At 69.7% G+C, this 57,671-nt stretch carries 36 protein-coding genes and 2 riboswitches (2 of these 38 cut by a window edge); of the genes, 25 read left to right on the top strand and 11 right to left on the bottom strand.

Features of this window, described 5'->3' with window-relative positions; translation table 11 throughout:
* The 8 genes in view from ACFTWF_RS06840 to ACFTWF_RS06875 are tightly spaced (at most 21 nt apart) and all read left to right on the top strand, a layout consistent with a single transcriptional unit that may run on beyond the window.
* On the top strand, positions 1 to 288 hold the 3' end of the coding sequence (locus ACFTWF_RS06840) for an acyl-CoA dehydrogenase family protein (RefSeq protein WP_378460496.1). Its footprint begins 810 nt before the window's first position; only the last 288 of its 1,098 coding nucleotides appear in the window; the start codon falls outside the window, past its left edge; it ends in the stop codon at positions 286 to 288.
* Positions 285 to 1,295 (top strand): 3-oxoacyl-ACP synthase, encoded by a 1,011-nt coding sequence (locus ACFTWF_RS06845; protein WP_378460497.1) that lies wholly within the window; start codon positions 285 to 287, stop codon positions 1,293 to 1,295. Before ACFTWF_RS06840 ends, ACFTWF_RS06845 begins: the two co-directional genes overlap by 4 nt.
* Positions 1,292 to 2,341, top strand: coding sequence for an HAD-IIIC family phosphatase (locus tag ACFTWF_RS06850; protein WP_378460498.1), 1,050 nt, complete (start codon positions 1,292 to 1,294; stop codon positions 2,339 to 2,341). Before ACFTWF_RS06845 ends, ACFTWF_RS06850 begins: the two co-directional genes overlap by 4 nt.
* The gene (locus ACFTWF_RS06855; RefSeq protein ID WP_378460499.1) at positions 2,338 to 3,984 is read left to right on the top strand and encodes an amino acid adenylation domain-containing protein; all 1,647 of its coding nucleotides are present in this window, start codon (positions 2,338 to 2,340) and stop codon (positions 3,982 to 3,984) included. Before ACFTWF_RS06850 ends, ACFTWF_RS06855 begins: the two co-directional genes overlap by 4 nt.
* On the top strand, positions 3,977 to 13,114 hold the full coding sequence (locus ACFTWF_RS06860) for an amino acid adenylation domain-containing protein (RefSeq protein WP_378460500.1): 9,138 nt from the start codon (positions 3,977 to 3,979) through the stop codon (positions 13,112 to 13,114). The genes ACFTWF_RS06855 and ACFTWF_RS06860 overlap by 8 nt, the downstream gene beginning before the upstream one ends.
* Positions 13,115 to 13,135: 21 nt before the next feature.
* Positions 13,136 to 17,554, top strand: coding sequence for a condensation domain-containing protein (locus tag ACFTWF_RS06865; protein ID WP_378460501.1), 4,419 nt, complete (start codon positions 13,136 to 13,138; stop codon positions 17,552 to 17,554).
* A complete protein-coding gene (locus ACFTWF_RS06870; protein WP_378460502.1) occupies positions 17,551 to 18,411 on the top strand; it encodes a 3-hydroxyacyl-CoA dehydrogenase family protein in 861 nt (286 codons plus the stop codon). Before ACFTWF_RS06865 ends, ACFTWF_RS06870 begins: the two co-directional genes overlap by 4 nt.
* Positions 18,398 to 29,896, top strand: coding sequence for an amino acid adenylation domain-containing protein (locus ACFTWF_RS06875; RefSeq protein ID WP_378460503.1), 11,499 nt, complete (start codon positions 18,398 to 18,400; stop codon positions 29,894 to 29,896). Before ACFTWF_RS06870 ends, ACFTWF_RS06875 begins: the two co-directional genes overlap by 14 nt.
* Here the strand turns inward: ACFTWF_RS06875 and ACFTWF_RS06880 are convergent.
* On the bottom strand, positions 29,852 to 30,811 hold the full coding sequence (locus ACFTWF_RS06880) for an alpha/beta hydrolase (protein ID WP_378460504.1): 960 nt from the start codon (positions 30,809 to 30,811) through the stop codon (positions 29,852 to 29,854). The two genes, ACFTWF_RS06875 and ACFTWF_RS06880, sit on opposite strands and share 45 nt — an antisense overlap.
* Positions 30,812 to 30,903: 92 nt before the next feature.
* Here ACFTWF_RS06880 and ACFTWF_RS06885 point away from each other — a divergent pair, with 92 nt between their 5' ends.
* The 3 genes from ACFTWF_RS06885 (at position 30,904) to ACFTWF_RS06895 (ending at position 32,786) form a co-directional block, all read left to right on the top strand.
* Positions 30,904 to 31,245: a YidH family protein gene (locus tag ACFTWF_RS06885; RefSeq protein ID WP_073370691.1), complete on the top strand. Its 342-nt coding sequence runs from the start codon at positions 30,904 to 30,906 to the stop codon at positions 31,243 to 31,245.
* Positions 31,246 to 31,300: 55 nt separating this feature from the next.
* Complete coding sequence (gene fgd, locus ACFTWF_RS06890; RefSeq protein ID WP_378460505.1) at positions 31,301 to 32,308, top strand: glucose-6-phosphate dehydrogenase (coenzyme-F420); 1,008 nt, start codon at positions 31,301 to 31,303, stop codon at positions 32,306 to 32,308.
* Positions 32,309 to 32,519: 211 nt separating this feature from the next.
* Positions 32,520 to 32,786, top strand: coding sequence for a hypothetical protein (locus ACFTWF_RS06895; protein ID WP_378460506.1), 267 nt, complete (start codon positions 32,520 to 32,522; stop codon positions 32,784 to 32,786).
* A gap of 1 nt (position 32,787) precedes the next feature.
* Here ACFTWF_RS06895 and ACFTWF_RS06900 read toward each other — a convergent pair whose 3' ends face one another.
* Positions 32,788 to 33,450: a CatB-related O-acetyltransferase gene (locus tag ACFTWF_RS06900; RefSeq protein WP_378460507.1), complete on the bottom strand. Its 663-nt coding sequence runs from the start codon at positions 33,448 to 33,450 to the stop codon at positions 32,788 to 32,790.
* A gap of 575 nt (positions 33,451 to 34,025) precedes the next feature.
* On the opposite strand from ACFTWF_RS06900, the gene ACFTWF_RS06905 reads away from it, so the two are divergent.
* On the top strand, positions 34,026 to 35,345 hold the full coding sequence (locus ACFTWF_RS06905) for an HNH endonuclease (RefSeq protein ID WP_378460508.1): 1,320 nt from the start codon (positions 34,026 to 34,028) through the stop codon (positions 35,343 to 35,345).
* A 32-nt stretch (positions 35,346 to 35,377) separates the two neighbouring features.
* Here the strand turns inward: ACFTWF_RS06905 and ACFTWF_RS06910 are convergent, their stop codons facing one another.
* The gene (locus tag ACFTWF_RS06910) at positions 35,378 to 35,887 is read right to left on the bottom strand and encodes a nitroreductase/quinone reductase family protein (RefSeq protein ID WP_378460509.1); all 510 of its coding nucleotides are present in this window, start codon (positions 35,885 to 35,887) and stop codon (positions 35,378 to 35,380) included.
* 62 nt (positions 35,888 to 35,949) lie between these two features.
* On the opposite strand from ACFTWF_RS06910, the gene pta reads away from it, so the two are divergent.
* Complete coding sequence (pta, locus tag ACFTWF_RS06915) at positions 35,950 to 38,058, top strand: phosphate acetyltransferase (RefSeq protein WP_378460510.1); 2,109 nt, start codon at positions 35,950 to 35,952, stop codon at positions 38,056 to 38,058.
* Positions 38,055 to 39,257 (top strand): acetate kinase, encoded by a 1,203-nt coding sequence (locus ACFTWF_RS06920; protein ID WP_378460511.1) that lies wholly within the window; start codon positions 38,055 to 38,057, stop codon positions 39,255 to 39,257. The genes pta and ACFTWF_RS06920 overlap by 4 nt, the downstream gene beginning before the upstream one ends.
* Positions 39,258 to 39,260: 3 nt before the next feature.
* On the opposite strand, the gene ACFTWF_RS06925 is transcribed toward ACFTWF_RS06920, so the two are convergent.
* The 3 genes from ACFTWF_RS06925 to ACFTWF_RS06935 are packed head-to-tail and all read right to left on the bottom strand — an operon-like array spanning position 39,261 to position 43,980.
* Entirely contained in the window at positions 39,261 to 41,618 is a 2,358-nt protein-coding gene (locus ACFTWF_RS06925; RefSeq protein ID WP_378460512.1) for a tetratricopeptide repeat protein, read from the bottom strand.
* Between the two features lie 8 nt (positions 41,619 to 41,626).
* The gene (locus tag ACFTWF_RS06930) at positions 41,627 to 42,604 is read right to left on the bottom strand and encodes a glutamate ABC transporter substrate-binding protein (protein ID WP_378460513.1); all 978 of its coding nucleotides are present in this window, start codon (positions 42,602 to 42,604) and stop codon (positions 41,627 to 41,629) included.
* The gene (locus tag ACFTWF_RS06935) at positions 42,601 to 43,980 is read right to left on the bottom strand and encodes a hypothetical protein (protein ID WP_378460514.1); all 1,380 of its coding nucleotides are present in this window, start codon (positions 43,978 to 43,980) and stop codon (positions 42,601 to 42,603) included. The genes ACFTWF_RS06930 and ACFTWF_RS06935 overlap by 4 nt, the downstream gene beginning before the upstream one ends.
* A 125-nt stretch (positions 43,981 to 44,105) precedes the next feature.
* Here ACFTWF_RS06935 and ACFTWF_RS06940 point away from each other — a divergent pair, with 125 nt between their 5' ends.
* Positions 44,106 to 44,864, top strand: coding sequence for an NUDIX domain-containing protein (locus tag ACFTWF_RS06940; RefSeq protein ID WP_378460515.1), 759 nt, complete (start codon positions 44,106 to 44,108; stop codon positions 44,862 to 44,864).
* Here ACFTWF_RS06940 and thiE read toward each other — a convergent pair whose 3' ends face one another.
* Positions 44,865 to 45,563, bottom strand: coding sequence for a thiamine phosphate synthase (gene thiE, locus ACFTWF_RS06945; protein WP_185725367.1), 699 nt, complete (start codon positions 45,561 to 45,563; stop codon positions 44,865 to 44,867).
* Positions 45,564 to 45,587: 24 nt separating this feature from the next.
* Positions 45,588 to 45,700: riboswitch (TPP riboswitch) on the top strand.
* On the opposite strand from thiE, the gene thiO reads away from it, so the two are divergent.
* The 7 genes from thiO (at position 45,698) to ACFTWF_RS06980 (ending at position 52,109) form a co-directional block, all read left to right on the top strand.
* A complete protein-coding gene (gene thiO, locus ACFTWF_RS06950) occupies positions 45,698 to 46,765 on the top strand; it encodes a glycine oxidase ThiO (RefSeq protein WP_378460516.1) in 1,068 nt (355 codons plus the stop codon). Its footprint overlaps the riboswitch before it by 3 nt.
* Before the next feature lie 3 nt (positions 46,766 to 46,768).
* Positions 46,769 to 46,993: a sulfur carrier protein ThiS gene (gene thiS, locus ACFTWF_RS06955; protein ID WP_378460517.1), complete on the top strand. Its 225-nt coding sequence runs from the start codon at positions 46,769 to 46,771 to the stop codon at positions 46,991 to 46,993.
* A complete protein-coding gene (locus ACFTWF_RS06960; protein ID WP_378460518.1) occupies positions 46,986 to 47,753 on the top strand; it encodes a thiazole synthase in 768 nt (255 codons plus the stop codon). Before thiS ends, ACFTWF_RS06960 begins: the two co-directional genes overlap by 8 nt.
* A 113-nt stretch (positions 47,754 to 47,866) precedes the next feature.
* Positions 47,867 to 48,808 carry an ABC transporter ATP-binding protein gene (locus tag ACFTWF_RS06965; protein ID WP_185725363.1) on the top strand — a complete coding sequence of 314 codons (942 nt, stop codon included), beginning with the start codon at positions 47,867 to 47,869 and terminating at the stop codon, positions 48,806 to 48,808.
* The gene (locus ACFTWF_RS06970) at positions 48,808 to 49,602 is read left to right on the top strand and encodes an ABC transporter permease (protein WP_378460519.1); all 795 of its coding nucleotides are present in this window, start codon (positions 48,808 to 48,810) and stop codon (positions 49,600 to 49,602) included. The genes ACFTWF_RS06965 and ACFTWF_RS06970 overlap by 1 nt, the downstream gene beginning before the upstream one ends.
* Before the next feature lie 145 nt (positions 49,603 to 49,747).
* Positions 49,748 to 51,202: a M20/M25/M40 family metallo-hydrolase gene (locus tag ACFTWF_RS06975; protein ID WP_378460520.1), complete on the top strand. Its 1,455-nt coding sequence runs from the start codon at positions 49,748 to 49,750 to the stop codon at positions 51,200 to 51,202.
* A 52-nt stretch (positions 51,203 to 51,254) separates the two neighbouring features.
* On the top strand, positions 51,255 to 52,109 hold the full coding sequence (locus ACFTWF_RS06980) for an adenylate/guanylate cyclase domain-containing protein (protein WP_378460521.1): 855 nt from the start codon (positions 51,255 to 51,257) through the stop codon (positions 52,107 to 52,109).
* A 32-nt stretch (positions 52,110 to 52,141) separates the two neighbouring features.
* On the opposite strand, the gene thiD is transcribed toward ACFTWF_RS06980, so the two are convergent.
* Positions 52,142 to 52,987, bottom strand: coding sequence for a bifunctional hydroxymethylpyrimidine kinase/phosphomethylpyrimidine kinase (gene thiD / locus ACFTWF_RS06985; protein ID WP_378460522.1), 846 nt, complete (start codon positions 52,985 to 52,987; stop codon positions 52,142 to 52,144).
* Between the two features lie 10 nt (positions 52,988 to 52,997).
* Positions 52,998 to 54,644: a phosphomethylpyrimidine synthase ThiC gene (gene thiC, locus ACFTWF_RS06990; RefSeq protein ID WP_378460523.1), complete on the bottom strand. Its 1,647-nt coding sequence runs from the start codon at positions 54,642 to 54,644 to the stop codon at positions 52,998 to 53,000.
* Positions 54,637 to 54,745, bottom strand: a riboswitch (TPP riboswitch). Its footprint overlaps the gene before it by 8 nt.
* Positions 54,746 to 54,878: 133 nt before the next feature.
* Here thiC and ACFTWF_RS06995 point away from each other — a divergent pair.
* The 3 genes from ACFTWF_RS06995 to ACFTWF_RS07005 all read left to right on the top strand — a co-directional run bounded on the left by ACFTWF_RS06995 (position 54,879) and on the right by ACFTWF_RS07005 (position 56,467).
* Positions 54,879 to 55,253 carry a GNAT family N-acetyltransferase gene (locus ACFTWF_RS06995; RefSeq protein WP_378460524.1) on the top strand — a complete coding sequence of 125 codons (375 nt, stop codon included), beginning with the start codon at positions 54,879 to 54,881 and terminating at the stop codon, positions 55,251 to 55,253.
* Between the two features lie 99 nt (positions 55,254 to 55,352).
* Positions 55,353 to 55,715 carry a GNAT family N-acetyltransferase gene (locus ACFTWF_RS07000; RefSeq protein ID WP_378460525.1) on the top strand — a complete coding sequence of 121 codons (363 nt, stop codon included), beginning with the start codon at positions 55,353 to 55,355 and terminating at the stop codon, positions 55,713 to 55,715.
* Positions 55,716 to 55,807: 92 nt separating this feature from the next.
* Positions 55,808 to 56,467 carry a hypothetical protein gene (locus ACFTWF_RS07005; RefSeq protein WP_378460526.1) on the top strand — a complete coding sequence of 220 codons (660 nt, stop codon included), beginning with the start codon at positions 55,808 to 55,810 and terminating at the stop codon, positions 56,465 to 56,467.
* On the opposite strand, the gene ACFTWF_RS07010 is transcribed toward ACFTWF_RS07005, so the two are convergent.
* Both ACFTWF_RS07010 and ACFTWF_RS07015 read right to left on the bottom strand, forming a co-directional pair.
* Positions 56,434 to 57,237, bottom strand: a complete 804-nt coding sequence (locus ACFTWF_RS07010; protein WP_378460527.1) for an exodeoxyribonuclease III — start codon at positions 57,235 to 57,237, stop codon at positions 56,434 to 56,436. The genes ACFTWF_RS07005 and ACFTWF_RS07010 overlap by 34 nt on opposite strands.
* Positions 57,238 to 57,271: 34 nt before the next feature.
* Positions 57,272 to 57,671: the final stretch of a GNAT family N-acetyltransferase gene (locus ACFTWF_RS07015; RefSeq protein WP_378460528.1), read on the bottom strand. The gene runs 566 nt beyond the window's last position; 400 of the gene's 966 nt are visible here — the last part of the coding sequence; the start codon falls outside the window, past its right edge; it ends in the stop codon at positions 57,272 to 57,274.

A 57,671-nucleotide genomic window follows, 5' to 3' on the forward strand; every position in this document is an offset into this window, starting at 1 on the left:
GTGGATGCGGCGGGTGCCCGCGCACTGTGCGAACGCGCCGCCGAACAACGCGACGCGCACGAGCCGAGCGCACTGTTCGCCACGATCGCCGCCAAGTACGCCGCGTCCCGCGTCGCCGCGTCAGCCAGCAGTCACGCCGTACAGGTGCTCGGCGCCGCCGGGTGCGCTCCCGGCAGCCGGGTGGGGCGCTTCTTCCGCGACGCCAAGGTCATGGAGATCATCGAGGGCGCGACGGAAGTCGCGGAACTCCAGATCGGCGACTACGTGCTCGGGGGAGGTGCGCGATGACCGCCGACCGGCCGATCACGATCGACACGGTCGCGCTCTGGTTCCCGGACGACGAGGTGACCGTGGCGGGTCTTCCCGAACTCGACGAACTGCCCATCGCGCAGCGCGAACACGCACTGTCGCTGGGAATCGACACGGTGCGCATCGGGATCGGTCTCTGCGAGACGGATCTGGCCCAGGCGGCGGCGGAGGAGGCGCTCGGGCAGTCCGGCCTCGACGCGTCGCAACTCGACGCGCTGCTCCTCGTCCAGGGCCGGGTTCCGCAGTATCTGCTCGCGTCGGAGTCCACCCGGCTGCAACACCGGCTCGGTGCGAGCCAGGCGTTCACCACCGGGGTGGGGGACCTGGGGTGCGTGTCCGTCTCGGCCGCGTTCACGCTGGCAACGGCGCTGCTCCGCGGCGACCCCCGATGCCGGAACGTCCTCGTCGTGGCGGCGGCGAAGACGCCCACCCGGTCGCGGTACCGGTCACCGATGACGCTGCTGGGCGACGGCGCCGCGGCGGTGCTGCTCACGACGTCCGGGACCGGCCGGTACGAACTCGTCGACCAGATGATCCGCAGCGACGGAAAGTACGCCGACCTCTTCCGCATCGACTACCGCGACGTGCGCGAGGCCGACTGGGTCGAGACCTGCGCCGACGAGCCCACGTATTCGTTTCGCCTCGCGGTCGAGAGCCGCAAGCGGTTCACCGAGATCAACGGCGAACTGCTGGCCCGGAACGGACTGCAGCAGGACGCGATCGGCGTCTTCCTCATGCAGAACCTGTCGGTCGGTGCGTTCGCGTTCTGGCAGGAGGCGCTCGACATCACGATCGATCCGGTGTGCGGCGAGAACCTCGCGCGGTTCGGCCACCTCGGATCGGTGGACGTGGCGGCGAACCTGGAGCGGGTGGCACCGTCCCAGAGGCCCGGCGACTACTGCGTGATCATGAACAGCAGCCCGGTCGCGGCGTGGAGCAGCGCGTTGCTCCGGCGCCTGCCGGACCCGCCGCGGGACGGGGTGTGACCGTGGTGGAACAGACGGTCAAGTGCATGGTGTGGGATCTGGACGACACCCTCTGGGACGGCGTCGTCCTCGAACAAGATGCTCCCGTCCCGAGGGCGGACGCCCTGCGGGCCCTGGACGTCCTCGACCGCCGGGGGATCTTGCACGCCGTCGCGAGCCGCGGCGAATTCGAGCCTGCCGCCGCGCATCTCCGCCTCCACGGACTCGAGGACCTGTTCTGCGCGATCGACGTCGGCTGGGGCCCGAAATCGGAGGCGGTGCGCCGCATCGCGGAGACGCTGAACGTCGGTCTCGACACCATCGCCTTCGTCGACAACGATCCCGTCGAGCGCGCCGAGGTGTCCGAGGCGCTGCCGAGGGTGCGGTGTTACCCGGCCGAGCAGATCGCGTCGTTCCCCGACCTTCCCGAGCTGACCCCGCCCGCCGTCACGGAGGAGGCCCGGCAGCGCAGGGCGCTGTACCGGGCCGAGCGGACCCGTCAGGCGAGTGAGCAGGAGTTCCCGGGTTCGAACTCCGAGTTCCTCGCCTCCCTCGATCTGGTGATGACGGTCCGCAGCGCCACCGAGGACGACCTCGACCGAGCCCACGAACTGACCGTGCGTTCTCATCAACTCAACACGACGGGAAGAACTTTCGGCATCGGCCAACTGCGCGCACTGTGTGCGTCGGACGACCACGAGGTGCTCGTCGCGTCCCTCGCCGACCGATTCGGCGGGTACGGCACGATCGGGCTCGCGGTCTCGGAGATACGCGGCGGAGACTCCGTTCTGCAATTGCTGCTGATGTCGTGCCGGGTGATGTCCCGCGGTGTCGGGACGGCGCTGATCCGGCATGTCGTCGACCGGGCGCGTCGCCACGGCAGACGCGCCCTCGCCGAGTTCGTGCCCACCGACGTCAACCGGGTCATGCTGGTGACCCTGCGCTTCGCCGGCTTCGAGGTGCTCGACTCGGACGCCGGCCGGACACTGCTCGTGTTCGACGACGCGCGGGGCCGGTCCGCCGGCACCGGTCATGTCCGGGTCCTCACGGGGGGTGCGCTGCCATGACGGACGTGGTCGCGGGCGGTGGGGTGACGGCCGTCATCCTGCGCCAGTGCGCCCGGGTTCCCGACCGGATCGCGGTCGTCGTGGGCGATCGGTCACTGACGTACCGCGAACTCGATTCGGCGAGTGCGGCACTGGCGCGGCAACTCCGCGCCGAGGGGGTGCGGCCGGGTCGCGTGGTACTGATCCATCAGCGGCAGAGCGCCGACACGGTGGTGGCGATGATCGCGGCGCTGCGGTCCGGCGCGGCGTGGTGTGTGATCGAGCCCGGACATCCGGCGGCTCAGCTGCGCGCTCTCCTCGGTGACATCGACTGCGGCGCCATCGTCTTCGGATCCGCGGACCCGAAGACGTCCACCGAATCCGTCCGGGCGCTGGCCCGCGACGCGGCCGGAGGTGTTCCGGCGCTGCACGACCGGGACGCCGCCCGCCCGGACGCCGCCGCCCGCCCGGACGCCGCTGCCCGTCCGGACGCCGCTGCCCGTCCAGACGACGCTGCCCGTCCAGACGACGCTGCACCCGCGGCCGAACTTCCCGGCGACGTTCCCGCCGCCACGCCCGCGTACGTGATCACCACGTCCGGGTCGACCGGCATCCCGAAGGCCGTCGTCGCGAGCCGCGCCAACCTCGCGAGCATGGTCGACGGCCGTGACTACGACTACGACGAGGACGACCTCGTCACGTTCTCCGCGTTCCGGCTCACGTGGGACGGATCGCTGCTGAAAACCCTCTGGGCGTTGTGCTCCGGTGGCACCAGCGTGCTCCCGGACGCGCACGAACTGAGGGACGCCGACGCCGTGGCGGCACTCGCGCAGAAGTGGCGGGCCACCCACCTGGTCGCGACGCCCTCCTTCTACCGGCTGCTGCTGCCGCACCTGGCGCCGCTTCGTGAGCGCCTGCGGCTGGTGACCCTTGCGGGCGAGGCGCTTCCGGGCACGCTGGTCGAACAGCACCGCGCCGTCCTGCCCGGGGTACCTCTGCGCAACGAGTACGGTCCGACCGAGACCACCGTCAGCTGCCTGGCTCACCCGGTGCGCGACGTGCCCGCCTCGATCGCGCCGATCGGCAGACCGCTCGGATCGAGCACCGCCTACGTCCTCGACGCGAAACTGGGGGTCGTGCCCGACGGAACGGTCGGGGACCTGTACATCGGGGGACCCCAGATCTCCGAGGGCTACGCGTCCCGGCCGGCCGCCACCGCGGCCCGCTTCGTCGCCGACCCGTTCGCGGCGAAAACGGGTGCCCGGATGTACCACACGGGTGACCTGGCCCGCGTGGACCGCCGCGGCGACATCGAATTCTGCGGACGCGTCGACGGACAGGTGAAGGTGCGCGGCGCGCGGGTGGAGCGGCACGCGGTGGAGGCCGCCCTGGAGAGCCACCCCGCCGTGCACCAGGCGGTGGTCCTCGCGACCGCGAACGACTACGGGGAGGCGGAGCTGACCGCGTTCTGGGTTCCCGCGGCCACGGCGACGCTGCTGCCCACACCGCGTGAGCTGATCGCTCATTGCGCGCAGCGCCTCGTCGCGCAGGCGGTGCCCGACCGCTTCGTCGCGCTGGGCGCGCTGCCCCTCGCGCCGAGCAGCAAGGTCGACGAGGCGGCGTTGCGCCGGATGCTGCCGGGCGGAGGTGGTGACGGTGAGTGACCGGCGCCCCGCCGCCGACGGCCACGAGGATCCGCCGTTCCCGCTGTCGCCGGCGCAGTACGAGGCGTGGCTGGCCCAGCAGCTGGCCCCGGACGTGCCGTTGTGCATCGCCCAGTACGTCGAGGTGCACGGCGACCTGGACGTCGACCTCCTGCGCGAGGCCACCGTCACCACCGCGGACGAATTCGGTTCACCCTTCCTGCGGCTGATCGACCGGGACGGTCAGCCGTTCCAGGTGGTCGACTCCGCCGACCGGTCCATCGGCTCGGTGGACTTCCGCGGGGACGCCGACCCCGTGGACGCGGCCCGGCGGTGGATGCACGCCGACTGCGAGGCCCCGCTGGATCTCACTCGCGACCGCCTCGTCGAATCCTCGATTCTCCGCGTCGGCGACGAACACTATCTGTGGTACAGCAAGATTCACCATGTCGCACTGGACGGCTACGGCGCGATGACGATGCTCAATCGCATCGCGGCCCGGTACTCCGCGGCGGTCCTCGGCCGGGACCTGCCGGAGAACGAGGCCGCCGCCCCCCGGCATCTGTACGACATCGAACAGCAGTACCGGTCGTCGAGCCGATTCACCGCGGACCGGCGGTACTGGGCCGACCGGATCGACGGTCTCGGACCGGGATCGAGCCTCGCGCGCAGGTCCGGTCCCGCGGTCGCCACGAGCACCGACGCGACCGCGCCGCTGCCGGACGCGGCGGAGCGAGCGCTCGGCGACGCCGGCACGCGCGGGACCGCGAAGATCATCGCCGGATTCGCCTGCTACCTGTCCAGGATGACCGGGCGCCGGGACGTGCTGGTGACGATCCCGGTGTCGGCGCGCACCACCGCGACCCTGCGACGGTCCGGCGGCATGGTGGCGGGCGTCGTGCCGCTGCCCGTGCAGATCCGTCCCGAGGACACGGTCGGCGAACTGGTCGAGCGGGTACACCTCGACCTGATGGGCGCGCTGCGGCACCAGCGGTTCGGGATCGGCGACATCCGGCGCGACGCGGGAGCCGGTGCGGCGGAATCACTGTCGGGACCGATGGTCAACGTGATGCTCTTCCGTCAGGAACTCGCTCTCGGACCGCTCGTCGGCGAGTACCACATCGTCACGTCCGGGCCGGTCGACGACCTGCTGATCAACGTGTACCGGAGCGGAACGCCGGTGCGGACGTTCGTGCACTTCCTCGCGAACCCCAACCGGTACGACGCCGACGAGGTCGGTGCGCATCACCGGCGGTTCACGGCGCTGCTCGACGACTTCCTCGCGGCCGACGCGGACACCGCGATCGGGACTGTTCACGAGGAGACGGCCCGGCTCGACTTCTGGACGCGCGCACTCGCGGACGCGCCCCCGGTGCTGGACCTGCCCACCGATCGTCCGCGGCCGGCCCGGCCGTCGCACGACAGCGCCGCCGTCGGCCTCAGCCTGGGCCCGGATCTGCGGCGCAGGCTCGCAGCGTTCGCGGCCTCCCACCGCACCGACGCCGCCACCGTGACGCATGCGGTGCTCGCGCTGGTGCTGTCTCGATCCGCCCGGACCGACGACGTCGTGCTCGGCAGGCGGACGGACACCGAACCGGTGGTGTTGCGGACCCGCGTGCGCGGCGCCGACCGATTCACCGACTTCGTCGACGCGGTGCGCGACACGGATGCGGAGGCGTTCGCCCACCGCGGGGTGCCCGTCCCGCGGATCGTGGAGGCTCTCGGCCTGCCGCACTCGGTGTCCCACGCGCCGCTGTACCAGGTGCTGCTCGAATTCTCGGAACGACCGCACGAACTGGGTGATCTCGACCTGCAGGTGACGGTGTCGGAGGAGTCGGTCCGATTCACCTACGCGACAGACTTGTTCGACGCGGCCACCGCCGAGGCGATTGCCGGCCGCTTCGCGCACGCGATGGATACCGCCGTCGCGGATCCGGCCGTCGTGATCGGGGACATCGACCTGACCTCGCCGGCCGACCACGCGCTGCTGCGGGAGTGGTCGGCGCGGCCGGCGGATGCGGCCCCGGAGGCGACGCTCGGCGCGCTGTTCGCGGCCCGCGCCGCGCGCAGCCCGGACGCCGACGCCGTCGTGTCGGGTGACGAGCGCCTGAGCTACGGGGAACTCGATTCCCGGTCGAACAGCCTTGCCCGGCGGCTTCTCTCGACGGGTGCCGGTCCGGAGACGACGGTCGCGGTCGCGCTGCCGCGTTCGGCGATGCTGGTCGTCGCGCTCGTCGCCGTCGTCAAGACCGGGGCGGCGTACCTCCCGATCGACGCCGACCACCCCGGTGAGCGCTCCGCCCTCGTGCTCGACGACGCCCGCCCGGTGTGCGTCCTGGCCACCGCGGACACCGCGACGACGCTGCCGACATCGGATGCGCCTGTCCTGCTGCTCGATTCGGCCGGTGTGGAACCCGATGGTGCATCCGCCGGTCCGCTGACGGACGAGGAGCGGGCACCGGTCGATCCGGACCTCCTCGCGTACGTCGTGTACACGTCCGGCTCGACCGGGCGTCCGAAGGGCGTCGCGGTGTCGCACCGCAACGTGGTCGCACTCTTCACGAGCACCCGGGACCTGTTCGGGTTCAACGACACCGACGTATGGACGATGTTCCACTCCCCGGCGTTCGACTTCTCGGTGTGGGAGGTGTGGGGCGCACTGCTGCACGGCGGGACCCTCGTCGTGGTCGACTTCGACACCACCCGCTCGCCCGTCTCGTTCCTCGACCTGCTTCGGCGCGAACGGGTGACGGTGCTGAGCCAGACCCCGAGCGCGTTCGCCCAGCTGATCGAGGCAGACGCCGCGGACGGCGTGGCCGCGACCCTGCCGCTGCGCTACGTCGTACTCGGCGGCGAGGCGCTGGATCTGGGACAGCTCGAACGGTGGTACTCGCGGCACGGCGAGGACGCGCCCGTGCTCGTGAACATGTACGGCATCACCGAGACGACGGTGCACGTGAGTCACCTGCGCCTCGGCCGCGAGCTGGCGGCCGCCGCGTGGACGAGCGTCATCGGGCGTGCGATCCCCGGGTTGCGGGTGTCCGTGCGGGATTCGCGCCTGCATCCGGTGCCGGTCGGTGTGGCGGGCGAACTGTACGTCGCCGGACCACAAGTGGCACGCGGCTATCTCGGGCGTGCCGGTCTCACGGCAGCACGCTTCGTCGCCGGCGAGTCCGGGGACAGGATGTACCGGACCGGGGACATCGTGCGGTGGCGGCGAGACGGACGCCTCGACTACCTCGGGCGCGAAGACCTCCAGGTCGAGATCCGCGGATTCCGGGTGGAACTCGGTGAGGTGGAGTGGGCGCTGGGCCGGTGCGACGGAGTCGCGCAGGTGGTCGTGACGATGCGCGACGACCCCGTGACCGGCCCGGCACTGGCCGCGTACATCGTTCCCGATGCGGGTGCGACCTGCGAGCCCGGCAGCATTCTGGAGTACGCGCGCACCGCGCTGCCGTCGTACATGGTCCCGAACTCGATCACCGTCCTCGACCGGTTGCCGCTCACCGTCAACGGGAAACTGGACAGCGCGGCACTCCCGGTGCCGCCGACCGACTCCCGCGCCGCGTTCGCCGCGCCGGGCAACGCCGCCGAGGAGGCGCTCACGGTCATCTTCGCCGCGCTGCTCGGCGTGCCCACCGTCGGCGTCGACGACGACTTCTTCGCGCTCGGTGGCAACTCGTTGATCGCGGCGAAGATCGTGGCACGGATCCACCACGCGCTCGGCGCGGCTGTCGGCGTGCGGGACGTCTTCGAGGCGAGAACGGTGCGGTCGCTGGCGACCCGGGTGGGCCGCGCGGACGAGACCGGGCGGCCGCCGCTGGTGGCGACGGACCGGTCCGCACCTGCGCCGGTGTCGCTGGCACAGACGCGGATGTGGTTCCTCGACCAGTTCGACACGACGTCACCCGCCTACAACATCGCGGCGGCGTTCCGGCTGCACGGACCCCTCGACGTCGCGGCGCTGCACGCCGCCCTGACGGATGTGGTGGAGCGGCACGAGGCATTGCGGACGGTCTTCCCGATGCGGGAGGACATTCCCGTGCAGTCGGTGCTCCCGGCGGCGGACGCGGTGCCCACCCTCCGCGCGGTGACGGTCGCGGGGGAGCGCGACCTGCGTGACCGGCTCGCCGGGGCGTTGTCGGCCGGTTTCCAGGTGACCACCGAGGTTCCGTTGCGGGCGCACCTGTTCGAGGCAGGCCCGCGTGAGCACGTCCTGGCCCTGGTTGTCCACCACATCGCGGCGGACGCGCTGTCGCTGGCCCCGCTCGCCCGGGACGTGACGGCCGCGTACACCGCCCGGGTGCGGGGGCACGCGCCCGACTGGGTACCGCTGCCGGTGCAGTACGCCGACTACAGCAACTGGCAGCGGGCGCTGCTCGGATCGGAGGACGATCCCGGCTCGCTGATGGCTCGTCAGCTCGGATTCTGGCGTTCCGCGCTCGCCGACGCACCGGTCGTGACGGACCTGCCGATGGACCGGGCCCGCCCGGAGCACCGCTCGCTCGCAGGCGCGCGGGAATCCTTCGAGATCGGCGACCGTCTGCACCGGGCCGTCGTCGCCCTGGCGCGCGAGCACGACGCGACGGTGTTCATGGTCGCGCACGCGGCGCTCGCCGTCCTGGTGTCGCGACTGGGGAGCACGAACGACGTGGTGATCGGATCGGCGGTGGCCGGGCGCGGGGAGGCCGCGCTCGACGACGTCGTCGGCATGTTCGTCAACACCCTCGCCCTGCGCACACCGGTCCACGGCGCCGACTCCTTCGCCGCGGTCCTCGCCGCCGTGCGGGACCGCGATCTGGAGGCGTTCGCGCACGCGGAGGTGCCGTTCGAGCGGGTGGTGGAGGCCCTGGACCTCCCACGCACCACGGCACACGCGCCGCTGTTCCAGGTGCTGTTCGAATTCCAGGACGTGACGAGGCCGACCCCGAGCCTCCCGGACGTGGACGTGCAGGAGATCGACCTCGGGGTGTCCGTCTCCACCTTCGACCTGCAGCTGACCTTGGCCGAACGGTTCGCGGCGGACGGCGCGCCCGCCGGGATCGGAGCCGGATTCACCTATGCCACCGACATCTTCGACTCCGCCACCGTCCGGGGCTTCGCCGACCGATTCCTGCGGCTCCTCGAGACGGTGGTCGCCGACCCGCAGGTGCCACTGGCCCGGATCGAACTCCTCGATGCCGGCGAGCGTGCGGCACTCGTCCCGGTGAGCGGCAGGCCCGGCGGCACGACCCGGCTGCTACCGGAGATCCTGTCCGCCGCGGCCGCCCGCGACCCGCACGCCATCGCGCTGTCGTACGGCAACGCGGTGATGTCGTATCGCGAACTCGACGACTGGTCGAACCGCCTGGCATGGGTACTCATCCGCCGCGGAATCGGACCGGAGGACCACGTGGCGATCGGGCTCGTCCGATCCGTGGAACTGGTGGTGTCGGTGTGGGCGGTCGCGAAGTCGGGTGCGTCGTTCGTGCCCGTCGATCCGAGCCTGCCCCCCGGGAGGATCACCGACATCCTCGCCGACTGCGGTGCGGTGGCGGGACTCACCGTCGCCGAGCAGCGCGACCGCATGCCGGACGGTGTGGAGTGGCTGCTCCTCGACTATCCGGGTCCGACGCGGAAATGGGAGTCCCGTCCGATCACCGACGACGACCGGGTCGCGCCGCTGCGACCGGAGCATCCGGCGTATCTGATGTACACGTCCGGGTCGACGGGCACGCCGAAGGGCGTGGTGATCCCCCATTCCGGTTTGCAGAATTTCACCCTCGACCAGCGCGCCCGGTACGGCACGACCAATGCCTCGCGGGTCCTGAACCTCGCGTCTCCCGGGTTCGACGCGACGATGCTCGAATATCTCATGGCCTTCGGGGCCGGTGCGCGCCTGGTGATCGCGGCGCCACACGTGTACGGCGGCGCCGCGCTGACGGAACTGCTGGCGGCGGAGCGGATCACGCACGCGTTCGTCACCCCGGCCGTGCTGGCCACGATCGACCCGCGCGGTCTGCGCCTGCTCCGTGCCCTCGTCGTCGGCGGCGAACGCTGCCCGCCGGAGTTGCTCGCCCGCTGGGCGTCCGGGCGGACCCTGCTCGTCGGGTACGGGCCGACGGAAACGACGGTGATGTCGAACATCGGCGACCCGATGACACCCGGCGACTCGGTGCGCATCGGCCACCCGATGCGAGGTGTCCGCGAACTCGTCCTCGACGAGTGGCTGCGCCCGGTCCCGGTGGGTGTGGTGGGCGAACTGTACGTGCTCGGGGAGGGTCTGGCTCGCGGCTACCACCGGAGGGCCGGGGCCACCGCGGGCGCGTTCGTCGCGAATCCGTTCGACCGGGCCGGTTCGCGCATGTACCGCACCGGCGATCTCATGCGATGGACCCGCGACGGGCGGCTGGAATATCTGGGCCGCAACGATTTCCAGGTGAAGCTGCGCGGTCAGAGAGTCGAGCCGGGGGAGGTCGAAGCGGCGCTCACCGGCTGCCCCGGGGTGGCGCAGGCGGTGGTCGTGGTCCGCCGCACGCCTGCCGCCGAGGCGGTCCTCGCCGGATACGTCACGGCGGAGGACGGCGCGCACCTCGACACCGCCGAGGTGCTGGGGTTCGCCGCGTCGGTGCTCGCCCCGTTCATGGTGCCCGCCTCGGTGACCGTCCTCGACCACCTGCCGCTCGGCGCCAACGGCAAGGTCGACCGGCATGCGCTGCCGGAACCGGAGTTCGCGCCCCGCGTCTTCCGTCCACCGGAGACACCGTTCGAATCGGCTGTGGCGGAGGTGTTCGCCGACGTCCTCGGAATCGGCGCGGTGGGTGCCGACGACGACTTCTTCGCGTCCGGCGGCAATTCCCTGACCGCGACGCAGGTGGTCGCGCGGTTGGGCGCCGCCCTCGGTGCGCACATCGGTGTCCGGGAGGTATTCGAGTCCCCGACCGTGCGGGCCCTGGCGTCGGTGGTCGCGCGGGAGGCGGCGGGTGGCGAGGCCCGGCCCGCGGCGGTGGCGTCGCGGCGTCCCGACCCGGTTCCCCTCTCGTGGGCGCAGCGCCGGATGTGGCTTCTCAACCAGCTCGACCCGTCCTCGCCCGCCTACAACGTGGCGATGATCGTCCGGCTGTCGGGTGAACTCGACGTCGACGCGCTGACCGCCGCAGTCGCCGACGTGGTGGACCGGCACGAATCGCTCCGCACCCGATACCAGTACGGCGACACGGAACCCACCCAGGTGATCGCCGGGGCGGGCCACGTCGCGCAACTCACCGTGTCGACGGACGACGCACCGGTGCGCGACCAGATCTCGGACCTCGTGACGGCGGGATTCGACGTCGCCGCCGAGGTTCCGATGCGGGCCCGGCTGTTCGCGCTCGGCGAGCAGGAGCACGTTCTCGTCGTCGTGGTGCACCACATCGCCGCCGACGGGTTCTCGATGGTTCCACTCGCACGAGACGTGATGACGGCCTACCCGGCGCGATCCGAGGGTCGCGCGCCCGGCTGGGATCCGCTGCCGGTGCAGTACGCCGACTACACGCTGTGGCAGCGGGAGCTGCTCGGTGCGGAGGACGACCCCGAGTCGCTGCTGTCGCGGCAACTCGACTACTGGCGCACCACCCTCGCCGGTGCGCCGGCCGTGACCGAGCTGCCCGCGGACCGGAACCGGCCGCCGCGGCGGACCCCGTCCGGCGACCGGGTGGCGTTCGAGATCGGCGCCGACCTGCACCGGGACGTGGTCGCGCTGGCGAGGACCCGGCGGTGCACCGTGTTCATGGTCGTGCACACGGCGCTCGCCGTACTGCTGTCGCGGGTGGGGAGCACGAACGACGTGGTGATCGGGTCGCCGGTGGCGGGCCGCGGCGACGCCGTCCTCGACGACGTGGTGGGGATGTTCGTCAACACCCTCGTGCTGCGCACCCGGGTGACCGGGACCGCAGGCGAACTCCTCGAGCAGGTCCGCGAGACCGACCTCGCGGCCTACGCACACGCCGACGTGCCGTTCGAGCGGGTGGTGGAGGCGCTGAACCCGCCACGCTCCCAGTCGCATTCACCACTGTTCCAGGTTCTGCTCGAATTCCGGAACACCGAGCATCCCGATCTCGCCCTGCCACACCTGCATGCCGAGATCCTCGAACCGAACGTCGAGGTGTCCCTGTTCGACCTGCAGTTGACGGTGCGCGAGCGGTACGACGAGACCGGGACGCCGGAGGGAATGACGGCCGGATTCACCTACTCCACCGACCTGTTCGATCCGGAGACGGTGGAGACGCTGGCCGCGCGGTTCACCAGGATCCTCGCCGCGGTCGTCGCGGATCCGCACGGTTCCGTCGGCGACGTCGACGTGCTCGCCGCGGACGAGCGGGCCCGGCTCCGGAAGTGGAGCGAGGCGGCGGACACCCTCGTCCTCGACCCGCGTCTGCATTCGGCACCCGAGGGCGTGACCGGTGTGGTCTACACGACCGACACGCGTGAGCACCACACCTCGGCGCGGGTGGCGGCCACCACGTTCGTCGCGAATCCGTTCGGTGCCCCCGGCTCGCGCATGGTCCGGACCGGTGCGCTCGCCCGGTGGAACCGTTCCGGCCAGGTGATCACCGTCGGCGCCGCCGGTTCGTCGACGCGATCGGTGACGGAGGTCGTGGCGAGCCACCCCGCGGTCCGGGAAGCCGTCGTCCTCACGACCTCGGCGGGTGTCACCGCCTTCTGGGTCCCGGCGGCCGCGGCGGCCGTGCTTCCGATGGCGGAGGACCTGCGGAACTTCAGCGCCGAGCGGCTCGACGCCCCGCTGGTGCCCGCGCGGTTCGTCGCCCTCGGCGCCGTTCCGCGGTCGGCCGACGGCACGGTGGACGAAAGCGCCCTGCGCGCACTGGTCGCCGAGACCGAGCCCGTGGGCGCAGCCGCACGGCACCGGTGGACCGCGCTGGAGCGGACGGTCGCCGAGGACTGGGCCGCGGTCCTCGGGCACGACGACTTCGGCCCGGACGACGGATTCTTCGACGTCGGCGGAAACTCGCACCGCGTCGTGGAACTGCAGCGCCGCTTCGAGGAGCGGTGGCCCGGGACGCTGCGGGTCGGCCAGCTGTTCGACCTCGTCACCGTGGCAGCTCAGGCCGAGGCGATCTCGAATCCCACCCCGGCGGGCGACGCGTCCGCGCCCGCCACGTACGAGTTCTGACCCAGCAGGGAGGAGGCAACGGTGACGGTGCGACACCCCACACCGGGCGACGACGACATCGCCGTGGTCGGCATCGCCGCGCGCTACCCCGAGGCCGCGAACCTCGCGGAATTCCGCGCCAACCTCGCCGCCGGACGCGACTCGGTGCGCCCCCTGTCGCGCTCACGGGCGAAGACGACCGGGCTGGGCCCCCCGTCGCATTACCACGCGATGGGATTCGTCGAGGACATCGCCACGTTCGACTACTCGTTCTTCACCCTGTCGAAACGGGAAGCGTCGCTGATCGACCCGCAGCAACGACTCGCGCTCGTCCTCGCGCATCAGGCGGTCGAGGACGCCGGCTACTCGGTGGCAGATTTCCGGGACAGCGCGACCGCGGTGGTGTTCAGCGCGGCCACGTCGACGTATCCGGCGATGTGGGCGGAGCCGGGTGTGCTCAGCACGCTCGGCAACGTGCCGTTCGCCGTCCCGGCGCGGATCGCGTACCACCTCGGGCTCACCGGGCCCTGCTACGCCGTCGATTCGGGATGCAACGGGTCGCTGATCGCGGTGCACCACGCCTGCCGGGAACTGCGGTCCGGTGACGCCGACTTCGCGCTTGCCGGCGGTGTCAGTCTGCGGGTGAACGGCATTCGCGCCGACATGGCGGAGGGATCCGCCGAACTGATGTCACCGGGCGGACGCTGCCGGGCGTTCGACGCGAGTGCGGACGGCACGGCGGTCGGCGAGGGCGGCGCGGTGCTACTCCTCACGACGATGGCCCGTGCGCGTGCCGACCGCGTCCCCGTCCATGCCGTGATCCGCGGCACCGCAACGGTGTCGAGCGGCCACTCGTCCGCAACCATCAGCTCCCCGAGCGCCCGCGCACAGGTGGCCGTCATCTCCCGGGCGTGGCGGAACGCCGGCCTCGACCCGAGCGACGCCGGATACCTCGAGGCCCACGGATCCGGAACCCCGTTGGGCGACGCCGTCGAACTCGAAGGCATCGCGGCGGCGTTCGACGGCCGGCCGGGGGCCCTGCCCATCGGCTCGGTGAAGACGAACATCGGTCACCTCGACCATGCCGCCGGAGTGTCCGGCCTCGTGAAGGCGATCCTCGGCGTCGAGCACGGCGAACTGTATCCGTCCTTGCACTTCGAACGGCCCACCGGCGGAGTCGACCTCGGCCGCAGTGGAATCGAGGTGCTCACCCGGGCCCGGCCGTGGAGCGGCGACAGCGGTCCCCGGCGGGCGGGGGTGAGTTCGTTCAGCCTCGGCGGCATCAACGCGCACTGCGTGGTGGAACAGCCGCCGGAGCGCGCCGCCGGCAGCCGCGCCGACGACACGACCCGACTGATCGGGGTCTCGGCGAAGAGCGCGGGCGCCCTCGCCGCACTGTGCGCCGAATTGGCGACGGCGGTGCGCGGTCACGACCTCGACGATGTCGTCTTCACCCTCAACCGCGGCCGCCCGCATCACGAATATCGGGTGGCGGTGCACGCACGCAGCACCGCCGAACTCTCGCGCTCGCTCGGCGCGCTCGCCGCCGAACTCGACTTGCGCCAAGGGGAATTCGCCCCCGTGCCGCGGCGCGCACCGGCCGTGGCGCTCCTGCTGTCGCCCGACCGGATGCCGGCCGGACTGCGCGACCCCGTCCTGCCGCCGGAACTCCCCGCCACCGGCGCCGCGGCGGACCTCCTCGCCGGTCAGATCGCCGTCCACCGGGAACTGCGGGCGGCGGGCGTCACCGTCGACGCCGTCCTCAGCGGCGGAGTGTCCCGCTACGCGGCCCGGTATCTGCGCGACACCTCGTCGGCGGTGGACGCCGCAGACATCGCCGGCGCGGCCGCGGACCCCACGATCGACACGGACCGGCTCGTCGCCGTCGCGAAGGGGATGGTCGCGGACGGACCCGTCGTCTTCGTGGAGCCGAGCCCGGAGGGACGGCTCGGGGCGCTGCTCGCCGACGCGCTCGGCGGTAGGCCGGACGCCGACGTACTCCGCGCGCCGGACAGTTCCGAGGCCGTCACCCACCTGCTCGCCGGGCTGTACGAGCGCGGAATCGACCTCGACTGGGCGGCCGTCGACCACGCCGACGGCACCGCCTGGCGGGTGCGGCTACCCGGCCACCCGATGCGCGGATCGCGGTGCTGGTTCGACCTCCCGGGCCGACCCGACTGGACGGACGCGCCGGAGGATCCGGCGACGGAACCGAACGCCCCCGCGGCCGCGGCCGCTCCGGAAGACAGCCTCGACTGGTTGCAGACGACGCTGCGCGAATTGCTCCACAGCGAAAGGGACGTCGACGCCGAGGACGACTACTTCGACCTCGGGGGAAACTCGCTCATCGGCATGCAACTCGTCGACCGGGTGTCGGACCGGTACGGGGTCCGGCCCAAACTCATCGACCTCTACGAACGGCCGAAGGTTGCCGACTTCGCCGCCCTCCTCGCGGAGGGCACTTCCGCGTCCGGTGGGCTGCCGCCGATCGTGCCGCGGGGGCGGCACGTGATGTCGTTCGGTCAGGTACGCATGTGGTTCCATCACCAACTCGACGCCGCGACCACCATCTACAACCTGCCGATGGTCAGCGAATTGCACGGTCCGATCGACGAATCCGCCGTGCGGGGGATGTGGGACGACCTCGCGGCACGGCACCGGGTGCTGCTGTCCAACTACGTCGAGGTGGACGGGGAGCCGCAACTGCGGATCCGGGAATCCCTCGGCGACTTCTTCCGCACCGCCGACGTGTCGGGTGAACCGGACCCGGTGACCGCGGCGCGGGCCCTCGTGCACGAGGCGGCCGTCGCACCATTCGATCTGGCCACCGACCCGCTGGTGCGGGCACTGCTCATCAGGATCGGCCCCGACGAGCACGTCCTGCAGGTCACCACCCACCACTCCGTCAACGACGGGGGGTCGCCGAGGATCTTCGAGCAGGAACTGCCCGCCCTGTACGCGGCACGCCGGACCGGTCGCCGCGCCGACCTCGCCCCGCTCCCCGTCGAATACTGGGACTACGCCGTGTGGCAGCGGGAGTTGATCGCGAGTGCCGCGCTCGACTCCGAGTTGGAGTACTGGCGAACCGTCCTCGCGGATGTTCCGCTGCTCCGGCTGCCCACCGACTTCCCGCGCCCGGAACGGAAGAACTTCACCGGCGCGTTCCACACGTTCACCGTGTCCGAGGACCTGACACGGAGCCTGCGAGCCGTGGCGCGGAGAGAATCCGTGTCGCTGTTCGTGGTGCTGCTCTCCGCGTTCTACCTCCTCATGGCGAGCCGCAGCCACCAACGCGACCTCGTGGTCGGAACGCCGACGACCGGACGCAACCGGCCGGAACTGTCCGGCATGATCGGATACTTCAACAGCACGGTGGCACTGCGCGCCGACCTGTCCGGCGACCCGACCGTCACCGAACTGTGCGCCCGCGTGCGCGACGTCGTGCTCGGCGCCCTCGAACACCAGGAGATCCCGTTCGACCGGGTCGTCACCGCACTCACCGGCGACCGGGACCTGAGCCGGACACCCCTGTTCGACGTCTGCCACGTCCACCAGGAACTGCCTGCGCTGCAGACGCAGCAAGGACTCACCGAGACGCTGTTCGACCAGGAGGACCCGGCGTCCATCGCGTTCGGCGGGGTGCCCTCCGGCACGGCCAAATTCGACCTCACCCTCGTCACCACGGAGCGGGGCGGCGAGGACGACATGGCGGCCGGACTCGAGTTCAGCACGGAACTGTTCACCGAGCAGACGGCCGTCGCACTGTGCGCCGAGTACGTCCGCATCCTCGAAGGCGTCGCGGAGTCTCCGCGAACACAGCCCATCTCCGTGTTCCTGACCGACACGTCCCCGGCGCCGGTGGCGCGGGTGGTGGCACCGCCCCTGGTCCCGGCCGACCGGCCCCGGCAGCCCTCGAACGACACGGTATCGCCGAGTTATGCGACCGCCCGGGTGACGGCGCCGCTCGACGGCCAGCCGGGCCACCCGGAACTGCTCGCCGCCTGGCTCACGCTCCTCGCCTGGTACACGGCGCAGGACGAGGTGGCGGTGGGCACGGTCCCGGCGCCGGGGGAGGCGCCGCGGCTCGTGGCCGTCGATCTGTCCGCGGACCCCACCTTCCCGGATCTCGTGACGGTCGTCCGCGGGGAGTTGTCCACGGAGACAGCCGCACCCGACGCGTTCCCGGTGCGCTGTGACGGGGAGCGCGACGCCGATTCCGAACCGCCCGGCCCCTCGCCCGTCGAACTGGCGCTGTCGTGGACCCGCGGTTCCACCGGACTCACCCTCACGCTCGATTACGCCACGGACCTCTTCGACCGGAGCACGGCTGCCGCGATGCTCACCGACCTCCGCCGGCTGCTGGCCGGACTCGTCGCCCATCCCGACCTGCCCACCCAGGAGGCGGCGATGGAGTACGTGCACCAGGACGACACCGGCTTCGACCAGGAGGCAGTGCGATGAACGGTGGCAGTGTGATGAAAGTGGGCGTGGTGGGGGCCGGGACGATGGGCGCCGGGGTGGCCGAGTGTCTCGCGCAGGCCGGTCACGGCGTGATCGTCGTCGATCCGGACCCGCAGGCCGTCGACGGGGCCCGGTCCCGGATGCGCGACTCGCTGCGCCTGGCGATTCTGCTCGGCCGCACCGGAGGTCCGAAACCCGCCGAGATTGCCGCGCGGGTGCGGTGGACGGACTCGCCGACCGAACTCCGCGACGCCGCATTCGTCATCGAGTGCGTCCCCGAACGTATCGATCTCAAGGAGAAGGTCTTCGCCGAACTGGACCGCGTCTGCGGACCCGAGACGATTCTCGCGACCTGCACGTCGGGCATTCCCGTGGACCGGCTCGCGGCAAGCGTCACCCACCCGGAACAGGTTGTCGGACTGCACTTCATGAACCCGGCGCCGCTCAAGGACACGGTCGAGGTGGTGCGGGGGCCGCGGACGTCGGCGCAGACGCTGGATCGTGCGCTGACATTGCTCGCGTCGCTGGACAAGACCGGGATCGTCGTCGGCGACGGACCCGGCTTCCTGCTGAATCGGGTGCTCATGCTGTGCATCGCCGAGGCGGCCGCCGCACTCGGCGACGGTATCGCCGACGCGGCGACCACCGATGCACTGTTCGAGGGCTGCCTCGGTCATCCGATGGGACCACTGCGGACCGCAGACCTGATCGGTCTGGACAACGTCCACGACACGATGACCGCGCTGCGCGAGTTGACCGGCGACGACCACTACCGCCCGCCCGAGTCGCTCGAGGCCCTGATCGACGCCGGTCACCTGGGGCGCAAGACCGGGCGGGGATTCCATGACTACCGGTGAGGTGCTGCCCCTCACCTTCGACCAACTCGGGGTGCTCCGCGCCGGCGGCGACGCGTCGTTCGCCCAGTACCTCGAACTCGACGGACCGCTCGACGAGGGCCGACTCTCCGCGGCGTTGCGACAGACGCTGTCCGAATGTGGTTGTTTGCATGCCGCTTTCGTGCTCGACGGCCCGGAACCCGGGCAGGTTGCCGGCGCCGCGGTGGTCGGCACCGAGATCGTCGACGCCACGGAGGCGCACGATCCCGGCCACCTCGTGGCTGCGTGGATCGAGCGCGAGCTGGGCAGGCCGATGGACGTCGCCACCGGCGCGCTGTACGTGCACGTCCTGTTCCGGCTGCCGCACGGCCGATACGGCTGGTTCCAGCGCTACCACCGGCTGGTGAACGACGAGGCGGGAATGACGGCGATCGTCCGCCGCACCGCCGAGGTCTACGCGTCGGGGGACGCCACTCCGCCCCCGCCGCCGGAGTCCTGGCCGTTCGTGCCGCCCGCGGTTCCCCTGACCTCCGATGCGCGGTACCGCGAGAGCGACGCGTGGGCCGACGACCGCCGCTACTGGGAGCAACTGCTCGCCGGCGCGACGCGGCCCGGGACCGGCCCGGTTCCGGCAGAGGACGGCCCCACCCGGTTCACCCATCGCTCCGACACGTCGCTCGTGCGGCTCGCACGGCGTAGCGGTGGTGGCCCCGCGGCCGTCCTGCTCGCCGCGCTGGCGGTATATGCGCACAGCCGCACCGCCGTCGACGACGTGGTGGTCGGGCACCGGTCGGACGGGACCGTCACGCCCGTGAGGCTCTCCCTCGCACCGGATCTCACGTTCGAGGCGCTGACGCGGCAGGTGGGCCTGCAACTCCGGAGATCCCGGAGGCACCGGTACCTCGCCGCCGCGGACGGCGCAGCCGACTCGTGGGCGGTGACAGGCGGAATGCGCGAACCCCTGGGCGTCGAGCACCTCGGCGCGGGCGGCGTCGCCGTCGCGGAGCGGTGGGGCTCTGCCGGCGACGGAATGTCCGTGGAAGTGGATGACCGAGAAGGTTTCTGGACGGTCGACGTGCACGGCCCCGGCGACGCACAGCGCTTCGCCCACATTCTCGACGCCCTTGTCGGCGCACCGGGCACGGTGTTGGCGGGGGTGGGTGTGTTGGGGGTGGTGGAGCGGGGGTTGTTGGTGCCGGTGCGGGGTGTGTCGGGTGTGGGGGTGCGGTTGTTGCCGGAGATTTTGGCGGGGGGTGTGGCGGTGAATCGGGGTGGGGTGGCGGTGTCGTGTGGGGGTGTGGAGTTGTCGTATGGGGAGTTGGATGAGTGGTCGAATCGGTGGGCGCGGGTGTTGGTGGGGTGGGGTGTGGGTCCGGAGGTGGTGGTGGGGGTGGCGGTGCCGCGGTCGGTGGAGTTGGTGGTGGCGGTGTGGGCGGTGGTGAAGTCGGGGGGTGTGTTCGTTCCGGTGGATGTGGGGTTGCCGGGTGCGCGGGTGGGGGAGTTGTTGGTGGATTCTGGTGCGGTGGTGGGGTTGTCGGTGTCGGGGGTGGTGTTGCCGTCGGTGGTGGAGTGGTTGCGGGTTGATGATGGGTCGGTGGTGGAGGGGGTGTCGGGGGCGGCGGTGGGGGAGGGGGAGCGGTCGGGGCGGTGGGGGGTGGGCAATGCGGTGTATGTGATGTATACGTCGGGGTCGTCGGGGCGTCCGAAGGGGGTGGTGGTGACGCATGGGGGGTTGGCGAATTTGGTGGAGGAGGTGCGGGTTCGGTGGGGGTGGGGGGGGGGGTGTCGGGTGTCGCATGTGGCGTCGGTGAGTTTTGATGCGTCGGTGTACGAGTGGTTGATGGCGTTTTCGGTGGGGGCGTGTTTGGTGGTGGCGCCGCCGGGGGTGGTGGGGGGTGGTGTGTTGGGGGAGTGGTTGGACGCGGAGGGGGTGACGCATTGTTTTGTGACGCCGTCGGTGTTGGCGTCGGTGGAGTCGGGTGGGTTGGGGTCGGTGCGGGTGTTGGTGGTGGCGGGGGAGGTGTGTGGGCCGGAGTTGGTGGCGCGGTGGGGGTCGGGTCGGGAGTTGTTCGATGCGTACGGTCCGACGGAGGTGACGGTGCAGGCGACGGTGAGTGGTGCGTTGGTGCCGGGTGGGGCGGTGACGGTGGGGGGTCCGGCGGTGGGTGTGGAGGTGGTGGTGCTGGATGGGTGGTTGCGTCCGGTGCCGGTGGGTGTGGTGGGGGAGTTGTATGTGGGGGGTGTGGGGTTGGCGCGGGGGTATGTGGGGTGTGCGGGGTTGACGGCGGGGTCGTTTGTGGCGAATCCGTTTGGGGTGGTGGGGTCGCGGTTGTATCGGACGGGGGATTTGGTGCGGTGGGATGGGTTGGGGTCGTTGGTGTTTGTGGGGCGTGCTGATTTTCAGGTGAAGGTGCGGGGGCAGCGGGTGGAGTTGGGGGAGGTGGAGTCGGTGTTGGTGTCGTGTCCGGGGGTGGCGCGGGCGGTGGTGGTGGTGGGTGAGGGTGGTCGGTTGGTGGGGTATGTGGTGGGGGATGTGGGGGTGGTGGTGGATCCGGGTGTGGTGGTGGAGTTTGCGGGGTCGGTGTTGCCGGGGTTCATGGTGCCGTCGGTGGTGGTGGTGTTGGGGGAGTTGCCGGTGACGGTGGCGGGGAAGGTGGATCGGGCGGCGCTTCCCGCACCCCAGGCGTCGCGCGGGCCGCACCGCGCGCCGCGGACGGCGGCGGAAGAGACGCTGGCGTCGGTGTTCGCCGAGGTGCTCGGCGTCGACCGGGTCGGATTCGACGAGTCGTTCTTCGCGCTGGGCGGCGACAGCATCCTGTCGATCCGGCTCGTATCCCGTGCCAAGGCACAGGGATTGGTGTTCACGCCGCAGCAGGTGTTCGAGCACCGGACGGTGGCCGCGCTCGCGGCGGAATCGGAGATCGCGGACGCGGAGACCACCACTCCCCTCGCCGAACTCGCCGGCGGCGGAATCGGCACGTTCCCACCCACACCGGTGGTCCGGTACCTGATCGAGCGCGGCGGGCACTTCGAGCGGTTCAGCCAGAGTGTGCTGCTCCGACTTCCGGCCGACATCGATTCGGATCGGCTCCTCGCGACCGTCACCGCCGTCGTCGCTCGTCACGACATGCTGCGGTCGCGGCTGTATCAGGGCTCGAACGGGCAGTGGCAGATGGCGACGCGTGCCGCGAGCGAGATCGACACCGGCACGCTGGTCCGGCGCGTCGCCTACGACCCGGAGTCCGATCCCGGGACGCGAGCAGACCTGATCGCCGCCGAGCACCAGGCGGCCGTGCAGAGACTGCGCCCAGTCGACGGAGTGGTCGCCCAATTCGTGTGGCTCGATCCGGGTCTGCTGATCGTGGTGGCACACCACCTCGCGGTGGACGGCGTGTCGTGGCGGATTCTGCTGCCCGACTTCGCCGCTGCCTGGCATCAGGTCGGCTCGGGAGCCGTACCGGTCCTGCCGGAACCGGCGACGTCGATGCGCCGCTGGGCGCACGCGCTGGCGGATGAAGCAGTCCGGCGCGAGAGAGCCGCCGAACTGGCGTGGTGGCAGAACGTCGTCGAAGGACCCGATCCGCTGATCACCGACCGTCCGCTCGATCCGGGTGTGGACCTCGCGACCGCGCTGCAGGACGTCGGTGTCGAGATGTCCTCCGAGGACACTGCGGTCCTGCTGACCGGCCTACCGGGGCTGTATCACGGGGGTGTTCTCGACGTCCTGCTGACGGCGCTGGTGGTGGCGTCGTCGAGATGGCGCGCCGAGCGGGGGATCCCAGGGACGTCGATGGTGCTCCGACTGGAAGGGCACGGCCGCGAGCAGCAGGTGGTGCCGGGTGCCGACCTGTCCCGCACCGTCGGCTGGTTCACGACGGTCTTCCCCGTCCGGATCGACCTGCGCGGCATCGACCTCGACGACGCGCTCGCCGGCGGTCGCAACATGGGCAGCGCCGTGAAGCGCGTGAAGGAACACCTGCGGGCAGTGCCCGACATGGGCATCGGCTACGGACTGCTGCGGTACCTGAACCCGGAGACCGCAGGCAGCCTGCCGCGAACGGAACCGGGGCAGATCAGTTTCAACTACCTCGGCCAGGTGCCCGATTCGGTGGACGACGGCAACGCGGCCGGCTGGACCCCCGCCGACGGGTTCGGCGACCTGCGGTACGTCCCGGACCCGGACATGCCGGCGTCCGCGGCGATCGAGATCAACGCGATCGTGATCGGTGGGCGGCTCCGGGTCGGATTCGGGTTCCCGGACACGCTGCTCGGGCGTGCCGAGGTGGAGCGGCTCGCGGCCCGGTGGCGGGAAGCAGTGTCCGCACTGGTGTCCCACGCCCGGAGCGGGGACGCCGGCGGGCTCACGCCGTCGGACGTTCCGCTCGTCGACGTGACGCAGAGCGACCTCGACACGTGGGCGGAGCGGTTCGGCGCGCTCACCGACGTGTGGCCACCCGCCCCGCTGCAGGCCGGGTTGCTGTTCCACGCGCTGCTCGCGAAACCGTCGATCGACGCCTACACGGTGCAGGTCGCACTACACCTGACGGGTGCGGTCGATCGGGCCCGGATGCGCCGCGCCGCAGAGGCCTTGCTCGATCGGCACGCGAATCTGCGGGTGGCGTTCGTGCCCGCCCGAGACGGAACCTTCGTCCAGGTGGTGCCCGCCGCGGTCGATCTGTCGTTCCGCGACCTCGACCTCTCGGATCTGCCCGAGGCCGCACGCACCGCCGAACTCGACCGCGTCCTCGCCGCCGACCGGGCCATGCCGTTCGACACGTCCCGGGCGCCGCTGGTGCGGTTCCTGCTGGTGTCCACCGGAAGCCGTGAATTCCGGCTCGTGTGGACCAACCATCACACCCTCCTCGACGGGTGGTCCATGCCGCTGGCGATCCGCGAGCTGCTCGCGCTCTACGTGGCCGGTGACGACATGTCGTTGCCATTGCCCATGCCCCGGCCCTACCGGGACTTCCTGTCGTGGCTGGATCGCCGAGACCCGGAGGAGTCACGACTGGCCTGGGCGGCCGCGCTCGCCGGGGTCGACGGTCCGACGCTGCTCCTGCCCGACGCGCGGGACCGGCCTCTGTCGGTTCCGCCGGAGAGCGCCCGGTTCGCCGTGTCCGAGCAACTGACCGACGACCTCACGACCCTCGCCCGCCGCCGCGACACGACACTGAACACGGTGACGCAGGTGGCGTGGGCCATCGTGCTGGGCGCGGCGACGTCCCGCGACGACGTGACGTTCGGCAGCACCGTGTCCGGGCGGTCGCCGCACCTGCCCGGAGTCGAATCGATGATCGGACTGTTCGTCAACACCGTGCCCACTCGGATCACGCTCGACCCCCGGGAAACGCTGGGCGAGTTGCTCGACCGGACTCAGGCGGAACAGGCAGCGCTCCTCGACCACCATCACCTCGGCCTCTCCGACATTCAGCGAGCAGCAGGCTCCGACATCGGGTTCGACACGGCAACCGTGTTCGAGTCGTACCCGATCGACCGGGGCGGACTCACCACCGACACCGAGCTGGCCGGGATGCGGGTGGTCGACGTGACGGGAGTCGACGCCACCCACTACCCGCTGAGTGTCGCCTTCTCGGTGGACACGCAGTTGCACATGACGTTTCACTACCGCCCCGACCTGATCGACCGGGCCGGTGTCGACGCGATCGCAGCACGGGTCACCCGGGTACTCGAGGCGATGGCGGCCGATCCGGGCACGGTGTTGGCGGGGGTGGGTGTGTTGGGGGTGGTGGAGCGGGGGTTGTTGGTGCCGGTGCGGGGTGTGTCGGGTGTGGGGGTGCGGTTGTTGCCGGAGATTTTGGCGGGGGGTGTGGCGGTGAATCGGGGTGGGGTGGCGGTGTCGTGTGGGGGTGTGGAGTTGTCGTATGGGGAGTTGGATGAGTGGTCGAATCGGTGGGCGCGGGTGTTGGTGGGGTGGGGTGTGGGTCCGGAGGTGGTGGTGGGGGTGGCGGTGCCGCGGTCGGTGGAGTTGGTGGTGGCGGTGTGGGCGGTGGTGAAGTCGGGGGGTGTGTTCGTGCCGGTGGATGTGGGGTTGCCGGGGGCGCGGGTGGGGGAGTTGTTGGTGGATTCTGGTGCGGTGGTGGGGTTGTCGGTGTCGGGGGTGGTGTTGCCGTCGGTGGTGGAGTGGTTGCGGGTTGATGATGGGTCGGTGGTGGAGGGGGTGTCGGGGGCGGCGGTGGGGGAGGGGGAGCGGTCGGGGGGGTTGGGGGTGGGGAATGCGGTGTATGTGATGTATACGTCGGGGTCGTCGGGGCGTCCGAAGGGGGTGGTGGTGACGCATGGGGGGTTGGCGAATTTGGTGGAGGAGGTGCGGGTGGGGTTGGGGTGGGGGGTGGGGTGTCGGGTGTCGCATGTGGCGTCGGTGAGTTTTGATGCGTCGGTGTACGAGTGGTTGATGGCGTTTTCGGTGGGGGCGTGTTTGGTGGTGGCGCCGCCGGGGGGGGGGGGGGGGGGTGTGTTGGGGGAGTGGTTGGACGCGGAGGGGGTGACGCATTGTTTTGTGACGCCGTCGGTGTTGGCGTCGGTGGAGTCGGGTGGGTTGGGGTCGGTGCGGGTGTTGGTGGTGGCGGGGGAGGTGTGTGGGCCGGAGTTGGTGGCGCGGTGGGGGTCGGGTCGGGAGTTGTTCGATGCGTACGGTCCGACGGAGGTGACGGTGCAGGCGACGGTGAGTGGTGCGTTGGTGCCGGGTGGGGCGGTGACGGTGGGGGGTCCGGCGGTGGGTGTGGAGGTGGTGGTGCTGGATGGGTGGTTGCGTCCGGTGCCGGTGGGTGTGGTGGGGGAGTTGTATGTGGGGGGTGTGGGGTTGGCGCGGGGGTATGTGGGGTGTGCGGGGTTGACGGCGGGGTCGTTTGTGGCGAATCCGTTTGGGGTGGTGGGGTCGCGGTTGTATCGGACGGGGGATTTGGTGCGGTGGGATGGGTTGGGGTCGTTGGTGTTTGTGGGGCGTGCTGATTTTCAGGTGAAGGTGCGGGGGCAGCGGGTGGAGTTGGGGGAGGTGGAGTCGGTGTTGGTGTCGTGTCCGGGGGTGGCGCGGGCGGTGGTGGTGGTGGGTGAGGGTGGTCGGTTGGTGGGGTATGTGGTGGGGGATGTGGGGGTGGTGGTGGATCCGGGTGTGGTGGTGGAGTTTGCGGGGTCGGTGTTGCCGGGGTTCATGGTGCCGTCGGTGGTGGTGGTGTTGGGGGAGTTGCCGGTGACGGTGGCGGGGAAGGTGGATCGGGCGGCTCTTCCCGCACCCCAGGCGCCGGTCCGTCGATTCCGGGCCCCGTCCACCCCGTTCGAGGCCGTCGTCGCCGACGTGTTCGGCGACGTGCTCGGTGTCGACGCTGTCGGCGCCGACGACGACTTCTTCCATCTGAGCGGGGACTCGCTGTCGGCCACCCGGGTGGTTGCCCGGGTCGATGCCGCTCTCGGCGTCGACGTCGGGGTACACGCCTTGTTCGAGGCGCCGACCGTGCTGGCGTTCGCGGAGCGCGCGGCGAAAGCCGTGGTGCGAACGGAGCGTCCGGAGTTGCGGGCAGCGCTACGACCCGACCGAATCCCCCTGTCCCTGGCCCAGACCCGCATGTGGTTCCTCAACCAATTCGACATCTCCTCGTCCGCCTACAACATCGCGATGGCGTTCCGCCTCACCGGCGCCCTCGACCTCGATGCGCTGCGGGCCGCGGTCGCGGATGTGGTGACGCGACACGAATCGCTCCGCACCCGGTTCCCGATGAGCGGAACGGAACCGGTGCAGGTGATCCTGCCTGCCGGCGATGCGGTGCCGGTCCTGCCCGTCACGACGGTGCGCGGCGATGCGGAGTTGCAGGACCTGCTCGCGGCGGCGGTGTCGGAGGGATTCGACGTCACACGGCAGATTCCGTTGCGGGCAGCCGTGTTCGAGATGTCCGCGACCGACAGGGTACTGCTCGTCGTGGTGCACCACATCGTCGCGGACGGGGTGTCGATGGTCCCTCTCGCGCACGACATGATGACGGCCTACACCGCCCGGGCGGACGGGCAGCCCCCCGCGTGGCACCCGCCGACGGTCCAGTACGCCGACTTCACACTCTGGCAACGGCAACTCCTCGGATCGGAAGACGACCCGCACTCGCTGGTGTCGCAGCAATTGGACTACTGGCGCACCACACTGGCCGGTCTTCCCGCGGCCCTCGATCTGCCCACCGACCGACCCCGGTCGATGCAGCGGTCGCCGCAGGGGAGCCGGGTCGGATTCGAGATCGACGCCGAACTGCACCGCCGGCTCCTGGCGACGGCGTCCGCGCACCGGTCGACCGTGTTCATGGTCGCGCACGCCGCCCTGGCCGCGTTCCTCGCGAGGATGTCCGGGTCCGAGGACATCGCCGTCGGCACCCCCGTCGCCGGCCGGGGCGAGGCCGCACTCGACGACGTCGTCGGGATGTTCGTGAACACCGTGGTGCTGCGGACGCTGGTCTCCGACGCGAGTCCGTTCTCGGCACTCCTCGATCAGGTACGCGATATCGATCTCGGTGCGTACGCCCACGCCGAGGTGCCGTTCGAAAAGGTGGTGGAGGCCCTCGATCCGCCCCGCTCGACGGCGCACTCACCGCTGTTCCAGGTGCTGCTCGAATTCCAGAACGTCGAGCGCCCCGACCTCGCGCTGCCGGGCGTCGAGGTGGACGGTATCGACCTCGGGGCGACCATCGCACGGTTCGACCTGCAGCTGACATTGTCCGAGGAGTACGACGACGACGGAACGCCGGCCGGAATCACGGCCGCGTTCGCCTACACCACAGACCTTTTCGACGCCGACACCGTCGCGGGGCTGGCCGACCGGTTCGTCCGGATGCTCGATGCGGCCGTATCCGATTCGTCGATCCGGGTGGGCGACCTCGACATCCTCGACGCCCTCGAACGGGACGAACTCGTGCCCATGCGCGGGTTCCCCGCGGCCGCGCCGCGCACACTCCCGGAAGTGCTCGCCGCCGGCGCCGCGCTCGGACACGGTGCGGTCGCCGTGTCCTGCGAGGGCGTCACCCTGACGTACCGGGAACTCGACGAACGGTCGAACCGGCTGGCCCGCGAGCTGATCCAGCGGGGCGCGGGACCGGAGACGGTGGTCGCGATCGGAGTGCAGCGGTCGATCGCCTGGGTGCTGTCGGTGTGGGCGGTGGCGAAGTCGGGGGCGGCGTACGTGCCGGTCGACCCCGCCCTGCCGTCCGCGCGGATCGCCGGAATGCTCGAGGATTCGGGCGCGGTGCTCGGGTTGACGGTGACGGCGCATCGCGACCGGTTGCCCGGGGCGGTGCCGTGGCTACTGCTCGACGACCCCGCGGTGGCGAGTGCGCGGTCGGCCGCCCCGATCTCCGACGCGGACCGTGTTCGTCCGCTGCGCATCGAGCACGCCGCGTTCCTGCTCTACACCTCCGGTTCCACCGGAACACCGAAGGGAGTCGTGCTCACCCACGGTGGTCTCGCGAATCTCGCTGTCGAGGAACGGGAACGGTTCGCATCGATGCACGGTGCGCGGGTGTCGCACCTGGCGTCGCCGAGTTTCGACGCGTCCTTGTTCGAACTTCTGATGGCGTTCGCCGTCGGTGCGACACTGGTGGTCGTGCCGCCGACGATCGTCGGGGGACGGGAACTGGCCGAACTGCTCGAGGCGGAACAGGTCACCCACGCCTTCTTCACCCCCACGATCCTGGACACCCTCCGACCCGAGGATCTTCCGTCCCTGCGGATACTCGGGATGGGGGGCGAACGGTTTCCACCCGAATTGGCGGACCGCTGGACCCCGGGGCGTTTCGTCTTCAACGGGTACGGCCCGGCCGAGGCCACGGTCCAGACGACGATCAGCGAGGTGCTGTCACCCGACGAACCGGTGAACATCGGCGGTCCGGGGCGGGGCGTCGACGTGATCGTGTTGAACACCTGGCTGCAGCCCGTTCCGGTGGGGGTGGTCGGCGAACTGTACGTCGCGGGGCCGGGACTGGCCCGCGGCTATCACCGCCGCCCGGCGCTGACGGGCGCGTCTTTCGTGGCGAACCCGTTCGGGGACCCCGGCTCCCGCATGTACCGCACCGGCGATCTCGTGCGGTGGGCCGACATCGGCCGCCTCGAGTACGTGGGACGCAACGACTTCCAGGTGAAGATTCGTGGACAGCGAGTGGAACTGGGTGAGATCGAATCGGTACTCGCCCGCTGCGACGGCGTCGGCCGCGCGGCGGTCACCGTGCACGGCGGCACCGGGGGCGTGCTGGTGGGGTACGTGACGGCGGAGGCCGGTGCGAGCCTCGACACCGCCGAGTTGCTGCGGTTCGCCGGGGCTCACCTCGCGCCCTACATGGTGCCCACCCAGGTGGTGGTGCTCGACCGGTTGCCCGTCGGCCGCACCGGCAAACTGGACCGGCGTTCGCTCCCCGCACCGGTACTCGCGCCCCGGCAGTTCCGGGCCCCCACAGGCCCCGTGGCGCAGGCGGTCGCGGACGTGTTCGCCGACGTGCTCGGTCTCGACCGCGTCGGAGCCGACGACGACTTCTTCGCACTGGGCGGGAACTCGCTCGTCGCGACGCGGGTGGCGTCCGCGCTCCGGGATCGGCTCGGCACCGACGTGGTCCTGCAGTGGATCTTCCGCCACCCGACCCCGGAGGGTCTCGCGCATCGCATCACCGACCCGTCGGTGCTCGCAGACAGGCCGTCCGACGACGTGCTGAAGGTCGTCGTCCCGTTCCGGGCAGGCGGGACGCGACCCGCACTGTTCTGCGTACATCCGGCAGGCGGGCTCGCGCTGGGCTACGCGGGACTCGTCAAATACCTCGCACCCGACCGGCCGATGTACGGGCTGCAACTGCCGATCCTCAGCGGCGGAACAACTTTCGATTCGATGGCGCAACTCGCCCATCGGTACGTGGTCGAGATGCGTGCGGTGCAGCCCGACGGGCCCTACCACCTGCTGGGTTGGTCGCTGGGTGGAGTGATCGCCCAGGCGATCGCCGTCGAACTCCGCGAATCCGGCGCGGAGGTGGGCACACTCGCGATGATGGACAGTTACGTCGCGGAAGGCGACGACTTCGGCGACCTCGAGGTGAACGCCGAGGAGTGGCTGCACGGGCTGGGGGTCGAGTTCGAGGACGCCGACGACACCGGGCCGTCGTACCGCGAGCAACTGGTCGAGATGCTCGGCCGCTCCTTCGGCCGCGACCCCGCATTCGCGTCGGCCCTCCTCGGTCGCATCAGTACCGGACTGGAGAACTCGAAGCAGATCTCCACCGGATACCGGCCCCGGGTGTTCGACGGCGACCTGCTGTTCTTCAGCGCCGCACAATCCGCCGACGGCGAGGAGGGCGAGCGTCCGTCGCCGAGTGTGTGGCAGCCCGTCGTCACCGGTGTGATCGTCGAGAACAAGGTGGAATGCGACCACCTGAGGATGACCACACCGGAAGCCCTCGCCGTCATCGGGCCTGTCCTGGAGAGAGCCCTCGGGTCACGCCCCGATCGCGCCGCCGATGACGGGCCAGGACTGCCGTAGCTCCGACTCGAACAACCCCCACGAATGGGTGCCCTGCGGAAGGTAGGCGAACGTGGCGGGAATCCCCAGCGTCTGCAGCCGCGACTGGAACGTTGCCGCACACACATTGGTCACCATCTCGACGACGCTGCCGCCGATCGTCTGCGGCACCACCAGCACCGGGTCGTGGTTGTCGATGCTGCCGGGAATCCCGTTGCCGCTGGAGACGAACAATTCTGTGCCACGCAGACGTTCGGCGTTGAGCATCGGATCGTGCACACGCCACTCGGGGTCCCCGGCGGAACCCCACATGTTGGCGGCATTGCCCCCGCCGCGCAATTCGACCATCGACCGCACCATCGCCTGCCCGAGCAGCCCGCTCGTGGCGGCGCACCCGCTGTACGAGCCGACGGCACGGTAGAAACCCGGCGCCTGGATCGCGAGGTCGAGGACGGCGCTGCCGGCCATGGACACCCCGCCGATCGCATTGACCCCGGTGGTCGCGAACCGGCTGTCGATGGCGGCGGGGAGTTCGCTCGTCAGGTACGTCTGCCACTTGTTCCGGCCGAGGACCGGATCGTCGGTGTTCCAGTCGGTGTACATGCTGTACTGGCCGCCGATCGGCATTACCACGTTGACGTGCTTGTCGGCGAAGAACTCCCGCACACCGGTGTTGTTGAACCAGGAGATCCCGTCCGACCCGCCGCCGATACCGGTGAGCAGATAGAACGTGGGTGCCGGACCGCCCGTCGAGGGCGACAGGACGTCGTTGGCCACCCACCGGCCCATCGACTCCGAATACACGTCCACCCGGGTGACCCGGGGCTCGGCCGAGGCCGGTCGCGGGGCGATCACGACCCACGAGGCCACCACCAGCAACAAGACCGCCCATACGCGCAGCGCGGTCACGGATCGCAGAGCTTCGAACGGTCGCATGGACGCCCCCTGGCTGTGGCCTGCCCTTCCAATCTAGGACGGCGGGGCACCTGCTTGGTGCGGTTCCGGCGAACCGGTGTAAAGATGATTCGGTGACCGACAACGACCGGCCCGACGAGCGATTCACCCTCGCCAGTGAGCGGACGTTCCTCGCGTGGATGCGGAGTTCGCTCGCACTGCTCGCCGGCGGAATCGCCATGATCCACCTCGTCCCCGAGTTCAGTACCGGATGGGTGCGGACCACGCTGGGCCTGATCCTGATCGGACTCGCGGCGGCCGCCGCCCTCGTCGGCATGCGGCGGTGGTCCCAGGTCGAGAAGGCACTCCGCGACGGCGCACCCATGCCGCCACCGCACGAGTTGTGGTTGTTCGCGGTGACACTGACGGTGGTGGCACTGGGAGCGGCGGTCGCCAGCCTGGTGGCTGCGCTCTAACCTGCAGAAGAGGTTTGCACCGCGCGAACCGGACGTGAAAACGAAGGAGTACACGGTGGCCCACGAACTCAAGCTCGGTTACAAGGCGTCTGCGGAGCAGTTCGGTCCGCGGGAGTTGGTGGAGCTGGGTGTCCTGGCTGAGCGGCACGGCATGGATTCGGCGACGGTGTCGGATCATTTCCAGCCGTGGCGGCACGAGGGTGGTCATGCGCCGTTCTCGCTGGCGTGGATGACGGCGGTCGGGGAGCGGACGGAGCGGTTGCAGTTGGGGACGTCGGTGATGACGCCGACGTTCCGGTACAACCCGGCGGTGGTGGCGCAGGCGTTCGCGACGATGGGGTGTCTGTATCCGGGGCGGATCATGCTCGGGGTGGGGACCGGTGAAGCTTTGAACGAGATCGCGACCGGTTTCGCGGGCGAGTGGCCGGAGTTCAAGGAGCGGTTCGCGCGGCTGCGGGAGTCGGTGCGGTTGATGCGTGAGCTGTGGCTGGGCGACCGGGTGGACTTCGAGGGTGAATACTTTTCGACGAAGGGGGCGTCGATCTACGACGTGCCCGAGGGTGGGATCCCGGTGTACATCGCGGCCGGGGGTCCGGTGGTGGCCCGGTACGCCGGTCGTAGTGGTGACGGGTTCATCTGCACCTCGGGTAAGGGCATGGAGTTGTACACCGACAAGCTGATGCCCGCGGTCGCGGAGGGTGCGGCGAAGGCGGAGCGCGATGTCGCGGAGATCGACAAGATGATCGAGATCAAGATCTCGTACGACACGGATCCGGAGGCGGCGCTGGAGAACACCCGGTTCTGGGCGCCGCTGTCGCTGACGCCGGAGCAGAAGCACAGCATCGACGATCCGATCGAGATGGAGAAGGCGGCGGACGCGCTGCCCATCGAGCAGGTCGCGAAGCGGTGGATCGTGGCGTCGGATCCGGACGAGGCGGTCGCGCAGATCAAGCCGTACCTCGACGCCGGGCTGAACCATCTCGTGTTCCATGCGCCTGGGCACGATCAGAAGCGGTTCCTGGAGTTGTTCGAGCGCGATCTCGCTCCCCGGCTGCGGGGGTAGGCGGCTTCGCCGCCCGTGCGTGGTCGAGGAGTGCCGGGACTCGTCAACCACTCACGGGCGCGGAGCGCCGGACGTCAAGCCCTCGGTGATGATCCCCACAACTCCGACTCGAGGCTTGCTCAAAATTTGCCGATCGTCTGTAGTGAGTTCCGGCAGCGGGCGTGGATGTTCCCTTGCCCCGGCATCCACCCTGCAGAAAGCGAACGAACTCATGTCTGATCAGAAGAGCGCCGCACAGCCCCACAGCCCCGATGTCGTCGTCGGCGCTCGCGTTCGGGTCCGTCGCGACCCCGATGCACTCGCGCCGGGTGTCGTGATCGAGGATTTCGCGGACCTGTCCCAGTCGGAAGGCCTGCTCGGACGCGATTGGGCGCCCGTGCACCGCTGGGCCGTCGCCCTCGACGACGGACGCCTCGTGTTCGCTGACGACGGCGAACTCGACCTCGACACCGAAGCGCAGCAGGCCGAGTGCGCCTGACTCACCCGAGTCGGTCGGCGATCTCCTGAAGTTGCTCGACCGTCCCCGCGGCGATGGTCCGCAGATGCTCGGTGACGACGGAGATCGGCCAGTCCCACCACGCGATCCGCACCAGCGCGGCGACCTCGGCTTCCGAAAAGCGATCCTTGATGTGGACGGCCGGGTTCCCGCCCACGACCGCGTAGTCCGGCACGTCCCGCGTCACCACCGAACCGGTCGACACGATCGCGCCGTGCCCGATGCGAACCCCGGGCATGATCGTCGCGTTGCCGCCGATCCACACGTCGTTACCGACGACGGTGTCGCCGCGCGACGGTAAGTCGGCGATCAGATCGGCATGCCGAGCCCACGGCCCTCCCATGATCGGAAACGGAAACGTCGAGACCCCGCTCATTCGGTGGTTCGCGCCGTTCATGATGAACGTCGTCCCCGTCGCGAACGCGCAGAATTTCCCGATGATCAGCCTGTCCGGACCGTAATGGTGCAGGACATTACGGGTTTCGAACTCCTCCGCGAACTCGGGATCGTCGTAATAGCTGAACTCCCCGACCTCGATCAGCGGATTGTCGATCAGCGGCTCGAGCAACACCACCCGTGGCTGCCCAGCAACGGGATGCAGGGTCATCGGGTCCGGCGCGGCATTCGTGGGCAAAGGTGTCTCCATTCCTCGCGCGCGTCAGCGCGCTCGCTTGTCGCGACAAGCGTCCGTAGTCCCTCCCTGTATAGCGCCGTACGGCACTGTGCCGCACGTGCTTTTGTGGGGGTGTCGGTTCCCTGTTGCGTCATGCCCAGATGCCGCCAAAACTTAGCCCGATTCGTGGACTCATCAAGAAACGCCCGCGTGACGGCGGCATTCCTCGCGAGTGTGTTCCCCTGCACCGCGTCGTCCCACTGCGCCAGGTTCGGCGGGCATTCCGGCACGCCCAGTAGAAGTCGAATGCCGCAACAACGTTCGCCCCGTACGTCGGTGAGCGCGCAGTCCGGGGCGCATCACCTTCGGGCTCAGCGCTGCCCCAATGCCTTGCGGGCCCGGTCGCAATCGCCGCGGTGACGGCTCTGCGTTCAGTCGTGGTCAGTCCCATCATCCGGCCCTATCCCTGGCCATCACACCGACGTGGTCGACACGCCGCTACGCGGGCACTTGGAGGCATTTGGACGAGTCAACGCGGGGTATTGCCTGGTCCGGAATCGGTTGCTAGACTCGAACAAAGTTTCGAATCACCTTGGGGGAGGTTGGTTGTGGGGGAGGCTGCATTGGGGGAAGGTGCGTTCGGGGATGTGGTGGCACCGGATCTGGCGGAGGTGCGGGCGTTCACCGCGCGGTTGCGGTGCGTCGAGGCCGGTGGGGACGCCGGGGCGGGGATCGATCTGCTCGATGCGATCGAGGCGTTGAAGTCGGTGGGCTGTGCCGCGCAGGCGGTGATCACCGACCACGTCGCGACATGTGTTCGGGCGGAGCGGCAGGCCGCGGGGCTGCCGCGGGCGGAGTGGGGTCGGGGGATCGGGTCGCAGATCGCGTTGGCGCGCAGGGAATCCCCGAACCGGGGTGGCCGGCATCTGGGGTTCGCTCGGGCGGTGGTGCACGAGATGCCGCACACCCTGGCGTTGCTGCGGTCGGGTCTGTTGAACGAATGGCGGGCCACCCTGCTGGTGCGGGAAACGGCGTGCCTGTCCGCATCCGATCGGGGCATCGTGGACCGCCGGTTGTGCGCCGACCCGGCGGTGCTGGACGGGGTCGGTGACCGCGGGCTGATCGCGCGGGCGGCGGCGTTGGCGGCCGAACTCGACGCCGCCGCGGTGGTGGCGCGGCACCGCAAGGCGGTCTCGGAGCGGCGGGTGACGACGCGGCCGGCGCCGGACACGATGGCGTACCTGAGTGTGCTGATGCCGGTGGCGCAGGCGGTGTGTCTGCAGGCGACGCTGGGGCGGGACGCGGACCGCCTGATCGCCACCGGACAGGGCGGTGGCCGGACCCGCAATCAGCTGATGGTGGATCTGTTGTTCGACCGCGGCACCGGACGGTCGGTGGCGGCGGGGGTGCCGGTGGCGGTGAATCTGGTGCTCTCCGATGACACCCTCCTCGCCGGGGGTTCCGAGGCGGCGCAGGTGCAGGGGTGGGGTCCGGTGCCGGCGGGGATCGCCAGACAGCTGGTGGCGGACGCGGTGGGTGCGGACGCGGAGGTGTCGCTGCGGCGGGTGTATGCGCGCCCGGGGTCGGGGGCGTTGACGGCGATGGAATCGCGGTCCCGAATCTTTCCGAAGAGTCTGGCGAGGTTGATCGATCTGCGGGATCGGACGTGCCGGACGCCGTGGTGTGATGCGCCGATCCGCCATCACGACCACATCCGCTCACACGACAAGATGGGTCGGACCAGTGCGGGCAACGGGTCGGGTGTGTGTGAGGCGTGTAATTACGCGAAGGAGGCACCGGGGTGGGTGGCCCGCCCGGTCACCCGCCGGGGTGGTCGGCATGCGATCGATCTCGGCACCCCGACCGGGCACCACTACCGATCCACCGCACCGCCGCTGCCGACTCCGACACACCTGCGCGCGTCATGAACGTGCGCCGAGTTGCCGCAGCGCGGCGTTTCTCACGCGGCGGTGAGAGCGAATACGCGCATGTTGCGGTGGGTGCGGTGTTCGTAGACGCCGTAGACACGGACCATGTCGTCGAATTCGCGGTAGATCCGCGTCCGTTCGGGTTCGGCGAGGAGAGTGGCGGTGACGGGGATATCCCTACCGCCGATCGTGACCGTTGCGTTCGGCTGCGCCAGGAGGTTCCCAGACCATGCGGGGTGGTGCTCCTGCCCGAAGTTGCTGCCGACGACGAAGATCTGCTCGCCTTCGCGGTAGTACAGCAGCGGGCTGGTCCGCGGCTTCCCGGACTTGCGACCCGTGGTGGTCAGCAGGACAACGGGTGCGGCGATGGGGCCGAGGATCGTGAATCGTCCCCCGCTCCTCTCGAGCAGTCGGCGGTCGACCCCGGCGAGTTTCCGGATCACCCACGATCCGGGCTTGGTGGCGGCGAACGCGGTCGCGGGTTCGCGGAGGAAGCTGGTCTCGCTGCCCCACCGGACGTCGGGGAAGGGTGATTCGGCCATACGTCATCTCACCGGCGGGCGGGAGCGGTGTCAATCGCCCCGCGCCGGTGGCCGGATACGCTATGGCCATGGCTGCGCCCGCGACACCTCCGCCTGCACGTCCCCTGCCGTCGAGCGTCTACATCGCCTCACCGGAGGGCGACACCGGAAAGTCCACCATCGCGTTGGGTGTCCTGCAGATGCTGTGTGCGTCGGCGGCCCGGGTGGGGGTCTTCCGTCCGATCGCGCGGTCGACGGAGGAAACCGACTACATCCTCGAGCTGCTCCTCGAACACACGACGGCCGACCTCGGCTACGAGGAGTCCCTGGGTGTCACGTACGAGCATGTCCACGCCGATCCGGAGGGTGCGCTCAGTGAGATCGTCGCGCGGTACCACCAGGTGGCGGCGCAGTGCGACGCGGTGGTGGTGATCGGCAGCGACTACACCGACGTCGCCAGTCCGAGCGAGCTGGGATACAACGCGCGGATCGCCGTGAATCTCGGTGCGCCGGTTCTGCTCGCCGTGCGGGGTGCCCGGCGCACCCCGGAGGAGGTCGCGCATCTCGCCCACCTCTGCATCGGGGAACTGACCGCCCACCACGCGCATCTGCTGGCCGTGATCGCGAATCGCTGCGACCCGGACGCACTCGATGCCGTCACCGAGGCGCTGGGGTCCACCGGTGTCCCCGCGTGGAGCCTGCCCGAGATGCCGCTGCTCATCGCCCCGACGATGGCCGAACTCCTCGATGCGATCGACGGCAGCCTGTTCAGTGGCGACCCCGAGTTGCTGCACCGCGAGGCGTTGCGGGTGCTGGTGGGCGGGATGACCGCGGAGCACATCCTCGAACGGTTGTCGGAGGGCACGGTGGTGATCGCGCCGGCCGACCGCTCCGACGTGCTACTGGCGATGGTGAATGCGCATGAGGCCGAGGGTTTTCCGTCGCTGGCGGGAATCATCATGAACGGCGGGCTCACTCCGCACCCGTCGATCGCGAAATTGATGGCGGGACTCAAGCCGCGGTTGCCCATTCTGACCACCACTTTGGGCACATTCGACACGGCGAGCGCGGCCGCTCAGACGCGGGGCCGGGTGGCGGTCGGTTCGCAGCGCAAGATCGACACCGCGCTGAGTGTGATGGAACTGCGAGTGGACGCGCCGACGCTGCTGGAACGGTTGAAGTTGCCGATCCCGTCGGTGGTGACCCCGCAGATGTTCGAGTACCAGCTGATCGATCGTGCCCGCAGGGATCGCAAACACATCGTTCTGCCGGAGGGCGGCGACGATCGCATCCTACGGGCTGCGGGCCGGTTGCTGCAACGACAGGTGGCGGAGCTGACCATCCTCGGCGACGAGGCGCAGGTGCGTCGTCGTGCGGCGGAGCTCGGCGTCGACCTCGGTGACTCTCAGGTTCTCGACCCCGGGACGTCCGAGCACGCCGTTCCGTTCGCGGAGGAGTATGCGCGGCTCCGCGCGCACAAGGGCATGTCCGTCGACCGTGCCCGCGAGGTGATGTCGGACATTTCGTATTTCGGAACGATGATGGTGCACTTGGGGATCGCGGACGGCATGGTGTCGGGCGCCGCGCACACCACGGCTCACACGATTCGTCCGTCGTTCGAGATCATCAAGACGCAACCGGGCGTGTCCACGGTGTCGAGTGTGTTCCTCATGTGCCTGTCCGATCGGGTGCTCGCCTACGGCGACTGTGCGGTGGTACCCGACCCGACGTCGGAACAGCTGGCCGACATCGCGATCTCGTCGGCGCAGACGTCGTCCCAGTTCGGTATCGATCCCCGCATCGCGATGCTGTCGTACTCCACGGGAGACTCCGGCAGCGGAGCGGACGTCGACAAGGTGCGTGCCGCGACGAAGCTCGTCCGTGAACGTCGCCCGGACCTGTTGGTGGAAGGTCCCATTCAGTACGACGCCGCCATCGAGCAGAGCGTCGCGGACAAGAAGATGCCGGATTCGGCGGTGGCCGGCAAGGCGACGGTGTTCATCTTCCCGGACCTCAACACCGGCAACAACACGTACAAGGCTGTGCAGCGCAGTGCCGGTGCCATCGCCGTCGGGCCGGTGCTGCAGGGTCTCAACAAACCCGTCAACGACCTGTCGCGCGGGGCGCTCGTCGAGGACATCGTGAATACCGTGGCCATTACCGCGATCCAGGCGCAGGGAGCACAGCAGTGAGCGAAGGCACCGAGGGTTCCGTGCTGGTCCTCAATTCGGGTTCGTCGTCGATCAAGTTCCAGTTGATTCATCCGGAGACCGGTGAGTCGTCGGCGTCCGGTCTCATCGAGCGGATCGGGGAGCCGGAGGGGCACATCGTCTATCGCCACCGCACCGGGGTGGAAGAGCGCACCGTGCCGATCGCCGACCATCGCGTGGGGCTGAGGTTGGTGTCGGACATCGTCGCCGAGGTCGGCCGTCCGCTGCGGGACGCGGGGATCGTCGCGGTCGGACATCGCATCGTCCACGGCGGCGACGTGTTTTTCGAGCCCACGGTCATCGATGACGCTGTGGTGCAGTCCATTTCGGACCTCTCGACCCTCGCGCCGTTGCACAATCCGGCGAACGTGATCGGCATCGAGGTGGCGCGGGAGGAGTTGCCGGACATCCCGCACGTCGCCGTGTTCGACACAGCGTTCTTCCACACCCTCCCCGCGGAGGCGTCCACGTACGCGATCGACCGGAAGGTGGCCGAGGAGCACGCCATCCGGCGGTACGGCTTCCACGGGACCTCGCATCAGTACGTGTCGGCGCAGGCGGCCGAGTTCCTGGGTAGGGACCTGTCGGAGCTGAACCAGATCGTGCTGCACCTGGGGAACGGTGCGTCGGCGTCCGCGATCCGCGGCGGGCGGGCGATCGACACGAGCATGGGTCTGACCCCGCTCGAGGGACTGGTGATGGGCACGCGCTCCGGCGACGTCGATCCCGGTATCCTCCTGCATCTGTACCGCGGGGGGATGGGCGTCGACCAGATCGACGACCTCCTGAATCGGCATTCCGGTCTCAAGGGGCTGTCGGGGGTCAACGACTTCCGGGCGCTGCTGGCGCTCGTCGGCGAGGGTGACGGAGACGCGGCGTTGGCCTACGACGTGTACGTGCACCGTCTCCGCAAATACATCGGCGCCTATCTCGTGGAATTGGGCGGCGTCGACGTCATCACGTTCACCGGGGGAGTCGGCGAGAACAATGTCGACGTCCGCCGGGACAGTCTGGCCGGGCTGGCGCGTCTCGGGATCGTCGTCGACGACGACCGCAACCGGGCGAATTCCCGTGAAGCCCGCCGCATCTCGGCGGACGAGTCCGGTGTCGAGGTCTTGGTGGTGCCCACCGACGAGGAACTCGCGATCGCGCGCGCGGCGGCGGAGTTGATCGGCGCCTGAGGATTACAGCAGGCTCCTGGGCCTGATGGCATTGGCCAGATCCACCAGCGTGTACCGGTGGGTGCGCTCGGGGGCGTTGCGGGCCAGCGCCCGCAGGCCGGCCTCGGCGCCCTTGCGCAGCCCTCGTTCGGTGAACGGCACGCCCAGGATAGTTTCGGTTTCGGTCGCCGAACTGTGACCGGTCCGCACCCAGTCCAGCGCCGTGCCCAGCACGAGGGTTCGCATCTGCAGCGCCCTGCTCTCCTCGGGTGCGAGCGCGGTGACGCGGAGCGCGGCCTCCCGGAGGGCGGACTCGTCGATCTCCTCGATAGGCCTGCCCGACAACAACATCAGGACACTGGTCATCCGGGCCATCGTGAAGTGCCGGGAGGTCACGGGAACCTGGTCGAGGGCGCTGACGGCACCGGCGAGGTCGCCTCGTTCGGTGAGTTGCCGGGCCAGTCCGAACGCTGCGCTCACCATGCTGTGGTCGGTCCGCCACACCGTCCGGTAGTACTTCTCGGCGAACGTCCGCCACCGAGGATGATCGTCGCTCTCGCAGTGCGGCAGAATCAGTTCGGCGGTGGCCGCCAGCGCAAGCTTGGGTGCCGTCTCGCCGGGCATCGCCTGGAGTACGGATTCGAACTGGGAGAACGCGGTCTCGTATTCGCCGTCGATCAGCGTCGTGAGTCCGGCGTACCAGTCGACGCGCCAGTTGCCGCCCATCTCCTCCTGCACGCCGGCGAGGAGTCCGCGGGCGGTGTCGGCGTCGCCGAGATCGAGGTGCGCTTTGATTTCGGCGAGCGTCAGTTCCCGGGAGAACGACACGTCCGCGTCGCCGACGACCCGCTCGATCCCGCTCTCCCGGGCGTGCCGGATGGAATCCAGCGTCTGCTGGGGTTCGCTGTGCACCGCGGCGGCGAGCAGCGGGGCGTTGGGATCGGCCGGGTCGATCAGCGGCACCGCCAACGCCTGGGCGACGGACAGCGGGTCGAGGTTCCGGTCTCTTTCGACGCCGTCGACGTAGACGTCGGTCTGCTCGACCGCGTCGTCGGTGCCGAACGTGGTTCGCTGCTTGCTGAACACGGTGGACAGCCCGGGATGCTCCTCGCCGGTCTGCTGCGCGAGCACCTCCCGCAACACGGCCGTGAGCTGACCTGCCATCTCCTCGGCCGACGCGAACCGCCGGGTCGGATCGGGGTTGGTGGCGCGCAACAGGAGTCGGTGGAAGAATTCGTACTCGGCGAGGAGCGGCGCGTCCTCGGGAGACGGGATCCCGTCGAGATAGCGGCCCTTGTCGGACGGCATGTCGAGCGTCAGCACGGCGAGTGTGCGCCCCACCGTGTAGATGTCGGAGGCCACGGTGGGGCCGGTCCGGACGATCTCCGGAGCCTGGTACCCGGGCGTGCCGTACAGGTAGCCGTAGTCCTCGATGCCGGCGACGGCACCCAGGTCGATCAACTTGAGAGCGTCCTCGGTGACCATCACGTTGTCGGGTTTGAGGTCGTTGTACACCAGCCCGGTGGAGTGCAGATATGCCAGTGCGGGCAGGATTTCGAGCACGTAGGCGATGGCCTGCTCGATCGGCATCCGCTCGGGTCGTGCGTGCGTCGACAGGACGTCCCGCAGCGAATGACCGCCCACGTACTCCATGACGATGTAGCCCATCGGAGTCCCGTCCGCACGGGGATGCTCCACGAAGTTGAAGATCTTCACGATGCTCGGGTGGGCCACCTCGGCGAGGAACTGCCGTTCGGCCACCGCGACGGCCTGAGCCTCGGCGTCGCCGAAATGCAACAGGCCCTTGAGCACCACCCACCGGTCGCTGACATTGCGATCGATGGCCAGATAGATCCAGCCGAGACCGCCGTGCGCGATGCAGCCCTGCACCTCGTACTGGCCGCCGATCAGGTCGTTCCGGCCGAGGAGCGGCCGGAAGTCGAATGTGGCTCCGCACGAGGGGCACACGCCGAATTCGGAACTCTCGGACACGGCACCGGCGCGGCCCACCGGCTTGTTGCATTTCCAGCAGAACCGCTTGTCCTCCGGGACCTTAGGGTCGGTCATCACGGCCGACGCCGGGTCGAGTGTCGTCACCACGGGAACCTCGACGAGACCCCCGCCGAGACGCAGACGCTGACCGGAACGGGTGCGCGGCGACCGCGTCGAGCGTCCGGTGCCGGACGCGCCGGACGGCCGGGACGTGGGTGCCGCCTGCGTGGCCGGGCCGTCATCCGATGTGGGGACCGCCGCCTGCGTTGCCGGGCCTTCGTCGGCCTCCCGGACCGCGGCCTGGGTCGCCGGGCCTTCGTCGGCCTCCCGGACCGCGGCCTGGGTGGCGACGTCCGGGGTGGACTCCGGATTCTTCGAATGCTGCGGCATACGTCCCCTCAGTCCTGGTACACGGCGGGCGGCGGGCCCGGAGACGGTCCCAGCATCGACAACCATCGGTCGTACATCTCGGTCCAGGTTCCGTCGCGGCGGATGCGTTCGAGGGTGCCGTTGACGAATCGCACCAGGTCGTCGTTCGCCTTGGTGATGCCGATGCCGTACGGTTCGGCGCCCATGCTGTCGCCGACGATGTCGAGGTACGGGTCCTGGGACGCCAGGCCGGCGAGGATCGTGTCGTCGGTGGTCACCGCGTCGACCTGTCCCTGCTGCAGGACCACCAGGCAATCCGACCACATGGGAACCGTCAGGATGTCGGCCTTCGGTGCCACCTGCTGCAACCGTGTCAGCGACGTGGTGCCGTTGACCACGCAGACCCGTTTGCCGTCGAGGTCGGCGGCACCGTGGATGGGCGAGCCCTTCACGACGAGCACCCGTTGCTGCGCTGCGAAGTACTCGGACGAGAACGCCACCCGTTCCTTGCGGTCGCAGGTGATGGTCATCGTCTTCGCCACGATGTCGACCATCGACTCCTGGAGTGCCTTCTCCCGATTGGCCGACGTGAGGATGCGGTAGTCGAGCCGATCGGGGTCGCCGAACAGGTCCCGCGAGATCTCCCGGGCGACATCGACGTCGAAGCCCTCGATGGCACCGGTGGTGGGGTCGCGGAAACTCATCAGGTTGCTGCCCGTGTCGAGGCCGACGACGAGACGCCCCCGCGCGCGGATGGCGTCGACCGTCGGCATCTGGGCCGCGGAGTCGTCGGGGAACGGACGCAGGCTCGCCGTGGGGTCACCGCAGTCCTCGGCGGGAGTCGTCGGCGCAGCGCCGGCCTCGGGGGCAGGTGTCGCGGCCGCGGGCAACGGGGGTTCGGTGTACGAGACACTCGGCGATCCGACGTGCTCCGGACTCGACTGGGCACATCCGCCGATCAGGACCACGGCCGCCAGGAGCAGCAGCACGATCGGGCGGCGCCTCACTGGTATTCCCGCAACCGAGGCCACAACCCGATGATAATTCCGGCGAACGCGATCAGTGTCAGCACGAGGGCACCCGAACCGAGCGCGGTCAGCACGCGCGCCGCGGACGCGACGTGGGATCGCAGATGGTCGCGAGCGGCCGCGATTCCGTCGGTCAGCGCGTCGTCGACGGCGGTGAACTGGGCCGCGGAGTCGGCGGGTCCCGGCCCGATGGCCACCGCTGCCGCCGAGACGAAGTCGCCCCGGGCGAGGATCTCGTTCATCCGGTCGTGCGCCGAGGACCAGTCGGTCCACGCCTGCTGGGCCCGGGCCACCTCGTCGCGACCGACCGTTCCGGCGTCCTTCGGGTAGTTCGCCAGGACGGCGTCGAGCCGGCTGGACTTGTCCTCGAAGACGGCGTCGTAGTCACCGTTCGAATCGCGGCGGACCAGTTTCAGCGTCTCCTCGGTGCGCGCCTGCTGGGCGAGGATGCGCGCCGCGGTCAACTCGTGCATCGGGCGCGCACCCTGGGTGAGTGCGCGATTGGTGTCGACGGAGGAGACGAGCCCGGCCACCAGCATCCAGACCAGGAGGATCGCGGTGCACGCGGACGCCAGCATCAGCCCGAGATTGAATGTCCGCCGGCTGAGTCTAGCGAGCACGACCTGGACGACGATCAGTGCGACGAGCGCGATCAGCACCAGGATCAGCGCGAACCAGGGCGGCCGCGAATAGTCCCGCTGGGTGTCCGCGACGTCGGATTCCTGCAGGGCGTGCAACTCCTGCGCCATCGGCAGCATGCTCGTCTGCATCAGCGTGGAAGCCTCGCTGAGATAGGCGGCGCCGACCGGATTACCGACGCGATTGTTGGCCCGCGCGGTCTCGACGAGACCCGAGTAGACACTGAGGTCGCTGGAGATGGAGGCGAGCAGACGCCGGCTGTCGACGTCGCTCGCGGCGAGTCCGCCCGACGCGTACACGAGGTCGGCGGACGCGGTGCCGATCGCCTGCGAATACGTGTCCCGCAGTTCGGGCGGTTCGAGACCGCCGGAGATGAACGCCGTCGTGGCCGCGGCATCTGCCACCGACAGGGCGCTGTACAGGTTCTGCGCCGAGAACGACAGCGGTTCCGTCTCGGCGAGGACGGTGTCGAGCGTGGCTTCCCGGCCGTTGACGGTGGATGCGGCCACGAATCCGGCGAGGAGGGTGAGCAGGACCAGGAGGGCGCCGAGTGCGGTGAGTTTGGCCGGAGTCGATGCGAGGAACGCGCGCAGTTCCTTGCGGCGCGCCACCGCGGGGTCGACGTCGTCGTCCGCGGCGGCAGACAGTGCGCGGCTGCCGGTGGGTTCGATCGACGGCGCCTCACGCAGAACCACCTCGCACCCCTCCCGTGTCACGGCCGCACCTTGGTGGGGAGCATATAAGCAGCAGTCGGTTCCCGGCTGCCGACGGGCAGTTCCGGGAGAAACCGTTAGTGTGAGGGAACTGCAGGGTGACCCATCAGGTCGGACAGGGGTAGTCGATGCGTGGTGACGGTGACGGCTGGGCAACCGGGCCGGACGGCAGTCGTCATTGGGGCAAGCACGGTGCGGCCGGGTTGTTGCTGCGTGCGCCGCTGCCGGACGAGACGCCGGCCGTGCTGCTGCAGCACCGGGCTGCGTGGAGCCACCAGGGCGGGACGTGGGCGTTGCCCGGCGGTGCCCGGGACAGTCACGAGACCACCACCCACGCCGCGGTCCGTGAGGCGCACGAGGAAGCAGGCATCGACAGCGCGGCCATCCGCGTCCGCACCGAGGTCGTCACCATGGAGGTGGCGAGCGGCTGGAGTTACACCACGGTGATCGCCGACGCCGAGCGCCCGCTGCCGACCGTTCCGAACGGGGAGAGCACCGAACTCCGCTGGGTACGGGAGACCGACGTCGCCGGCCTGCCCCTGCACCCCGGATTCGAAGCGGGATGGCCGCGACTGCGCACCACCGAGATGCGACTGCTGCTCGCGAGGCACGACGTGCTGGGGGAGCGCGGTGCGTTGCCGCAGCTGTCGAAGGCGCTGCCCCGCACGGTGCGCCTGCCCGACGGCACGTACGGGTGGCTGCCGCGCATCGAGGTGCTCGAGTCGGCGGACACGGTCGGGCTGCTCACCGAACCGGTCGGCCACGGCACCACGCTGGGCACGGTCACCGCGGTCGTCGCCACCGACCCCGACCTGGTCGAACAATTGCCGGCCACCGTCGTGGTCCTGACGCCGGCGACGGTGCTGGGCTGGCTGGATCAGCCGTAACTAGGCGTTCTGCTGCAGGAGGGCCGACAGCGAGCGTGCGGCGGCCTGCGGGTCGCGGGCCTCGGTGATCGCGCGCACGACCACGATGCGGGTCGCCCCGGCGGCGAGGATCTCCGGAACGCGGGCCTCGTCGATGCCGCCGATCGCGAACCACGGGCGGTTGGTCGCCGAGTCGGCGGTCGAACGCACCAGATCGATGCCCGACGCGGTCCGGCCGGGCTTGGTGGGCGTGGCCCACACCGGCCCGGTGCAGAAATAGTCGACGCCGTCCTCGATGGCCGCGAGGCTGGCCTGCGCGCGGCTGTGGGTGGATCGGCCGATCAGCACGTCGGAACCGACGACGGTCCGCGCGTACGGAACGGGCAGGTCACCCTGACCGAGGTGCAGCACGTCCGCCCCGGCCGCCAGCGCCATGTCGGCGCGGTCGTTCACCGCGAGCAGCGCACCGTGCCGCCTGGCCGCGGCCGCGAGCACCGACAGCGCCGCGAGTTCGTCCCGGGCGTCCATCGTGCCGAACTTCTTCTCGCCGGCCGAGCCCTTGTCCCGGAGCTGGATGATGTCGACGCCACCGGACAGCGCGGCTTCGGCGAACTGCGCCAGGTCGCCCTTCTCGCGCCTGGCGTCGGTGCACAGGTACAAGCGCGCCGCTCCGAGGCGGCGCCGACGGTCGGTGAGGTTGCTGTGGTGCGTGGTGGTCACGGCATGACGGTAGCCTCTACGGTGAAAGTGCAACACGGGAGTCCCGGGGAACGTGGGGCTGAGAGGGGCTCACGCCGAGCCCGACCGTCATACCTGACCCGGATCATGCCGGCGCAGGAAGTGAGGTGGAGTTCATGGCGAGATCGGTATCCGTCGTCGGAGGCGGAGTGATCGGCCTGTCCATTGCGTGGCGCGCAGCCCGCAACGGCTGGTCGGTGAAGCTGTACGACCCGTCGATCGGTTCGGGAGCGTCCTGGGTGGCGGGCGGAATGCTCGCCCCGTTGTCCGAGGGCTGGCCCGGTGAGGAGAGCGTCCTCGAACTGGGGAGCGCATCGCTCGACCGGTGGCCCGAATTCGGGAAGGAACTCGAGGCCGGGGCCGGGGTCGACCTGTTCACGTCGGAGAGTTCGCTCACCGTCGCCCTGGACGGTGCGGACGCCGAGGACCTGCGGACCATCGCGGAATGGGTGGGTGAGCAGGGGCGGGACCTGCAGATCCTGAACCGCGCCGAGGTCCGGGCCCTCGAACCGATGCTGGGCCGCGGAGTCCGGCTGGGGCTCTTGGCCGTCGACGAACTGGCTGTCGACAACAGGCTGCTGCTGCAGGCGTTGCGGCGCTGTGCCGTCGACGCGGGAGTGGAGCTGATCGGTGAGGCCGTGCAGAGCCTCGACGGGCTCGACACGGACCAGATCGTGGTCACCGCCGGCATCGCGTCGCCGGCCCTGTGGCCGGGACTTCCGGTCCGGCCGGTGAAGGGCGAGATCCTGCGGTTGCGGGCCCGTCCCGGGGTGACCCCCGCGCCGGGACGCACCATCCGCGGCAGCGTCCACGGCCGGCCCGCGTACCTGGTGCCGCGCGCCGACGGCATCGTCGTCGGAGCCACCCAGTACGAATCGGGCAACGACACACAGGTCACGGTGGCCGGTGTCCGCGACCTGATCGCGGATGCCGAGGCGCTGATGCCCGCGATCGGCGAGTACGAACTGCGCGAGACCGCGGCGGGTCTGCGCCCGATGACCCCGGACAATTTGCCTCTGATCGGCCGGGTGTCCGATCGTGTGGTGGTGGCGACGGGGCACGGCCGCAACGGCATCCTGCTCACCCCGGTGACCGCCGACGCGACGGTGGCACTGTTGGAGGGCTCGGCACTGGTCGAGGCGAAAGCCGCCGACCCCGAACGTTTCGAGAAGGTAGCGAGGTAAGAGATGAGTGAGCAGCAAGTAGTGGTGCCGATCGGCATCAGTGTCAACGGCGAGGACCACGAGTTCGCGGAACCGCTGACCGTCGCCGGGCTGCTGGAGGTGCTGAACCTGCCGTCCAAGGGCATCGCGGTGGCGGTGAACGGCGCGGTGTTCCCGCGCGCCCGGTGGGACGAACTGGTGGTCCGAGGCTGGGAGATCGAGATCCTCACGGCGGTGCAGGGTGGCTGACGCGACTCCCGGCCTGCAGAAGGGCCTCACCATCGCGGGACGGACGTTCGGGTCTCGATTGATCATGGGCACCGGCGGCGCCGCCAACCTCACCGTGCTCGAGGAGGCCCTCGTGGCGTCCGGCACCGAGCTGACCACGGTCGCGATGCGCCGGGTTGACGCCGCGGGCGGCACCGGCGTGCTGGACCTGCTGCGCAGGCTCGACATCGCGCCGCTGCCCAATACCGCGGGGTGCCGCGGCGCGGCCGAGGCGGTGCTGACGGCGCAACTCGCCCGCGAGGCGCTCGAGACCGACTGGGTGAAGCTCGAGGTCATCGCGGACGAACGCACCCTGATGCCCGACGCCATCGAGTTGGTCAGCGCGGCAGAGCAACTGGTCGACGACGGCTTCGTCGTCCTGCCGTACACCACCGACGATCCGGTGCTGGCCCGCAGGCTCGAGGACGTCGGGTGTGTCGCCGTGATGCCGCTGGGCTCGCCGATCGGCACCGGACTCGGCATCGCGAATCCGCACAACATCCAGATGATCGTGGAGGGTGCCGGGGTGCCCGTCATCCTCGACGCCGGCATCGGGACCGCCAGCGACGCGACCCTCGCGATGGAACTCGGCTGCGACGCGGTGCTGCTGGCTACGGCCGTGACCAGGGCTAAGGATCCGGCGCTCATGGCGTCCGCGATGCGCGGAGCCGTGGTCGCCGGGTACGAGGCACGGCACGCCGGCCGCATCCCCAAGCGATTCTGGGCGCAGGCGTCGTCGTAGTTCTCGGGGTTCCGTCGGGGTCCCGCTCAGGGTCCGACCGGTACCAGGGGACGAGTCGGGAGTAGACCTGCGGCCGATGCGCGCCGGCCGCAGGTTCCGGCATCCTTCTCATCATGATTGAAGTGAGGGGACTGACAAAGACCTTCGGTGCGACGAAGGCGGTGGACAACCTGACGTTCACCGTGAAGCCGGGTATGGTCACCGGCTTCCTCGGCCCGAACGGTGCAGGCAAATCGACGACCATGCGCATGATCCTCGGGCTGGACCGTCCCACGGCGGGCAGCGCGCTGATCGACGGCAAACCGTACAGCGACCTGGTGCAGCCGCTGCGGACGGTGGGGGCCCTGCTCGACGCGAAGTGGGTGCACCCCAACCGGTCCGCCCGCGCCCATCTGCAGTGGATGGCGGCGTCCAATTCGCTGCCCAAGAGCCGGGTCGACGAGGTGCTGCACCTCGTCGGGCTGACCGAGGTGGCGGGCAAGAAGGCCGGCGGGTTCTCGCTCGGCATGTCTCAGCGACTGGGTCTGGCCGCCACGCTGCTCGGCGACCCGAAGGTGCTGCTGTTCGACGAGCCGGTCAACGGACTCGACCCGGAAGGCATCGTCTGGATCCGCAAGTTCATGCAGCGTCTCGCCGCAGAGGGTCGCACCGTGCTGGTGTCGAGCCACCTGCTGTCCGAGATGGCGCTCACCGCAGAACATCTGGTGGTCATCGGGCGTGGGCGCCTGATCGCCGACACCACCGTTTCCGAGTTCGTCAGCAAGTCCTCGGAATCGACTGTGCGCGTGCGCAGTCCGCAGCTGGACGCACTGCGCAGTGCGCTCACGTCCACGGGTCTCACCGTCCGCGAGGACGGATCCGACGGACAGCAGGCGCTCGTCGTGGTGGATTCGAGTACGGACGCCGTCGGCGCGATCGCCGGTGCGCAGGGCATCGTTCTGCACGAGTTGGCATCTCAGCGGGGATCGCTCGAGGACGCCTTCATGAAGTTGACCGGAGACGACGTGCAGTACCACGCAGAGGGCGTCGAAGATGTGATGAGGGGTGCACTGTAATGGCTGTTCTCAATGCCGAACGGATCAAGATCACGTCGACTAGGTCGCCGTGGTGGTGCACTGTCATCATCATCGTGCTGGGCCTCGGTCTCGCGGCGGTCATCGGGCTGAGCGCGAAGGCCAGCATCAACTCCTTCAACAACCAGATCGCGGACGGTAAGCGACCCGACTTCGACCCGTTCCTGCCGCAGATGGCGGACGCCGTCGGCGGTGTGTCCGGGTTCGGCGTGCTGGTCCTGATGATCCTCGCCGCACTGGCCGTGACCAGCGAATACCGCTTCGGGGTCATCCGCACCACGTTCCAGGCCATCCCGAACCGGGCGTCCGTCCTGATCGCGAAGGCCGGTCTGATCGGCGCATTCGGTGCCGTGCTGACGTTCGTTCTCACGTTCGGCGCGTACGCCATCGCGAAGGCGACCGCCGGCGACGAGGCGGGAGCCGCCCTCACGCTGTCGGGTGACGACGCGTGGCGGTCGATCTACGGCGTCCCGATCTACGCGTTCCTGTGCGTGGTGCTCGCCGTCGGCGTCGGTACGCTGCTGCGCCAGTCGGCGGGCGCGATCGCCCTGCTGCTGCTGTGGCCGCTGCTGATCGAGAGCCTGTTCAACCTGTTCGGCTCGTTCGGCACGAAGGTCATGCCGTTCCTGCCCTTCCTCAACGCCAACAACTTCCTGGGGGCGCAGCAGGGAGTCGAATTCCACTGGGGTCCGTGGGGCAGCCTCGTGTACTTCGCGGTGTTCGTCTTCGTGATCTTCGGGGCCGGTCTGGTGGTCGTGAACAAGCGCGACGCCTGACACCCGATACAGTACTTTCGCCCTGCTCCTCCGCCAGGTGATCGTCGGGAGGCCTGGCTGAGGGTGACGGCGGGGCGGGAGCTTGTGGGCCGGTGCGAAATCCATTCGCGCCGGCCCACAGGTGCTTCTACGTTAGGCTCCCGACATGCGACTACGGGGAGTCTTCACAGTCGGCGTGGCCGGTTCTCTCGTGCTGGCCGGATGCTCGTCGACGAGTGAACCCGATGCGCCGCCGCTCGACGCGGACGCTCTCGCGGCCTCGGTCACAGAGTCCGGAGTGGTGGGGCACCTGCAGCAGCTGCAGACGATCGCGAACGACCACAACGGCAACCGCGCGGCCGGGACCGCCGGGTACGACGCCAGCGTCGACTACGTCGCACAGATCCTGGAAGACAAGGGTTTCGACGTCCAGACCCCGGAGTTCGAGTTCCACAAGTTCGATGTCGGGACGGAGGCACTGAGGTCCGGCGATCGTGACTTCGACGTGCGGGCGCTGTCCTATTCGCCGTCCACCGGTCCGCAAGGGATCACCGCCAGACTGGTGCCCGCCCCGAAGGACGAGAGCCCGGGATGCGAGGTCACCGATTACGACGGTCTCGACGTGACCGGGGCGATCGTCCTCGTGAACCGGGGGGTGTGCCCGTTCGCGGCCAAGCAGCAGATCGCCGCCGAGCGCGGCGCCGCGGGCGTGATCGTCGTCAACAACGCGGACGGACCGATGAGCGGCGGCACCCTCGGCAACCCCGACGCGGGCAAGGTTCCCACCGGTGGGGTGAGCAAGGCGGACGGCGCCGCACTCGAGCAGGCCGGCGGTGACGTCACCCTCACGCTCGACACCACCACGCAATCGAGCACGGCCCGCAACGTCATCGCCCAGACCAAGACCGGCTCGACCGACGATGTCGTGATGGTCGGCGCGCACCTCGACAGCGTCCCGGAAGGTCCCGGTATCAACGACAACGGCACCGGCGTCGCCTCGATCCTCGAAACGGCGGTGCAACTCGGCGGATCGCCCGACGTCGACAACGCGGTGCGCTTCGCGTTCTGGGGTGCCGAGGAACTGGGTCTGCTCGGGTCTGAGGCGTACGTGAACGGTCTCAGTGACGAACAGCGGAACGACATCGCCCTGTACCTGAACTTCGACATGCTCGGCTCCGAGAACGCCGGCTACCTGGCCTACGACGGCGACAACTCCGACAACGTCGGCGAGGGGCCCGGACCCGAGGGATCCGCGGGCATCGAGCGCACGTTCGTCGAGTACCTCCAGCGCAACGGTGTCGCCGCCGACGGCACGGACTTCGACGGCCGGTCCGACTACGGGCCGTTCATCGAGCACCAGATCCCGTCGGGCGGCGTGTTCAGCGGCGCCGACGAGACGAAGACGCCCGAGCAGGCGCAGAAGTGGGGCGGCACCCCCGGGGTGACGTACGACGAGAACTACCACAGCGCGACCGACACCCTCGAGAACGTGGACCGGGCCGCGCTCGCCAAGAACGCCGCCGCGGTCGCGTACGCCGTCGGGGTCTACGCGGAGTCGCTCGCCGGCCCGAACGGCGTTCCCGCCGGCGCCGACCGGGAGAAGGCGCGGGCCGCGGAGTGATGTCCGATTCGTCACGCGTTGATGAATGTGACGCTGGGTTACTCTTACTCTCGTGAGTGACGACCCGGCCGACGAGAACGCTGCCGAGTTCGACGCTGCGCCCCCACCGAAACGCGGCGAGAAGGTTCTGGGCTGGGTGGGGTCGGTGAACCGGCAACCGCAGCTGATCGAGGGACTGCGGAAGGTCCGCCGGGCGCTGCCCGGCGATCCCGCGTTCGGTGACCCCCTGTCGACGGCGGGACCCGGCAGCGCACGCGCCGTCGCACGCGTCGCGGACCGCTTCCTCGACCACCAGCCCGGCGCGTCCCGCGAGATGAGTCTGGGCGCGCTGCAGGTGTGGCAGGCCCTCCTCGAACGCACCGGCCGCGGTCGTGGCACGCGCGAGGTGACCATCGTGTTCACCGACCTGGTCGGATTCTCCACCTGGTCACTGCCCGCCGGCGACGGCGCCACCCTCGCCCTGCTCCGTGGCGTCGCCCGGGCCGTCGAGACACCGATCGTCGACCGCGGCGGGCACGTGGTGAAACGTCTGGGGGACGGCGTGATGGCGGTCTTCTCCAGCCCGGACCGCGCGATCGATGCCGTCTTCGCCGCGCAGGAGGCGCTCGCCGGGGTGGAGGTGGACGGCTATCACCCCCGCATGCGCGTGGGCATCCACACCGGTGTGCCCCGGCAGATCGGCGGCGACTGGCTCGGGGTGGACGTGACGATAGCGGCCCGCATGATGGAACTGGGCGGCGACGGCAACGTGATGGCATCGTCCGCCACGCTGTCGAGTCTGCAGCCGGGCACCCTCGAGGAACTCGGTGTCGGCGTCAAACCGTGGCGCCGCGCGTTCTTCGCCCCCGCACCCAGCGGGGTGCCGTCCGATCTCGGAATCTGGCGGCTGCGGCTCCGCCGCCCGTGAGTACTTGTTAACCGCCGGACGTTAACAAGTACTCACGAGCGACGAAGTCGCCACAGGGGGGAGACGGGGCCGTGACCGGCGCCCAGGTCGTAGGACGCCTCCAGACACTTGGTGACCCACTCCTTGCCGAACGCCACCGCATCGGGCACCGACCACCCGTGGGCGAGTGCGCTCGCGATGGCGGCGGCGAGGGTGTCGCCGCCGCCGTGGTCGTTGCCGGTGTCGATGCGGGGACTGCTGAACTCGAGAAACGTGTCGCCGTCGAACAGCAGATCGGTGCTCGACGCCGACGTCCGGAGATGCCCGCCCTTCACGATCGACCACTGCGCCCCGAGTGCATGCAGCGCCTCCGCCGCCCGCCGCGCGGTCGCGTCGTCCACCACGTCGATGCCGGTGATCAACCGGATCTCGTCGAGGTTCGGCGTCACGACCGTGGCGATCGGGATCAGCGTGTTCCGCACGGCGTCCAGTGCCTCGGCGTGCAGGAGCGGATCTCCGTGCATCGACGCGCACACCGGGTCGACGACCAGCGGGACCGGTTGGTCGCGCCCGATCCCGACCTCGGTGCACACGGCGGCGACGGCCTCGATGATCGCCGTCGACGCCAGCATGCCCGTCTTCGCTGCCCCGACCCCGATGTCCTCGACGACGCACCGCACCTGCGCTGCCACCGTCTCCGGCGGAATCTCGTGGAAACCGCTGACGCCCACCGAGTTCTGCACCGTCACCGCGGCGACCGCGACGCACGCGTGGACGCCGCACAGGGCCATCGTCCGCGAGTCCGCCTGGATTCCGGCGCCACCGCCGGAATCGGTGCCGGCGATGGTGAGAACTCGGACGGGGGTCTGGCCGTCGGGGGTCAGGGGCAGCAGCTTCACGACAGGGACCTTACCGATTCTCGGAGGTGACGGATTCGACGGGCAGATACACGCGTCCACCTGCGTCGACGAACTCGCTCGACTTCTCGGCCATGCCCGCCTCGATGGCCTCGATCGTGTCGAGTCCGTGTTGCTGCGCGTATTCGCGCACATCGGCGGAGATCCGCATCGAGCAGAACTTCGGACCGCACATCGAACAGAAATGCGCGCTCTTCGCCGGCTCCGCGGGCAGGGTTTCGTCGTGGAACTCGCGGGCGGTGTCCGGATCGAGGGACAGCGCGAACTGGTCGTGCCAGCGGAACTCGAACCGGGCCTTCGACAGCGCGTCGTCCCGCTCCTGGGCGCGCGGATGCTGCTTCGCCAGGTCCGCGGCGTGGGCCGCGATCTTGTACGTGATGACGCCGATCTTGACGTCGTCGCGGTTCGGCAGTCCCAGGTGCTCCTTCGGGGTGACGTAACAGAGCATCGCGGTGCCGGCCTGCGCGATCATCGCCGCGCCGATCGCGGACGTGATGTGGTCGTACGCCGGCGCGATGTCGGTGGCGAGCGGTCCCAGCGTGTAGAACGGCGCCTCCTCGCACAGTTCCTCCTCGAGCCGCACGTTCTCGACGATCTTGTGCATCGGCACGTGGCCGGGCCCTTCGATCATCACCTGCACGCCATGCGATTTCGCGATCTTCGTCAGTTCGCCGAGGGTGCGGAGTTCGGCGAACTGGGCGTCGTCGTTGGCGTCGGCGATGGAACCGGGGCGCAGTCCGTCGCCGAGGGAGAACGTGACGTCGTAGCGGTGCAGGATCTCGCACAGTTCGTCGAAATGGGTGTACAGGAACGATTCCCGATGATGGGCCAGGCACCAGGCCGCCATGATCGAACCACCGCGGGAGACGATGCCGGTCACGCGTTTCGCGGTGAGCGGGATGTAGCGGAGCAGGACTCCGGCGTGGACCGTCATGTAGTCGACGCCCTGCTCGCACTGCTCGATCACGGTGTCGCGGTAGATCTCCCATGTGAGCGCGGTGGGGTCTCCGTTCACCTTCTCGAGCGCCTGATAGATCGGCACGGTGCCCACCGGCACGGGCGAGTTGCGGAGGATCCATTCCCGGGTCTCGTGAATATTCTTGCCGGTGGACAGGTCCATGATCGTGTCGGCGCCCCACCGGGTCGCCCACACCATCTTCTCGACCTCCTCCGCGATCGACGACGTCACCGCGCTGTTGCCGATGTTCGCGTTGATCTTGACCGCGAACGCCTTGCCGATGATCATCGGCTCGAGTTCGGGGTGCGTGCGGTTGGCCGGGATCACGGCCCTGCCTGCAGCGACCTCGGCGCGCACCGTCTCCGGTGAAACGCCTTCGCGTGCAGCGCAATACCGCATTTCGGGGGTGACAGTTCCGGCTCGGGCCGCGTCGAGCTGAGTGCCCTCCCGGTCGGCGATCCACGGCGCGCGCAGATGCGGCAGTCCCGCCTCCAGATCGATGGTGGCGTCCGCGTCCGTGTACGGGCCCGACGTGTCGTAGACGTCGAGGTGCTCACCGTTGGTGAGGTGCACGCGGCGCACCGGTACCCGGACGTCGTCGCCCGACGGCAGGTAGTGCTTGGTGCTGCCCTCGATCGGCCCCGTGGTGACGGACGTGGCTGTAGATACAGTTTTGCTCATCGATGATGCTCCCTACGCCGGCATTACCCGGACAGGTTCGACGGTCGACGGCCCCTAGCCGTCCTCTCAGCCCGCTGGTGCGAGCCCCCGTGGATGTGTAGTTGTCCCGGAGACTGTAACCGAGATCTCTGTCAGTGAACATTCGGGGGAAACTTGGACAGCGGCTCCGCGCATCGGTATAAAGGGTGACGAACATCACATTTCGATTACGACACATACCCCCAGGAGATGGCCATGCTGACGGACGCGCAGGTTGTGGACGTGATCGACAACGCCGATCAGAACCGGTTCGAACTCCGGCTGAGCGGTGATCTGGTCGGGATTCTCGGGTATTTCGACCTCGCGGAGACGCCGCCCGGGGCGGGGACGCCCGCCGCACGGCCGCCGGGCTCGAAGGCTAAGGGGCGGCAGGCGCCGGTGGTCTCGTTCATGCACACGGTGATCGTGGAGGACTTCGGGCACCGCGGACTGGCCGCGCTCATGGTGGGCCGCTCGCTCGATCTCGCCCGCGGGTACGGGTGGAAGATTCGCCCCGTGTGCACGTACGTGCAGCGCTTCGTGTCGGCGCATCCCGAATACCGCGACCTCATCGTCCCGGTGGAGCGCTGACCGTGCGCGCGCCGTGAAGACGGCCCGTCTGCAACGAAACGGTTCCGGGACCGGCGATTCCACGGATGGCGACACCGTCTTGCTGATTCCATGAGTGGCATGGATCACATTTCGAACGGTTCCGCGTCGCCGAGCAACGTCGCGGCCGCAGACGCTCGCGTGCTCGACAACCCCGCCCACGAACGATTCGATCTGTGGCTGGGCGGCGAGTTGGTCGGCATTCTCGGCTACCGGGACGGCGACGACATCCCCGGTTGCATGTCCGGACCGGGCGAGGTGGTCGCGTTCATGCACACCGTCGTCAAGGAAGAATTCGGTGGCCGCGGGCTGGCCGCGATTCTGGTGGCCGAGGCGCTGGGGTCGGCGCGCGATCGCGGCTGGAAAGTGCGTCCCATCTGCACATACGTGCAGCGCTACCTGGCGTCGAATCCGGTGCACCTGGACATTCTGGTGGTCGAGTAGAACCTCCGCGAGAGCACTGCTCTTGATTTCGGCGACTTCGCTGTGAATACTGCTCTACATAGAGAGCGGTGCTCGCATTCGAAGGAGTCGTCATGACCGTGTCGGATCGGATCGGAAATCGGACCTCCGGGGCGTTGTTCGCGCTCGCGGGTGTCCTGTTCGTCGTCTACCCCGCGGTGCGCCCCTACGCGCCGAACGGGGCCGCGGACGGGGCGGCCGAGTTCGCCTCCCCGTGGTGGCTCGTCGCACACCTCTCCGCCGTCGGCGGGTTCATCGCGTTCGGGCTTGCGCTCGTCGCGCTCGGCAGCATCCTGAAGCGGACACCCGGCGCGCGGGCCGCGGTGGCCGCGGTGGTCGCATCGTGGGTCGGGATCGGGCTGACCCTGCCGTACTACGGGGCGGAGACGTTCGCGCTGCACGCTCTCGGCGGCAGCGGACTGGACGAGGACGCCGTCGCCACCCTCGCCGAGAGCGTGCGGATGGGCTCGGCGCAGGCGTTTCTCTTCGCGGCGGGACTGCTACTTCTTGCGGTCGGCGCGGTCGCGGCAGCCGTGGCCGTCGCCCGATCCGGACTGTTCGCCCGATGGGCGGGAATCCCGATGGCGCTGGGATTCGCGTTGTTCATTCCGCAGTTCTACGTCGACGCCCCACTACGCATCGCGCACGGAATGCTCATCGGGATCGGTTGCGCGGTGGTGGCTCTCGGCGTGCTGCGGGCTCAGTCGCCGAGGTCGACGAAGACCGGAGCGTGATCGCTCGCGCCCTTGCCCTTACGCTCGTTCCGGTCGATCTCGGCCTTGTCGACCCGGCCGGCGAGCGCGGGCGACCCGAGCACGAAGTCGATGCGCATTCCCTGCTTCTTCGGGAACCGCAACTGGGTGTAGTCCCAGTACGTGTAGACACCGGGGCCCGGGGTGTGGGGCCGGACGACATCGGCGAAACCCGACTCGACGAACGCGTGGAAGGCGTCCCGCTCGGCGGCGGACGTGTGAGTCTTGCCCTCGAACAGAGCGGGATCCCAGACGTCCTCGTCGTTGGGGGCCACGTTCCAGTCGCCGACCAGCGCGATCTGAGCGTCCGGATTCTGCTCCAGCCACCCGACCGCGTCGGTGTGCAGCTTCGCGAGCCAGTCGAGCTTGTACGTGTAGTGCGGATCGGCGAGCTCGCGGCCGTTGGGAACGTACAGGCTCCAGATGCGGACGCCGTTGCAGGTGGCGCCGATGGCGCGGGCTTCCTGCGCGGGCGCGACCTCCGGGTCCTTGTGGAACCCGGGCTGATCCTCGAACCCGATCTGCACGTCGTCGAGGCCGACACGGGAGGCGATGGCGACACCGTTCCACTGGCTGAGGCCCACGTGCGCCACCTCGTACCCGAGTTCGCGGAAACGCTCGTACGGGAACTGCTCGTCCTTGCACTTGGTTTCCTGCATCGCGAGCACGTCGACGTCGGTCCGCTGGAGCCAGTCCAGGATCCGGTCGGTACGGGCACGAACAGAGTTCACGTTCCAGGTTGCGATGCGCACGGCAGCCACCCTAGCGGCAGACGCCGACAGGTCCTCAGGCGCCGTATTCCGTCGCGTAGCGGTACCGGTGGTGTGCGGTGAAGCCGAGGTTGCGGTACATCGCCTGCGCGCCCTCGTTCTCGACGGCGACCTGCAGGCAGGCGTGGGTCGCGCCGTGCTCACGCCCCCAGTTGATCATGTCGCCGCAGATGAGGCTGCCGATCCCGTGACGACGGTGGTCGGCGGCCACCTCGACCGCGGTGAGCCCGACCCACCGGCGCTCGTCCGGGGCGGACGTGACCGAGCCACGCGCGACGGCGAGCAGCGTCGAATCGGCGGCGCCGATCCGGCCGAACCCGAGGATGCCGCCGCGGACGGCGTCGAGCACGTCCACCGCGAAGTCGGGCAGCGCGGACCCGCGGTAGCGGTACAGCGCCAGCCAGTCCGGATCCGGG

It is taken from the genome of Rhodococcus sp. NPDC056960 (assembly GCF_042674125.1).
Lineage (GTDB): Bacteria > Actinomycetota > Actinomycetes > Mycobacteriales > Mycobacteriaceae > Rhodococcus_F.

What these genes read in the sequence shown, in the direction of transcription:
- ACFTWF_RS06845 (WP_378460497.1), top strand. Translation starts at nt 285, where the DNA reads ATGACCGCCGACCGGCCGATCACGATCGACACGGTCGCGCTCTGGTTC.
- ACFTWF_RS06855 (WP_378460499.1), top strand. Translation starts at nt 2,338, where the DNA reads ATGACGGACGTGGTCGCGGGCGGTGGGGTGACGGCCGTCATCCTGCGC.
- ACFTWF_RS06870 (WP_378460502.1), top strand. Translation starts at nt 17,551, where the DNA reads ATGAACGGTGGCAGTGTGATGAAAGTGGGCGTGGTGGGGGCCGGGACG.
- ACFTWF_RS06875 (WP_378460503.1), top strand. Translation starts at nt 18,398, where the DNA reads ATGACTACCGGTGAGGTGCTGCCCCTCACCTTCGACCAACTCGGGGTG.
- ACFTWF_RS06880 (WP_378460504.1), bottom strand. Translation starts at nt 30,811, where the DNA reads ATGCGACCGTTCGAAGCTCTGCGATCCGTGACCGCGCTGCGCGTATGG.
- ACFTWF_RS06895 (WP_378460506.1), top strand. Translation starts at nt 32,520, where the DNA reads ATGTCTGATCAGAAGAGCGCCGCACAGCCCCACAGCCCCGATGTCGTC.
- ACFTWF_RS06900 (WP_378460507.1), bottom strand. Translation starts at nt 33,450, where the DNA reads ATGGAGACACCTTTGCCCACGAATGCCGCGCCGGACCCGATGACCCTG.
- ACFTWF_RS06910 (WP_378460509.1), bottom strand. Translation starts at nt 35,887, where the DNA reads ATGGCCGAATCACCCTTCCCCGACGTCCGGTGGGGCAGCGAGACCAGC.
- pta (WP_378460510.1), top strand. Translation starts at nt 35,950, where the DNA reads ATGGCCATGGCTGCGCCCGCGACACCTCCGCCTGCACGTCCCCTGCCG.
- ACFTWF_RS06925 (WP_378460512.1), bottom strand. Translation starts at nt 41,618, where the DNA reads ATGCCGCAGCATTCGAAGAATCCGGAGTCCACCCCGGACGTCGCCACC.
- ACFTWF_RS06940 (WP_378460515.1), top strand. Translation starts at nt 44,106, where the DNA reads ATGCGTGGTGACGGTGACGGCTGGGCAACCGGGCCGGACGGCAGTCGT.
- thiO (WP_378460516.1), top strand. Translation starts at nt 45,698, where the DNA reads ATGGCGAGATCGGTATCCGTCGTCGGAGGCGGAGTGATCGGCCTGTCC.
- thiS (WP_378460517.1), top strand. Translation starts at nt 46,769, where the DNA reads ATGAGTGAGCAGCAAGTAGTGGTGCCGATCGGCATCAGTGTCAACGGC.
- ACFTWF_RS06965 (WP_185725363.1), top strand. Translation starts at nt 47,867, where the DNA reads ATGATTGAAGTGAGGGGACTGACAAAGACCTTCGGTGCGACGAAGGCG.
- ACFTWF_RS06970 (WP_378460519.1), top strand. Translation starts at nt 48,808, where the DNA reads ATGGCTGTTCTCAATGCCGAACGGATCAAGATCACGTCGACTAGGTCG.
- ACFTWF_RS06975 (WP_378460520.1), top strand. Translation starts at nt 49,748, where the DNA reads ATGCGACTACGGGGAGTCTTCACAGTCGGCGTGGCCGGTTCTCTCGTG.
- thiC (WP_378460523.1), bottom strand. Translation starts at nt 54,644, where the DNA reads ATGAGCAAAACTGTATCTACAGCCACGTCCGTCACCACGGGGCCGATC.
- ACFTWF_RS06995 (WP_378460524.1), top strand. Translation starts at nt 54,879, where the DNA reads ATGCTGACGGACGCGCAGGTTGTGGACGTGATCGACAACGCCGATCAG.
- ACFTWF_RS07000 (WP_378460525.1), top strand. Translation starts at nt 55,353, where the DNA reads ATGGATCACATTTCGAACGGTTCCGCGTCGCCGAGCAACGTCGCGGCC.
- ACFTWF_RS07005 (WP_378460526.1), top strand. Translation starts at nt 55,808, where the DNA reads ATGACCGTGTCGGATCGGATCGGAAATCGGACCTCCGGGGCGTTGTTC.